Raw genomic sequence first — 57,671 nt, 5'->3', positions numbered from 1 at the left:
GTTGTTGGGATTGTTGGAGCAGGATTAAGCGGTGTAGAATTGGCAAGCGAATTGAATGAAAGTCGTAAGGATTTAAAAATTAAGCTGTTTGATCGCGGGAACTATATTCTATCGTCATTCCCGGAAAAACTAAGTACGTATGTGGAAAACTGGTTTGATACAAATGGCGTCGATATCATTAATAATGCCAATATTACTAGAGTAGAAGAAAATGTATTATATAACCATGATGTCCCAACGACTTTTGATGCAATTGTTTGGACAGCTGGAATTCAACCTGCAAAGGTCGTACGCGACTTAAATGTTGAAAAAGACAACCAAGGTCGAGTTGTGTTAACACCACAGCACAATATTCCAGGTAATGAAAATGTATATGTGCTTGGGGACTGTGCCAGCCTACCGCACGCACCAAGTGCTCAGTTAGCAGAGGGCCAAGCTGAACAGATTGTTCAAGTTTTAGCAAAACGATGGAACGGTGAAGAACCACCGGCTGACTTCCCAGCAATTAAGCTAAAGGGTGTACTAGGTTCATTAGGCAAAAAACATGGATTCGGAATGCTTGTAGATCGCCCGATAACAGGTCGTGTTGCTAGATTATTGAAATCTGGTATTTTATGGGTTTATAAATATCATAATGGATGATTTTGGTTTAGTTCGCGAAGAGCCGCATGGAGGGATTTACCTTCTGTGTGGCTTTTTTGTTGAGTTGGAGTTGGTTTGCTTATAATCATTACCCCTAACTTAGAATTTTTGATCCTAGAGGTAACGAAAAGCATCTATCCGTTACCTCTATACCTCATTTTCGTCTTGTAGGGGGTACGAATAGCTCCTTAACGTTACCCCTAATCGAAATTTTAGACTCTAGAGGTAACGATAATGAAACGTCAATCAACCCTACAATCAGATTCACCCCTCACGGTACCCAAACTGCTCCATTACTTCATATATCGCCTTCAAGCGGGGATTACCTTCGCCGACGATTTGCCCTTCGATGACAACAACTGGATAAAACAAATCCTCGTCGATTACCTTTTGCGCGAAAGCTTGCTTCGCTGGATCAGCAGGCGGACTAAAAATATCAATATAAACTACTAGAAAAGGCTGCTTAGGGTATTTTCTTGTAATGGCAGCTTCGAGCCATTCGACTGTATCCTTTGAGGAAGGCAAACCGACGCAGCTAGAGCAGGTTTGTTCAGCTCCATAGACGGCAATTTCCAATATTTCTTTTTCCATTCTTTTCAACCCCTTTGTCATCGACATTTATATCGCTAATAATATTCTAATATTATTCACCTTTTTATGTTAGATTTAAGGATTCCAGAATAGATTTTTATGTTTGTTGTGATTATAATAAAGTAATAAGAAAGGAGTAGATTAAATGTCAGACCAATCTATGTTAACACAAGTACAAGAAGTATTAGATAAATTACGTCCATTTCTTTTACGCGATGGCGGTGACTGTGAATTAGTTGACGTGGAAGATGGCGTTGTAAAATTACGTCTTCTTGGCGCTTGCGGCAGCTGCCCAAGCTCAACAATCACTTTAAAAGCTGGAATTGAACGCGCACTACTAGAAGAAGTTCCAGGCGTTGTTGAAGTAGAACAGGTTTTTTAATTAGAAAATCGGAAGCTAGACACTATAAAAAACCAAGGCCGAATTCGCTCATTATCAGAGAGAATTCGGCCTTTTATTTTGCAGATAAGCTTTATTATTTTTCACAAATTTCAACAAGGCTTGTCGTACTGCCACAGCTATCGATTTGCAATTCGATTATGTCCATATCAGGTAGTGCCGCGTTTAATTCCTGAACTAGAGCTGCACCTTGACCTGCTGGAGCAAAGCATAGGATTGATGGACCTGCGCCACTTAGAGCTGCTCCAAAGGCACCACTTTTTTCGGCAAGTTCTTCGACTACTGCCATATGCGGAACTAGACTACGGCGATAGGGTTGATGGTAGCGATCAGCCTTCATCATTTTACCTGCTAACTCAAAATTCCCACTTAAAAGTGCTGCAACGAGTAAATTACCAACAGCACCTGCTTTCACGGCTTCAGCAAAAGCAACCTGTTCCGGCAATACATTGCGGGATGCCTTCGTTAAGAGTTCTACTCTTGGAACAACGACAACCAAGTCACAGTTTAAGTCAGCGAATACCGCTTTATGAACTTCAGTATCAGTTTGATAGCCAATAAATAACCCACCGAATATGGATGGACCAACATTATCAGGATGGCCTTCGATTTCTGATGCAATCATTAGCTTTTGATCACGGGACAGATTGAGTTCACAAATACAATCGGCTAACTCGATTCCGGCGACAATCGCGGAAGCACTTGAACCAAGGCCTCTTGCTAACGGAATGTCACTAGCTACGCGCAAACGGCATGGTGGCATGATTTTACCAAATTTAGCTGCTGTATCAATGGCTATTTTACAAATAAAATTTGTATCATCAGACGGGAAGCATTCAAGTTCCTTGCTTTCCGGGATGACCTCCCATGTATCGCTTCTTTCAGCTGTTATTGTTAAATAAACTGAAACAGCTAAACCAATTGAATCAAACCCCGGGCCAAGGTTGGCCGAACTGCCCGGGACTTTGATCAAAAACATGCCATCCTCACTCATTGATGGACAACTCCCTTAATATACTCCGCAACTGCTTTCTCGTCGTTTGGAAGTGCTACTGGCTTGATTGGGCTAGCAGAAATCGCTGTGTCAGGATCTTTTAAGCCGTTTCCAGTCAGGATTGCCACAACAGTTGAACCTTTTGGAATTTCGCCACTTTGGACTTTTTTATAAACACCTGCGATTGATGCTGCTGAACCTGGTTCAGCAAATACCCCTTCTTTAGAGGCAATCGCACGATAGGCTGCTAAAATTTCTTCGTCTGTTACTTCATCGATCAGACCATTGGATTCTTTCGCCGCGTTTACTGCTAAATCCCAGCTTGCAGGGTTTCCGATACGGATTGCCGTTGCAATTGTTTCTGGATTTTCAAAGACGCGGTTATGGACGATTGCAGCAGCACCAGCAGCTTCAAAACCGAACATTTTTGGTAGGTTATGGTCTTTTTTCTCATGATATTCTTTGAAGCCTTTCCAGTACGCACTGATATTTCCTGCATTTCCAACTGGAATTGCTAAAATATCAGGAGCTTGACCAAGTTGGTCACAAATTTCAAATGCGCCTGTTTTTTGGCCTTCTAAACGATATGGATTGACTGAGTTCACAAGGGCAACCGGTTCTGTTTCACTGATTTTGCGAACCATAGCGAGCGCTTGGTCAAAGTTTCCTTCGATTGAAACAATATCTGCACCATACATAACGGCTTGAGCTAGCTTACCAAGGGCAATTTTTCCTTCTGGAATGACAACGATACATTTCATTCCTGCTCTAGTTGCATAGGCTGCTGCCGCTGCAGATGTGTTTCCTGTTGATGCACAAATAACAGTGTCTGCTCCGTCTTCCTTTGCTTTCGCTACGGCAAACACCATACCACGGTCCTTGAACGAGCCAGTAGGATTGGCACCTTCTGTTTTCACATAAAGATTAATACCCAATTCTTCGGAAATCTTCTCCAATTTAATAAGCGGTGTATTCCCCTCATTTAATGTTAGTGCTGGAGTGTTCTCCGTTACTGGTAAATATTCCTTGTACTCTTCAATAAGACCTTTCCATCTCATCCTCTTTCGCCTCTTTCCACACGATATGAACATTTAATTTCTTTAATTGCTTGTAAATCCTTTAATTCATTCAAAATCTCTTCATAGTCCTTTAAGCTCGCGTGATGCGTTACGAGCACAATTTCAGCTATTTCCTTGCGTTTAAGTGGCATCTGAAGGATTTTTTCAAAGCTTACCTTATGTTTTGAGAAAATGCCAGTAATATCCGCGAATGTGCCGACTTCATCATAAACATGAAGGCGTAAGAAATATTTCGAGAAAATTTCATCGGCACTTTTCAACTTCTTAGGGTATTGCGGTGTAACTGCACTGCGTCCATTAACCCCTAGGCGCATGTTTTTGATTACTCCAACCAGGTCAGACACTACTGATGTTGCCGTTGGCAGACTTCCAGCTCCTGGGCCGTAAAACATGGTCTCTCCTACAGCTTCGCCAAACACATAAACTGCATTATATTCATCATTAACGGATGCCAGTGGATGATTTTCTGGCAATAAAGTTGGCTGTACGCTTACTTCTACCTTATCCTCGTCATCACGGCTAGCAATACCAAGAAGTTTCATTGTATAACCTAACTGCTTGGCATATTTTAAATCATCTTCCGTAATTTGGGTAATACCTTGAACCTTAACATCATCAAGGTCAACCTTCATTGAAAAGCCTAATGTTGCCAGGATCGTCATTTTTCTGGCTGCATCCAAACCTTCTACATCAGAAGTCGGATCAGCTTCGGCAAAACCAAGCTCCTGCGCTTCTTTCAGTACTTCTCCATAGGCAGCACCCTGCTTAGACATTTTCGTTAAAATAAAATTTGTTGTGCCATTGACAATACCCATCATTTTCATAATCCGGTCAGATGCTAAACCATCTACTAAACTACGAAGAATGGGAATACCACCGGCTACAGATGCTTCATAAAATAAATCGCAGCCATTTTCAGCCGCAACAGTATGTAACTCTGTACCATAAACAGCCATTAAATCCTTATTCGCAGTTACAACATGCTTTTTCTGTTGCAGTGCTTTCAATAAATGATCTCGTGTATGCTCTACTCCCCCCATTACTTCAATCACAACATCGATATCCGGATCATTTAAAATGTCATTGGGATTTGTTGTTAAAAGCTCTGGTGAAATTTCAACCGCTCTAGGTTTATTTAAATTGTTTACGAGGATTTTCTTTATTTTAACAGGACAGCCAACTTGATGCATTAATTTATCCTGATGGTTCTCAATAATCGTTACGACACCAGAACCAACTGTACCTAGACCTAACATGCCAATTGAAATTGCTTTCATTCCTTCAGTACCCCCCGCCCGCTTGTTCTTTCTAAACGAACAATTGTATTCATATAAAAGACATTATATTTCTAGTTTTCAGATTTTACAATAGTTTTTTGGCTCTTTTTCCAATAAACCGCTTTCATTGAAAATATATTGTGAATCATGCAAAAATTCATTATGTAAAAAAAACCTGTGAGGGTTGATTCACAGGTTTTATCCAACTTAATGTGCTAATTGTAAGTTCCAATCTTTGTTGACTAATGTCTTTGGCGTGTGACCTGTTAATACCGCATGAATGTTCTCTAAGCATAATTCCATCATCGTTTCTCTTGTTTCAACACTTGAGCTACCGATATGTGGAAGTGCCACTACATTTGGTAATGTTAACAACGGATGATCGGCAGAAATTGGCTCAACAGTAAATACGTCTAAGCCTGCTCCTGCAATAATACCATTTTCAAGCGCAGCTATTAAAGCTTCCTCGTCAACAACGGGTCCCCGAGATGCATTAATAAAAATGGCCGAACGTTTCATGCTAGCGAACACATCAGCAGTAAACAAATTGCGTGTTTCGTTTGTCAATGGTGTTAAGCAGACGATAAAATCAGACCGTTTCACAAGTTCATCGAACGAGGCATACTTTGCCCCAAGCGCTTGTTCAACCTCTGGCTTCCGTGAGCGATTATGGTACAAAATCTCCATGTCAAAGCCGGTGGCACGTTTTGCAACAGTCTCACCAATTTTACCCATTCCGACAATCCCAATTGTCTTATGGTGAATATCATGACCGGCAAGTAGAAGTGGACTCCAGCTTTGCCATTTTCCTTCTTTTACATATTCAGCAGCCTCAATTAATCGTCTTGCTGTTGCCATTAATAAACCGAACGTTAAATCAGCTGTTGTATCCGTCAACACTTCTGGCGTATTACAAACAGCAATCCCCCGCGCTGTTGCTGAGGCAAGATCAATATTATCAAAGCCTACGGCAAGATTAGCAATCACCTTTAGGTTTTCACCAGCATCGATAACTTCTTGATCAATCGGGTCAGAAAGCATCGTAAGCAGAGCCTCTGCTTTTTTGGCTTCTTCTAGTAAAACTGTCCGTGGTACAGGAATATCTTCTTTATCCCACATTCCAATCGTATAATGATCTTGTAGTTTTGAAATAATATGTTCAGGGAGCTTTCTTGTAATAAAAATATAAGGTTTCATCGTCTACCCCTTTTCCTGTATGTTACTATTACTATTTTAATATACTACAAGAAAAGACTTCCATCAAAGTAATAAGCAGAAAATTTCCTCATTAAACTCCTTTGAGCCAACCAATTTCCGGTATTTTCATGGTTCGTAATGGAACCTCCAAAAGACCATAAAAACTTGCCAAAAATTTTTCATACTCGCTGGAATGATTGATTATTTTTTGCAGTCGATCCTCCAGCGTATGCTTAGTTTGCTCAGAACTAGAAACATAATACTCCTCGACACAATCAAAATAATGGAGCGGAAACACTAATCGCGCATATAATAATCGCCATGAGAACGGTGAAAGCTGCGTCATCGATTGATAATCTGAAAAAAATTGCCGTAAATCAGGCTGATAAGTTTGGCTGTTATGGAAATAGCGCTGCCTTGTCCATTCCGCTATATCTCGCGCTCCGTGATCGAGAATCCACTCAAATGGATTTTTAAACAAGCGCTCCCCTCCCCATGTCATTTCTGAAAATCGCTCATGAGTAACTGTGCCATGATCAATATTTGTTGGAGTAACATCAAGCTCTGTATCCACTAAATATTGAATCGCATTTTCCGTTAAACCTAAATAATACGGAAACGATTCTAAGAACATACGCTCAAATTCATTTTCTGGTAACTGATTAATTTTAGTAAGCCAGACCTTTTCCATCTGTTCTAAGCGTTTTACCCAAATTTCCTTCCACTGCCCTAATCTGTTCAACTTATTGATTGGAACCGTTAAGGTGCGACCACGCTGATGAAATTTTGCCAATTTCCGTCCTAACTGAGCCATTGCTTTTCGCTTCATCCCTTGATTCAATGCTAATACACAGGCATTTTCATCCTTCCAACGGCTTAATATTTCACCATTTTTAGCACGATAAAAAACCGGCACAGCCCGATCGCCTGCCTGAACTAAATGTGCCGAAATGGCACTTAACTCATTAATTGCCTCTTGCTCCAGCTTTATTGGATGGATAAGAAAATAAAGTTGATCTCCCCGCTTACAACCTGAGTATCTGCCAATCGAAATTTCTTCCTCAGCCTTAATGCCATAATGTTGGTCAAGCCACTCTTGAATCATTGTATACATCCCCCTTATCATGGGCTTTCCTTCCTATACTTATATGAATTTTTTGCCAAAAACTTGTTTGTAACTTATTATTAATGTATAAGCTATTTTCTAAAGGAAATGATACACGGGGCATGTATTATAGGAGCATATTTTTATAAAATGCGTATATATATTAGAGAATAATAAAAAGAAAAGGTGAGCATATGGAGGAAGAAAACAAAATCGTAAAAATGTCAGACAAAACTGCTCTCAAAATGTTAAATGAAAGAGGAGTAGAGATAGAAGATATTGCAAAATTAGTCTATTACCTCCAAGAAAAATACCACCCAAATTTAGACATGCAAGATTGCATTCATAATGTCGAAAGAGTACTTGCCAAGCGCGAGGTTCAAAATGCCATTTTAACTGGAATTCAGCTCGATGTATTAGCAGAAAAGAAGCTGTTAGACAGTCCGCTACAACAGTTGATTGAAACAGATGAAGGTCTGTATGGTGTCGATGAAATTCTTGCATTTTCGATTGTAAATGTTTACGGGTCAATTGGTTTTACCAATTATGGCTATATTGATAAGCAAAAGCCTGGGATTTTACAAAAGCTTAATGATAAATCTACAGGAGAATGTCACACATTTTTAGACGACCTTGTCGGAGCCATTGCCGCAGCTGCCTCAAGCAGACTAGCCCATAGAGCAGCTAATGTTGACTAAATCGAAAAGCGGAAGCGGCTCGCTCAGGAGCGAAAGGCATAAGACGAATCACGTAGGAGACGATAGTCTCTGGAGTGATTTGGCTTATGACCCGAGCTCCTAGCCGCTGGAGCTAGACAATAAAAGCGGAAGCGGCTTGCTCAAGAGTGCGAACCGCATTGAAAGAGAGGTCAGACTTAGGTCTGACCTCATCTTATATATCCACCCATTCTGCCAACGAATCAACTACATAGGTTGGTTGGGCGGTGTAACCTTTTAAGTGCTCCTTCGTTGTCACGCCTGTATGGACGAGCAATGTATCTAGCCCCGCATTCATGCCAGCCATAATATCCGTATTGTAATTATCACCGACCATTAATGTCTCTTCCTTGCTTGTCCCCAACACCTTTAACGCCTGCTCCATAATTATCGACTCCGGCTTACCGATAAAGATTGGCTTCGTTTCCGTAGAAACGGAAATGACCGACGTCAAAGCCCCGTTTCCAGGCATGAGGCCTCTCTCCGTTGGCAAAGCGATATCGCCATTAGTTGAAATAAACGTTGCCCCGTTGCGAACGGCTAAACAGGCGATAGCAAGCTTTTCATAATTAATGTCGCGGTCAATTCCGATTACAACATAATCAGCATCTTCCTGTGCATACTGGAAACCCTTCTTCTCCAATTGATCATGTAAGCCTTCTTCACCAATCACAAATACTGATGCGGTAGGTTTTTGCTCGTATATATAATTGGCTGTTGCTTGGCTGGTAGTAAAAACCTGATCACTCGAGACCGGAATATCGAATGCAGCTAATTTATCAGCAACCTGCTCGGGTGTCCGTGATGAGTTATTTGTTACAAATAAGTAAGGTAGCCCGTTTTCATGCAGTTTTTTTACAAACTCAACTGCCTCGATGATTCGTTCAGTTCCTCGATACATTGTTCCATCTAAATCGATTAAGTAACCACGATATTTACTCAATGTTCTCACTCCTTGTTGTCGCTGTATTCTGTATTACCAAGGTTCTGTATGCAACTCCGCCCAAGACAACTAATGCTCCCAATAAAGGAAGCATCAGAAGGGTATTTTTTGCTGTGTTAAACGTGTCTGTTGATTTCCGTTACAGGCGCTTCGCTTTCCGCGGGGCGGGCGGTGAGCCTCCTTGGCGCTTTAGCGCCTGCGGGGTCTCACCTGTCCCGCTGCTCCCGCAGGAGTCTTCGCGCCTTCCACTCCAATCAACTCTTTGCAAAATAATTCATTCTGCATTAACAAAATCTATTTTCTAAAAGCCGATACAGGCCCAAGTTCGTTTTGCAAATAGCTGCGTACTAAAGGTGCAAATTCTTTTAACAGCCCAAGATTTTCAGTAAAATCTTTTTGAAGCTGCTCATGGTTAATTTCTGTATAGTGTTGCACAAGAATCTTGCGGTATGGAATCACATTTTTCAAAGCTTGGCTAACTTCGCCAGTCACTACCTTTTCATCGGTTAAAATATCAATGATATCTTCGTAACTGCCAGGGTCACGCATGATAAAGCCATCGATAATATCGTTCCCAACATCAAGAATTGCTTCAATCATGATGTGAGGGATTCTTTCTAGTGCTGATTTTTCGATTGCTGTTGTCCAAGCGGTGGTTTGTTCGAACAATTCGATTTGCTTTTCTAAATAAGTTAAAATGATTTCGATTTTATCTCTGTCGACAAAGTACATTGAACATCTTCCTTTCATGTCCGTTTGGAATCAATATTTTTTAATTTTTAGTAAAATTTTGATAAGATAAGCATATGTATGAAAAAATTCTGTTTGTATTTTCTTAGGAGGTCAATATGACTAATCGTTATTTTTTATATGATGAAAAAGAAGACACTAAAACCCGCTTCGTCAGCTTTGTCGGGGAAACGCAAAGGTTTGACCTAGCGATTACCCAATCTAGCCGCTTCTACGGCAAACAATTGGTGCTTAATCTACAAGGAAGCCGTTTTGCCATTATTGGCCCGGATGACCTCGATGAAGAAGGTTATCTTGAATACGCCTTCAAGCTTTCTGAAGAAGAGGCTGCTGAATTAAGAAGCTTCCTTCAAGAGACTCTTTAGACTATTTTGATGAATCAAAAAATAACGCGGTCAGATTAAGTATATCTGACCTATTGTTATTTTTTAACTTTTTTCATGACAAAATACGCACATCCAAAATTACAGTATTCATAAAGGTATTCAGTTAATGTGCTAATTTTCGTATCAAAAGATGCTTTTTGATTTTGATCATCAAAAAATCCTTTCAAACGCAGTTGGCCATAGCCCCAATCCCCCACAATATAGTCGTATTTATTTAAAATATCGCTATATCTAGCTCGAAATGCTTCCTCATTAAAACCGTTGCGCTCGTCCTCGATTACTTCATAACAAACGTTATTAATGCAAACCATTGTATATCCACCTCTCTTTCAAAGGAATGTTTATCCCTTACAAAACAGCCTTATTTAAATTATAACTGATTCCCCATCAATTACTAAGTGAAATTAGCAGTTTCTTGGTCATTCTAATCATGAGGAGGTGGATAGAATGATAAAAAACCTAATTGTTGCTGGTTTCTGCACAATTTTTATACTTAGCGGCTGTGCTAAAAATGATTCGAATTTAGGTGCACAGGATCCATATAAAGAAGATGGAAATACCATCAATGTCAATAATCAACGCGCTGAATTATACAATGAAGGAAAGAAACATGATAAAAGCGAGGATTTTGGCTATGTTAGGCATCAGCGAAATCCGGTTATGGGTACTAATTCAGCCAGCGACCATTATGCGGCAATTGACCGTGAACAGCTCGCCAAAATCATCAGTCAGTTGAGCACGGATATCCCAAATGTCAATGATGTATCGACCCTCGTAACCGATGGAGAAGTGATCGTTGTCTATAAAACAGATACAAAGGATCGTAACTTAACGGCTGACCAAGTAAAAAGAACAGCTGCCTCTGCTGTGCCAAGCTGGTTTAGAATCTATGTGACGGATAATACACATCTAAGGCAAGATGTTGAAAATTTTGCCACTCTTGATTCCGACACAAAGAATATTAATTCGTTAATGAGCAATTTAATCAACCGAGTGAAAGAATCTCCGCAAGGAACTTCAACTAGTAAGCAAATGACAGAATAACCATTATTTGGTGATGGAAGAGGCAGTAAAAGAGTTCAGCGTAAAAAAATGGCTGAACTCTTTTACATATTAAGCTTCTTTAACATCGTTTGTATGCTCATCTTTGCTAAGTAAACGCGATTCCTTTGCAGTAGCATTGACCTGCTCATCCGCATGATAGGAAGAGCGAACTAATGGACCTGCTTCACAGTGACTAAACCCTTTTTGCAGAGCAACTTCCTTCAGCTCAGCAAACTCAGCAGGAGTATAATATTTCTCCACCGCTAAATGCTGTTTTGATGGCTGAAGATATTGACCAATTGTTAAAATATCTACGTGATTCGCGCGTAAATCGTCCATTGTCTCATAAATTTCAGCAACCGTTTCTCCAATCCCAATCATAATACTTGATTTGGTTGGAATGCTAGGCTGCAGCTTCTTGGCTTGCTTTAACAGTTCTAATGACCTTTTGTAGGTGGCTTTAGAGCGCACTCTCGGGGTTAATCGTCGAACTGTTTCGATATTATGATTGAGAATATCTGGTTTTGCTTCCATGATTTTTGCGATATTTTCCTTCATTCCTCCCATATCTGAAGGCAGGACTTCAATCGTCGTAAACGGGTTCTTGCGGCGAATCGCTCGGATTGTTTCCGCAAATACGCAAGCTCCTCCATCGTTAAGATCATCTCGTGCCACAGCCGTTACAACAACATGCTTTAAATTCATCAGCTGAACTGAATCAGCTACGCGCTCTGGTTCTTGCAAGTCTAATTCGGTAGGTACGCCTGTTTTAACAGCGCAAAAGCGGCAAGCCCTTGTGCAAATATCTCCAAGTATCATAAAGGTTGCCGTCCTTCTTTCGGCCCAGCATTCGTGAATATTGGGACATTTCGCTTCTTCACATACGGTATGTAGACTCTTTTGTCTCATCATTTGTTTCAAACCAATATAATTTTCGTTGGTATTTAGCTTTATTTTTAACCATTCTGGTTTACGTTTGATTTCACCTTTGTTGCGCATGTTTTCACACCTTTCATGATGCTTTCAATTGTCACTTTATCACATTGGAAAAAGTAGAACAAGCTTCCCCCTCCCTCGATTACCATTTATTGATATAAATGATTTTTTCTCCATATTCACAAAATAGATATGTCAACTATTAAGAAAAGAATTATGGAGAAAGGAGGATTCTAGTGCGGCTCAGTCTCATATTGCTTTTGCTCATTACCTGTTTAATTTTTCCGGATAGTGCTACTATGGCAGCCAATCAGCCAACTCCTGACCTTAACGCAGAGAGAATGGAATTATATAAAAAAGTTGAAGCAGCCACCAATATTCCATGGTATTATCTAGCGGCGATTGATCAGTATGAACGAAATGTTCGTTTGGCGCGCAAGGATATTCCAAAGGCAGAAGGTGCAATTGGCATCTACTTTAAGCCAGAGGTTTGGGCCGGGGTATTAAATCCCGATCACAATGACGAGAACCCCCAATCGATATTATATTTTGATGGTATCGGCGTGGATGGTGACGGTGATGGTAAGGCAAATCGATTAGATGATGAGGATGTTCTGTTTGCCTTCGCTAATTACTTATTGTCATATGGTATCGATCATGAAAACTTAAAAATCGGCTTATGGGAATACTATAATCGTGATAAAACTGTCGGAATTATTATCGGCAAAGCACAGCTTTATCGTCACTTTAACCGTCTTGCTCTAGACGACCATTCATTCCCGTTGCCGCTGCGTGCCAATTATAGCTATCGTAGCACTTGGGGCGATGCTCGTGGTTGGGGCGGACGAAGAATTCATGAAGGAACTGACATTTTTGCCGGCTACGGAGTTCCTGTCCGAGCAACCTCTTTCGGAATAATTGAAATGAAGGGCTGGAACAAATACGGGGGCTGGCGAATCGGTATCCGTGATATTAACAACAACTATCATTATTTTGCCCATTTAAGCGGCTTTGCGAAGGATTTAAATGTCGGCCAAATTGTCGAGCCGGGAACAGTCATTGGTGGTGTTGGAAGCTCGGGATATGGACCGCCTGGAACATCAGGTAAATTCCCTCCTCATCTTCATTATGGTATGTATAAGGATAACGGTTATACGGAATGGTCCTACGACCCCTACCCCCATTTGCGACTCTGGGAACGCCAAGAGCGTCAACGTTCGCGATAAAAAGAAAAGCAGAAGGCGCCTGCTTATCGGCGACAAGCACAAGGCGAGCCGGCTGGAAGGTTGCTTTTTACCTTCTGGACGGATTGACTTGTGACCTCGAGCCGATGGCGCCTGGAGCTAGACACAGGACTCCTTTGATGATGGAGTCCTGTTCTGTTCTTATTTTTTTCCTGGCAATGACAGTGCTGGCGACGAGCTTCCACCGTTATTATAGTATTGCGGTACATTCCCTTTCATAATAAACATTCCAACTGGAACTTCTTCGGATATGGTGGTGACATTGGTGGCAAATGGAATAATGATTTGGACATTAACAGTCAAAGCGACATAAACTTGGATGTAGGCGTTGTTAATACCGAAATCTTTAATGCTCGTTTTAACATCAGACCTAACATCGCCGATTGCGGTAAACCTAACCGGTATTTTCGGACCGAGGTTTCCTAGTAAGGCATTATTCGTAGCTTGACCGAGTGGGACGTAATAAACAATTCCATCAACACCTTTATCAGTCTTCTCAAATTCTACATCCGTTAATAATTCAAGCTCTGATAAATTTCCACTTTCAGCTACCTTTAGGTTTTTTTGAATGAGGTGGGTCGTTTCAGCCTTCACACGATTGACAATCTCCGCATTAAGTTTCGTCATTCCCTCTTGGTCAGGAACAGGTTCGATGATATTTTCTATATCCATTTCATTAGCAATTTTCTTATTAATGGCATTACTGATAACAAGAGAGGCGATTTTCCGAGTTTGCGATTCGGCATAACTAATTAATGTAGGCTTTAGCCCTGCATTGACAAGCCATAACCCCATCGCAGTTGAAAAAGTAAAAAAAACAAGCGTAAGCAAAAAGACGTATCGCAAAGGGAGTGGACCTCTGCGTAGGAGCCGTGTGCGATATTTACGCAAAATAAATCCCTCCTTACAAGCTATATTTATGCAAGCAAGGAGGGTTGTAGCGCAAAAATTATGATTTTATATGAATTTCCTAGGCTTGGGCTTTTCTGCAACAATTAAACCATTTTTAACATGGCATCGCGACCGATCATACCTTCTGTGATACCTAAATTTTTTGCCTCATGTGTAACGGATTCGAGCGGGGCATCAAGTAATTGTTCAATTGTTTTCACGCCAACTGCACGTCCTGCAATAATCTTTCTGTCAACCAATCTATCATTTAGTAAACCAACGTCTAATGCACCGCACATAATATATCCTTTATCACTGGAAACTACCAGCAAAGTTGTTTTGGGAAGTTTTACTGAAACGCCAAGAAAGGTATGTCCCTGTATTTCTATTGGTAATAATTCAATCATGTTAACACACTCCTTCCTGCCATATTGTATGTACAAATGACTTGGAGAGTGTCTTATTTTTTACATCAAACTGATTTCAGCTTCCATTCTAGTAGGTCTCGCATGAATTCTGGTAAGAAATAATGCTTTGATTTAGAGCGGAAAATAGCCGGGAAAAAGCGGCCAAAGGTAAACATATCAGGAATGGCAACTTTGTATTGCTTATGATGATTAATTTTTTCACCATTAATAAAAATCTCAATCGTTTCCTGATTGTCCTTAAATGTAATCCCACTATAAATAAACTTCCCCATCACAACGCCACGGAACCCTAAGCCTCGCACTTGAAGATGCGGCCATTGTTCATCTTTTGTCTGGAGCAGCACTTCCTTCAGTTCATCTCCTTCAAGCAGGACAGTTGCCGGATTAATCGGATGTGGACAAATATCCAACAAATCAAAGCGAGTAACAGTCCCCTTATTTAAGCCATCAAGGAGGAGACCCGCGTTTAAGAAGGCACAATCAGCCTCACACCATTCTCTGAGGGCATCACACAACAGAGTTGATAACGGTGAGTTGTTAAAGGCATCCGCAGTGATTTCTTGGTGCAGTTCAATTACTTCATCCTGGAGCAGTTGTTTACCCTCATCGAAATATTCCGTGACAAGATTTTCTTCTGACCTTACCGGCGCCAACTCGTTCGTATCATAAAGAACGGCCTTCCGCTTTTGAATCATATGGTTTTCTAACTCGAGGATGACATGTCCGACAAACTGACCATACTTTCCTGCTGCACATACGAGGCTGTTATTTATCTCTCTTCCTTCATGAAGAACATGATGAGTGTGTGCCCCCAATATAACATCTATTTCTGGGAAGTCCCTTGCGATTGCCTCATCCTCATTAATTCCCATATGTGATAGTAAAATCAAAATATCGGTTTGACGCTTCAGTTCTTCGACCTGCTTTCGTAATTCAACGAAAGGGTCGGTGATTTTCCAGCCTAATAATCTGTAAAGATGCTCATAAAACACGGTAATGCCAATCAGGCCGATACGGGTACCCTCATTTGTGGTGATAATTTTACTGGCTTCAGCCCAGCTTGGTCGACTGCCATCCTCGTAAAATAAATTGGCCACAATGACGGGGAATTTCGCTTCTTTATACATTGTGTCCAATGCTTCAAATGGAAAGGTTATTCCCTCGTTATTGCCAATCGTAATCGCTGTATATTGGGTTTCATTTAACAAATCGACATTCCCTCTACCCATTGTTCCGTCTGAATATGGATGAAATCGATCAACATGATCTCCAATATCAAGGAGGAGAACGCTGTCTCCCGCTTCGGTGTGCCATTTTTTTCGATCGGTTAGTAATGTATGAATTCGAGGCCAATGCTCAAAATGGCTATGTAAATCATTTGTATGATAAATATGGACGACTTCCAAAATAATCATTCCTTTATGTTAACTTTTAGGCTTTTGGTAGCCTCTATGAGACATTTCTGTGTTTTCTGGGATGGGTTTTGTTGCATAAGGTGGTTCTATGATACACTTCTGGTCTTTATTGCGTGTGTTTTGTTGCATAGACCGGTGCTATGATACACTTTGATGGTTTTCGAGCTTTGTTTTGTTTCATAAGAGCCTTCTATGCTACATTTCCGGTCTTTCTGGCGTGTGTTTTGTTGCATAGACCGGTGCTATGATACACTTTGTTGGTTTTCGAGCTTTGTTTTGTTTCATAAGCTTTTTCTATGATACATTTCCGTGTTCTCTTAGCATCGTTTTGTCACATACAACACACTAATTTACTCCATCCTGAAATCCTTTTAAAATAAATCCAACTGGCGTGGAGCCAGGTCATCGTACTCCAGTGATAAGAGGTCAATTATTTCCTTGGCATTGTCAGCAGCGTCTCCACCGGAATTATTGTTAAACACTGCATAAACATGTTTAGATTGCTTTTGTAGTTCCTTTAAATTCTCTACCCATTCAGCTAATTCCTGCTGATTATAGCGATAAAGATAGCGCACCTCGCGCCAATCCTGTCCTTTCTGCTTATTCCAACCGTGAACATTCCGTCCATGAAAGCGCACCAACACATCCTCGTTGTTTAGGGAATCCAGAACAGTCGGAATGGACCCGCTTCCTGCCTGTGGCTCATCACAAATACTGTGGATCCAGCCCTCTTTTTTCATAAACCTTAGCGTTTTCTCGGTCATACTCGGTGTGAACCAGGATTGATGACGAAATTCTAACGCACATGGGATTTCACCCATTTGTTCCTTGCACCACCGTAAATAGGTAACATTTTCACGCTTACAGTCAAACCATGGTGGAAATTGAAATAAGACCATGGCTAATTTATGTTGATATGGTTCTAGAGACGCAATAAATGCGGAAAACATATCTGATTTATTTTCAAACGGAATCGGGCCGCGCATATGGCCGGTCATCCCCTGATAAGCTTTAACGATAAATTTGAAAGAATCTGGTGTATCATTATACCATTTTGTTACATTTTGAAGTGGTTGAATCGCATAAAAGGAGGCATCGACCTCAACGGTGGGAAAATACCCTGCATACTCGCGCAGCTTGTCACGTGCGGGCAAATTCGCAGAATATAGACTATCATGGTCGCCCCAACCCGTTAATCCGATTGTAATCATTCTATGCACCTCCCATAGCAACATGATAGCATACCAGGTTGTGGGGAAAACAGTAATAAGGGCTTCTGAGTGGTGAAGGTTTTTGGGATTTTTTAGTAGATCCGGAGATTTATTTACCGATTTTCAGATTTATTTGCCATTTTCGCGATTTATTTGCCAAAATCCAGATTTATTTGCCATTTTCGAGATTTATTTGCCAAAATCCAGATTTATTTGCCATTTTCAAAATTTACTTACCAAAATCCAGATTTATTTGCCAAAACCAAAAAAATCCGCTCACCCTCCCAGGCAAGCGGACCTATAATATCATCAAACTTATATTACCCGATTGAACCTTCCATCTCGAATTTAATCAAGCGATTCATCTCAACGGCATATTCCATTGGAAGCTCCTTAGTGAATGGCTCGATGAAGCCCATTACGATCATTTCAGTTGCTTCTTGCTGGGAAATACCGCGGCTCATCAGATAGAATAATTGCTCTTCTGAAACCTTGGAAACTTTAGCTTCGTGCTCAAGTGAGATGTTATCATTTAAGATTTCATTGTATGGAATGGTATCAGATGTTGATTGATTGTCCATAATCAATGTGTCACACTCGATGTTTGCACGTGCGCCATCAGCTTTGCGACCGAAGTGAACGATACCACGGTATGTTACTTTACCGCCATGCTTCGAAATCGATTTCGAAACGATGGTTGAAGAAGTATTTGGTGCTAAGTGAATCATTTTCGCACCAGCGTCTTGGTGTTGACCTTTTCCTGCAATGGCAATGGAAAGAGTCATTCCGCGTGCGCCTTCTCCTTTTAAAATAACAGCAGGGTATTTCATCGTTAATTTAGAGCCGATGTTTCCATCAATCCATTCCATTGTTGCATTTGCTTCACAAACAGAACGCTTTGTAACTAGGTTAAAGACGTTGTTTGCCCAGTTTTGGATGGTTGTATAACGGCAGTAAGCGCCTTTTTTGATGATAATTTCTACAACAGCACTGTGCAATGAGTTCGTTGTATAAACTGGAGCTGTACAGCCCTCTACATAGTGAACATGTGCGCCTTCATCAACGATTATAAGCGTACGCTCGAATTGACCCATGTTTTCAGAGTTAATTCGGAAATATGCCTGTAATGGTGTGTCTACCTTTATGCCAGGTGGAACGTAAATGAATGAACCACCAGACCAAACTGCAGAGTTTAATGCTGCAAATTTGTTATCAGTTGGTGGGATAACCTTTGCCCAGTGCTCACGGAAAATATCTTCATTTTCACGAAGCGCTGAATCTGTATCTTTAAATACGATTCCAAGAGCTTCAAGGTCTTCCTTCATATTGTGGTAAACAACCTCTGATTCGTACTGAGCGGATACACCGGCTAAGTACTTCTGCTCTGCTTCTGGTATACCAAGCTTATCGAATGTTTGCTTGATTTCTTCAGGTACTTCATCCCATGATTTTTCAGAACGCTCAGATGGTTTTACGTAGTAAGTGATTTCATCAAAGTTTAATGAAGCCAGGTCACCGCCCCATTGCGGCATTGGCATATTATAAAAATGCTCTAGCGATTTTAAGCGGAAGTCAAGCATCCACTGAGGTTCGCCTTTCATTTTAGAAATTTCCTCAACAATTTCACGGGTTAAACCGCGCTTTGATCGGAAAATCGAAACGTCTTTATCGGCGAAGCCATATTTATAATCACCGATCTCAGGCATTTGTTTAGCCATGTCGAATTCCTCCATTTCTAATTGCAGTCACCCTTTAAAGTGAATCATGCTCTATTTGCTCGGCTATTTTGATTGTTGATTTCCGCTCCAGGCTCACGCCTTATGCTCCAATCAACTCAGTTCGTTCATATTCAAATGAATTTATTATTCTTCTTTGTTATCGTCTTCTAAGCCTTTTTCCATTGCTTTCCAAGCAAGAGTTGCGCATTTGATGCGGGCTGGGAATTTACACACTCCCTTTAATGCTTCAATATCGCCAAGGTCCAGATTTTCATCGTATTCTTTTCCTTGCATGATATTGGAGAATGCATGAGAAATCTCGATTGCATCGTTAATCGTTTTCCCCTTAATTGCTTGCGTCATCATGGATGCTGATGACATTGAAATGGAACAGCCTTCTCCCTCGAACTTCGCATCGACAACGATACCGTTCTCTACCTTCATCGTTAAGCGAATGCGGTCACCACAGGTTGGATTGTTCATATTAACCGTTAAACTGCCATCCTCTAAAACCCCTTTGTTACGTGGGTTTTTGTAATGATCCATGATTACCTGACGATAAAGGGTATCTAAATTATTAAAAGACATCGCTAAAATACTCCTTTGTTTTCACAAGCCCTGTCACGAGCTTGTCAATTTCCTCTTCCGTATTATATAAGTAGAAGCTTGCGCGAGCAGTTGCAGATGCCTTTAACCATTTCATTAAAGGTTGAGCACAATGATGTCCTGCCCGAACGGCAATTCCTTCTGCGTCAAGAACAGTGGCGACATCATGTGGATGAACATCATCTAAATTAAAGGTGATGACTCCAGCACGTTGAGATAAATCCTTTGGACCATAAATGGTGATGCCGTCAATTGTTGACATTTTTTCCATCGCATATGCTGTTAGTTTATGTTCATGCTCAAGTATTTGTTCTAAGCCAACTTCTTGGAGAAAGTCGATTGCTGCACCTAAGCCGATTGCTCCGGCGATGATTGGTGTACCACCTTCAAATTTCCAAGGAAGTTCCTTCCAAGTCGAATCATAGAGATCAACAAAATCGATCATTTCGCCGCCAAACTCAACGGGCTCCATTTTATCAAGCAATTCCTTCTTGCCATACAAGACGCCGATACCAGTAGGACCGCACATTTTATGACCAGAGAACGCAAGAAAATCGCAATCCAAATCTTGAACATCGACCTTCATATGCGGAATGCTTTGCGCACCATCCACGACCATAATCGCCCCATTTTCATGGGCAATTTTCGCAATTTCTTTAATCGGATTAATCGTACCAAGTACGTTTGAAACTTGCATGACTGAAACAATTTTCGTCTTAGGCGTTATCGTTGCCCGAACATCTTCTAACGAAAGAGTTCCATCCTCCTGTAGCGGAAAATATTTCAATGTTGCACCCGTTTGCTTGGCTACTTGTTGCCAAGGAATGATATTGCTGTGGTGCTCCATTAACGTGATACAAATTTCATCGCCTTCTTTAAGATTAGCACCGCCGTAACTGCGTGCTACTGTGTTTAATGAAGTCGTTGTGCCACGAGTGAAAACAATTTCCTGCATTGATTTTGCATTGATAAACTTGCGAACCTTCTCACGGGCACCTTCATACCCATCAGTTGCTCTTGTTCCTAAGGTGTGGACGCCACGATGAACATTGGAGTTATATTCACGATAATATCGGTTAATTTCCTCAATTACTTGAACAGGCTTTTGTGAAGTAGCCGCGCTGTCAAGGTATACTAGCGGACTGCCATTTACATCCTGGTGTAAAATCGGAAACAATTTTCTGATCTCTTGAGTGTTCATTATTTTACTTTCCTTTCAATCACTTCAACGAGCTGCTTCTTAACTCCTTCAATTGGTAATTCGTTCACAACAGGTGCTAAGAAACCGTGAATGATTAGGCGTTCTGCCTCTTTTTTCGGAATTCCGCGGCTCATGATGTAATACAATTGAACAGGATCAACACGGCCTACAGATGCAGCGTGTCCTGCCATTACATCGTCTTCATCGATTAACAGGATTGGGTTCGCATCGCCACGCGCTTTATCGCTCAACATCAAGACGCGAGATTCTTGCTCAGCGTTTGATTTAGAGGCACCATGCTCGATTTTACCAATACCGTTAAAGATAGAAGTGGCACTATCCTTCATTACACCATGCTTTAAAATGTGACCAGTACTATTCTTACCATGATGAACAATACTGGTTGTGAAGTTTTGAGTTTGCTCACCGCGTCCTACGACAACAGTCTTAGAATCACCAGTTGAGCCGTCTCCAATTAGGTTCGTTGTATTTTCAGAAATAGTATTACCATCGTTCATTAAACCTAATGCCCACTCAATCCGTGCATCCTTGCCAGCCACACCACGACGATTTACGTAAGTCGTTACACCAGCTGCAAGCGTATCCACCGCACCGTACTGCACAGTCGCATTACCGTTTGCAATGACTTCAGTTACTAAGTTGAAAATGCCTTGAGCCTCAGCAACCGTTGAAATGTAGTTTTCTACATAAGTTACTGAGCTATTTTCTTCTGCAACAACTAGGACATGGTTGAAAAGGTTCGTTTCCGCATCATCATGCAGAAATACTGCTTGAATTGGCTGAGCCACTTCAACATTTTTTGGTACGTATAAGAATACGCCACCGTTAAGATATGCTGCATGAACAGCTGTTAAGCGGTGCTCATCGACACGCACGCCATTTTTCATTAAATAGCGTTGCAACAGGTCACCATGCTCACGTGCAGCAGTAAAGATATCTGTAAAAATAACGCCAGCATCCTGTAATTCCTTAGAAATTGAAATGTAAGCAGGACGATTGTTGCGTTGAATATATAGGTTATTTGTTGTTGAATCTACTTCGATTAGCGCCTTTGCTTCTTCAGGTAAATCATTTAATGAAGCAAAGTCATCACTTTTCACAATGTGCTTTGAAAAATCGGTAAAGTTCCACTTATCGATTTTTGTTTTATCAGGTCTTGGCATTGCCAAGTTTGCTGCTTGGCTCAATGCTTGTAAACGAAACTCTGTTAACCAAGCTGGTTCACTCATTTCATTTGAAAAGGAGCGAATGTAGTCCTGGTCAAATGGTAATTTGATTTCAGTTGTCATGTTCATCCCCCCAACGCTTACGCTTCTTGCTCAACTGTTTCGTCTTCAATTCCTAGCTCTTGCTTGATCCAGTCGTATCCTTCTGCTTCTAAGCGTTGTGCTAATTCAGCCCCACCAGATTTAACGACACGGCCTTGCATCATCACGTGAACGTAGTCAGGAGTGATATAGTTCAATAGACGTTGATAGTGAGTAATCACTAAACAGCCAAAATCTTCGCCACGCATTTCGTTAATACCTTTAGATACAACCTTTAACGCGTCGATATCCAACCCTGAGTCGATCTCATCTAGAATCGCAATTTTCGGTTGAATCATCATTAATTGAAGAATCTCGTTACGCTTTTTCTCCCCGCCTGAGAAGCCTTCATTTAAATAACGCTGTGCCATGTTTGGATCCATTTCAAGAAAATCCATCTTCTTATCCATATCACGGATAAATTTCATTAGTGTAATTTCGTTACCTTCTTCACGGCGAGCATTTACTGCAGAACGTAAAAAGTCGGCATTTGTTACACCGTTAATCTCACTTGGATATTGCATAGCGAGAAAAAGACCAGCGCGAGCACGCTCATCAACTTCCATTTCCAAAACGTTTTGACCGTCTAATTCGATTGTTCCTTGAGTTACTTCGTATTTTGGGTGTCCCATGATTGCAGATGATAAAGTGGATTTACCAGTACCGTTTGGACCCATGATAGCGTGGAATTCTCCACCTTTTATTTCTAAATTTACACCCTTCAAAATCTCTTTCCCATCGATAGAAACATGAAGATCTTTAATTGTTAAAGTTGATCCTGCCATTAATAAATACCTCCATAACTGTATATCCTTCAGCAAAAGTAGCTGGATATTATTCATTCTCAATTTATTCTCATTACAATCTTATAACAAATGAAATCTGTTAGCAACATTTAAAGATTAATAAACCCTTCCTTTATAAAGAACAAAGCAAATATACATTCCGATAATATTGAATATTTTTTCCTTATTACCTCTTTTCATGTATTTAGTCTTTATTCTCAGGAAAACTTTTCTTAAATTTATAACAAGAAAAAAGCTGACCCTATTGAATCTAGTCAAGCTGGGCGTTCCACTATAATTATAAAAAACTTCGGCTAAGTTTCCTTGTTTTAAATCAAGTTTAGATAATTTTATGTTGCCTAGACCACTTAAATTTCCATTTCTAATTATACTATTCTTTTCAAACAAAACAATACAGGCACCGTCACGATGCCTGCATGTTTATAAATAAAGGAAGTAATTGGGGTTATTCCTTATTCACTTAAATTATTTAACTGATAATACTGCACCTTCATATTTGTCTTGAATGAATTTTTGAATTTCTTCAGACTTTAACACTTCAACCAATGTTTTTAACTCTTTATTATTTTTATCAGCTGAATTAACAACAACAAGGTTAGCTGGAACTACATCTTTGTCCTCTTGGCCAATCAACGTGTTTTTAATATCGATATCGCCTTCAAGTGCATAGTTTAAGTTGATGACAACTGCATCGCCTTCACCAGCTTCAAATGAAGAAGCTAATAGCTTCGCTTCAATTAATGTTGAGAAATCAAGTTTCTTTGGATTTTCGATAATATCTTCGACGCGGGCATTCGCACCTACGCCTTCTTTAAGCTTAATTAAGCCTGCTTTTTCAAAAATCGGTAAAATACGGCCATGGTCACTTAATGAATTACTCATAATAATTTTCGCGCCTGTTGGAAGTTCTTTTAAGCTTTTGTACTTTTTAGAATAGATACCGATTGGCTCTTGGTGAATTTCACCAATGCTGACAAAATCGAAATCAGGATTATCTTCTAATTGAAGGTCTAAGTAACCTGGTGTTTGGAAGTAGTTTGCATCTAATTCTTTATCGTGTAAAGCAACGTTTGGCAAAATATAGTCTTGGAATACTTGAATTTCAAGGTTAATTCCTTTTTCCTTTAACAATGGCTTAGCTGCTTCAAGAACCTCAGCGTGAGGAACAGCTGATGCACCCACAACGATCGTTTTATCGCCATCCTTTGTTTCCTTTTCTGTTGACTTTTCGTCTGCACCGCCGCAAGCTGTAAGGGCTAATGCTAAAATCGCAATAGTGATAAAGCTTAATAATTTTTTCATTTCTTTCTCCTCCTGTTAGCGTTTGTCAGTTTTCTTTGTACAATAATCTCCAATGAATTGGATGATAAATACTAAAATCAAGATGGCTACCGTAGCAACAAAAGTGACTTCTGTTCGGTTGCGCTGGAACCCTTCTAAGTAAGCATAGTACCCAAGCCCTCCTGCTCCAATTACACCAGCCATTGCCGTAAAGCTGACTAATGAAATTGCCGTTACAGTAATCCCCGAAATAAGTGCGGGTAATGATTCAGGAATCAGGACTTTAAAAATAATTTGGCTATGAGTAGCACCCATTGACTGTGCTGCCTCAATCACTCCCTTATCAATTTCACGAAGAGCAATCTCAACCATTCGCGCATAGAATGGCGCAGCCCCGATGATTAAAGCCGGAAGCGCCGCTTCAGCACCGAGCATTGTTCCAACGAGTAACTTAGTAAAGGGAATAAGCAGCACGATTAATATAATGAAAGGAATCGACCGAAACACATTGACGAAAGCAGCAATGATGACATTAATCGGTTTATTTTCCCAAATATTTCCTTTGTCTGTTAAAAATAATAATAATCCTAGTAAGAGTCCTAAAATAAATGTTGCCAAGACCGAAATCGAGGTCATATAAATAGTTTCACGTGTGGCAATTAGCAATTGATCCCAATTAATCGTCTCAAATAATCCTTGTTCAGCCATTATTGATCACCTCCACACCAATCTGCTGTGAGTGTAGGAAATCAGTAGCTTTTTCAATTTCCTGTTTGTCTCCATCAAGATGTAAAAATAATGTTCCATAGGAACCTGTTTGTGTTTGAGAAATTTTCCCCTGCAAAATTGTAACCGTCACATTATACTGCCTAATTAAGGTGGCAATCACTGGCTGTTCCGCTGCTTCTCCAACAAATGAAAGCTGCACGACCTTGCCATGTGGGTAACGGGTCAACAAATGCTCGATGGTTTCCTTTGTTTCCTCCGGTTCGGTTACTTGCTGCACAAACCGCTTTGTAATCGGCTGCACCGGATTCTTAAATACTTCAAGAACTTCACCAAGCTCAACAATTCTTCCGTTTTCCATCACCGCAACGCGATGACAAATTTTCCTAATGACATGCATTTCATGAGTGATGAGGACGATTGTTAAACCCAGCCGTTTGTTAATGTCGACCAATAGCTCCAAAATTGAATCTGTGGTCTGCGGATCCAATGCGGAAGTTGCTTCATCACAAAGCAAAACCTTTGGATTATTGGCAAGTGCTCTAGCAATCCCAACCCGCTGCTTTTGTCCACCACTTAGCTGTGAAGGATAGCTATCTTCTCTTCCCTCAAGTCCAACCAGCTTGATTAACTCGTTAACTCGCTTAAGCCGTTCTGATTTGTTGACTCCGGCAATTTCAAGCGGAAAAGCGATATTTTCTCGAACTGTTCGCGACCATAACAAGTTAAAATGCTGGAAAATCATGCTGATTTGTTGACGCGCCTTGCGAAGCCCACCACCCTTGATTTTCGAAACTTCATTTCCGGCAACATTAATGGTGCCCTCTGAAGGAATTTCGAGTCCGTTCAGCATTCTTATTAATGTACTTTTCCCAGCTCCGCTATAACCAATGACACCAAAAATTTCTCCTTCTTTTACGTTTAAATCCACGTCGTCAACAGCAGTAACACGACCGTTTTTCGAAGGATAGATCTTTTTTACACCTTTAATCGAAATCATGGGATCACCTCATTTCTTCTTCATAGCATTTGCTTTTTAGAATTAAGAAATGCTATACCGATAAAATTAGCCAATTTTATCAATCGTTATTTTAAAATAAAAATACCTTTCTGCAAAATGAGCAGAAAGGTATAGTAGGGTCCTATTTCCTTTCTCTCATCTTTCAAAGCAAATTGCTTTGTGTGAATTGGCACCTTTTCAGTTGCAGCTGCAAATGACGGTTGCCGGGCTTCATAGGGCACATCCCTCCACCTCTCTTGATAAGAGCATCTATTAAATTCTCAGAAACTTAATAAGTTTTCTTGGCTATGAGAGTGATTCTATCACGAAGCGAAAATATCTGTCAACTCAAAATTTTATATTAATATATTTTTAGTTTTATTTTTTCGCAAACAACAATATAAACTTAGCTGTTGATTTCCGCTCCGGGCGCTTCGCTTTCCGCGGGCGGTAGCGGGGAGCCTCCTCGGCGCTATAGCGCCTGTGGGGTCTCCCCTGCCCCGTACTCCCGCAGGAGTCTTCGCGCCCTCGCTCCAATCAACTCTACAATAATCAACATTTCTTTTTTACTACAACTAGCAATAAATTTATTTATCTTGAAGTTAATCCTGTTGCCTTTTCGATTGCTTGTTCAAGGTCTTCGATTAGGTCTTCAACATTTTCGATACCGATGGAAAGGCGGATTAAGTCTTCTGGTACACCTGCTGCTGCCAAGCCTTCTGCATCAAGCTGTTGGTGTGTTGTGCTAGCTGGATGGATAACAAGGCTCTTCGCATCACCAACGTTCGCAACATGTGTCCATAAATCAAGCTCATTAATAAATTTCGAACCAGCTTCACGACCACCCTCAATTCCAAATACAACAACAGAACCTGCACCTTTTGGCAAGTATTTATCAGCAAGCTCCTTATCAGGGTGTCCATCTTTTCCTGGATAAAGAATCCATGATACAGCTGGGTGCGCATCTAAATACTCAATAATTGCTTTTGTATTGGCGATGTGCTCTTTCATCCGCACAGGTAAAGTCTCAAGTCCTAATGCTAATTGGAACGCATTTTGTGGACTGATCGCTGGACCCATGTCTCTTAATAACTGAACTCGTGCTTTAATAATAAACGCTGCTGGACCAACTGCATCGCTGTAAACAAGTCCATTGTAGCTTGGATCTGGTGTTGTAAATTGCGGGAACTTGCCATTTGTCCAATCAAATTTTCCACCATCGACAATGATACCGCCAAGTGTCGTTCCATTACCGCCAATCCATTTTGTTGCAGAATGGATCACGATATCTGCGCCGTACTCAATCGGCTTTAATAAATATGGAGTGGCAAATGTATTATCGACGATTAGAGGTACCCCTGCTTCATGGGCAATTGTCGCCACCTTTTCGATATCAAGAACACGTAAACTTGGATTTCCAATTGTTTCTGCGAAAACAGCTTTAGTTTTATCAGTGATTGCCGCTCGGAAGTTTTCCGGATCTTCCACATTAACAAATTTTACGTTAATTCCGTAGCGAGGAAGAGTATTAGCGAATAAATTGTAAGTACCGCCATATAGTGATGATGCCGCGACAATTTCATCTCCAGCTCCAGCAATATTTAAAATCGCTAAGGTAATCGCTGACATTCCACTGGCAACGGCTAATGCACCAATTCCACCTTCTAGTAGGCTAACACGCTCTTCAAAAACGGTTACAGTTGGGTTATGTATACGCGTATAAATATAACCAGACTCAGCTAGCGCAAATAAATTTGCGGCATGCTCGGTATTATTAAACTGATAGGCATTGCTCATATAAATCGGTACAGCACGAGCTCCTGTCACCGGGTCTGGAGCCAATCCACCATGGACACTGAGTGTTTCAAACCGATAATTCTTTTTCTTTTCAGACATTTTCTTCTCCCCTTTTAAAAAAAATCAAAAAACCCTCTTCGTAAAGAAGAGGGCTAATAAACTAAAGTCTCTCTTCTTATCTATCAGAGCTTAATGCTCTGCTGGAATTAGCACCGTGTAAGTTAAAACCGGTTGCTGGGCGTCATAGGGCCAGTCCCTCTGCCACTCTCGATAAGAAACTACTATTCACTTTCAATTAAAAGTAATAGTATCATAGGAAAATAAAAATCGTCAATAGAACTTTTTAATTTATCTGACAGTTTAAGGTTAGGCGCATTGCACATCTGTTCTAGCCAAGTACAATATTGTTTCCAGGAGAAGGATAGACCTAAGCGTGCCAGTAATCGTCAGCTTTTGACGCGCTTGTGCATCACGCAATTTTATCATGCCGCCTAGTAATTCCTGTGCAGTTTGGTAGGACGTCGAAATGGTAATCAAGGCAGCCCCTTCATTTGTCGTTGCATCATAGAGAGGCACGTAGGCCATTTCACTTTCGATAGAGAGATAATAAACACCTTGTTCGGTATCGAGACAAACAAAAAGCGGCTTGTGACGGACTAAATTGTGAAGATGACACTTTGCGTTAAAGCTTTCGATAAACGGTCCAAATATGCTCTCCAAGAATCACACCTCACCTTAAACTTTATCCAGAATGTAACACCTGATTTATTTTTTCATATAAAAATGGTACTGATTGAAATGCATATAGTTTGTGTTCCAGTGTGCCATCCTTATATATAAGCAGGCACGGAACACTTTCGATCATTAATGATTCTGCCAGGGTGCGATGATAATTCACGTTCATCTTAACTACTACCAAATTTGGTATAAGTTCCTCGATGACTGATAGCATTTTTGAAGCAACAGCACACGTCCCGCACATTGGTGTATAAGCATAAACTAGTCCACTATATTGTGTTAATTCAATTTCTTCGATGTTTTCCGTATTCATTGCTTGAAACTCAACTTCTTTCTAGAAATTCGGTAAATACATCAATATTGGCCTGGAGCAAAATCGTGGCCAAATGGTGCTCCGGTGCAGTAGCAACTTCTCGATAAGATTTATCTATATAGAGATGCAGCGCTTCTGGAAATTCGCGCTTAAACTGCTTGCGTAATTTCTCGCCGGCTTCGTCCGCATCCACCAGAATATAAACGTCCTTGTCAAAGATGGAATCTATCAATTCCTCCAAGCGATGGTTCCCAATCGTACCATTAGTACAAATAATCTCGATTGGTTCCTTGATTATTCCTTTTACTTTCCGTTTATCAGAAGTTCCTTCAACAATGATCACTTTATCGCTAAGTTCTCTCACATTCATCACCTGAAGTTGTATTTATCTTAGATTATTCAATATTCAATAAGTTGGTGTAGTATTCCTTCTATAGTACAAATAATATTATTTTTGGAAAGCTGTGTTAAACACGAATGTTGATTTCCGCTCCAGGCACTTCGCTTTCCGCGGGGCTAGTTGGGAGCCTCCTCGGCGCATTCGCGCCTGCGGGGTCTCCCATACAAGCTACTCCCGCAGGAGTCTTCGTGCCTTCCGCTCCAATCAACTTGTGAAAAATAAACACTAAGCTTTAACACAGCCATTGGAAAAAATAAGCCAAAAATTGCAATATATTGGTTGTGGGCGTGAGTAGAAAAAACGCCCTGTTGCCAAGGCGCTTCTCTAGTTTAGTCTTCTTTTGTCATTTCTTCGTATTGTTCAGGCGACAATAGACTGTCGACTTCTGTAATGTTTGCTGGTTCAACCACAATCATCCATGCTTTTTCGTATGGAGATTCGTTAACAAATTCAGGGCTGTCGCTTAATTCCTCATTGATTTCGACAACAGTTCCGCTAACAGGCGCATACAATTCCGACACTGTTTTCACTGATTCAACACTACCAAATGGCTGGCCTGCTTCAACTTTATCACCTGTCTCAGGAAGTTCAACAAAAACAATATCTCCTAACTCGGATTGGGCAAAATCGGTGATACCCACTCTGATTTTGTCACCTTCAACCTTTACCCATTCATGATCTTGTGAATAACGCAAATCCTTTGGAATACTCATCTGCTGTTTCCTCCGCTCTCAAAAGTAGTTAACTCCAGGTTTGTGAAAATTCCTCTTCTTTAAAGCCAACCGTTACCTTTGTACCATCTGTCACGATTGGACGTTTAATCAGCATACCATCAGAAGCTAGCAAATTTAACAGCTCTGATTCACTTGCACTTCCAACCTTATCCTTGAGGCCAAGCTCTCGATATTTTTGGCCACTTGTGTTGAAAAATTTCTTAAACTCTACGCCGCTTTGTTGATACAGCTCCGCTAATTGCTCTCGAGAGGGAGGGTTTTCAACGATATGTATTTCTTCATAGGCGATATTGTGGTCATCAAGCCACTTTTTCGCTTTTCTGCATGTCCCGCATTTTGGGTACCAAAAAAATTGCAAAGCCATTTTTTCACCTCCATGCTATTTTGCCCAATTCATGTAATATTGTAATCCTTCGCAAAGAAAATAACCCATTTACGGATTACTTTCTTTGTAAAAACAATTCGACTTTGGTAGCGAAAATCCTGCCGCAATTTTTTTGGAAATGACACCTTTCTATTTTCCTAAAATTAAAGCTGTCCTAGAAGCCGTTTATAAAGACTCCTTAAGGACAGCTTTTAATGGTTTATGTCGCGGACATTACGTTCCTTATTCCGCTCCGCTCAAGTATTTCACACAAAATATTTCTCTGCCTCAATCAGCTTGTTGGCGGCTTCTCGTTTTTTGGCGATGACGTTGATTGGGGTGTGGCGGGTGAATTTGCGAAGCGCCGAAAGCAGCATCCTCAATGCATCGCCTTCCTCAATCGCCAGCAGTGTTTCCTTCACATCCTGCTCGATTTTATTAAAAGCTTCCTGGCAGAAAATTTGCGTATACAAGAGCTTTTGCTGATTTTTCGCAACCCCACCCTGCGTCAGGGCCTTGTCTGTCCGCAACACGACAGATTCCATTGCATAAGCACTCGAAATAATATCAGCAATATTTGCTAGGATTTCTTGCTCGGACTCTAAGCCCTTGCCAAACTTCTGAGCAGCGAGGCCAACAGCAAGCAAGCTAATTTTCTTGGCGTTACTTGTTAAATACTTTTCTTGTGCAAGCGGTTCACTGCCAGGCTCAAATGGCATCATTAGCATGAGTTCCTCTTGAAGTGCCTGTGCCCTTTGGAATAGTGGTAACTCCCCCTTCAATGCCTTGCGCACAAACGTCCCCGGCACAAGCAAGCGATTGATCTCATTTGTACCTTCAAATATCCGATTAATTCGCGAATCGCGGTATGCTCGCTCAATTTCGTATTCCTGCATAAAACCATAGCCACCGTGGATTTGCACGCCCTCGTCAACAATGTAATCGAGCACCTCAGAAGCAAAAAATTTATTTAGCGAGCATTCAATCGCATACTCAGCTATCGATGCTGCGACCGTCTTGCGATCCTGCTGTTCTTCCTCCATCAATTGTCCCATCCGCTCCTCGTACAAGCCGACGGTTCGGTAGACAGAGCTTTCGGCTGCATACAATCTTGAGGCCATTGTCGCCAATTTTTCTTTTGTCAAATTGAACTGGGCAATCGGTGTATTAAATTGCTTGCGAACATTTGCGTATTTTACGGCAACTTCAAAAGCCCGTTTCGAACTGCCAACGACACCCACCCCAAGCTTATAGCGTCCAATATTTAAAATATTAAAGGCGATGACATGGCCCCGCCCTGCTTCACCAAGCAAGTTTTCAACAGGTACCGAAACATCCTCAAGAATTAACGTACGCGTTGAAGAGCTCTTAATCCCCATCTTCTTCTCTTCAGCCCCCGTTGAAACTCCGGAAAACTCACGTTCAACAATAAACGCAGAAAAATGCTCGCCATCAATTTTCGCATACACAATAAAAACATCGGCGAAACCTGCATTGGTAATCCATTGCTTTTCCCCATTCAAAATAAAATGGGTGCCCTCCGAATTTAAACGCGCAGTCGTTTTCGCACCTAACGCATCTGAACCTGAGCCGGGTTCTGTTAAGGCATAAGCAGCTAACTTTTCGCCACTAGCTAGCTTTGGCAAATACTTTTGCTTTTGCTGTTCGTTGCCAAACAAAATGATTGGTAATGATCCTATCCCCACATGGGCACCATGCGACAGCGAAAAACCACCCGACCGGGCCATTTTTTCCGTGATTAATGCTGAACTGATTTTATCTAAACCAAGTCCGCCATATTGCTCAGGAACATCAGCAGCCAACAGACCAAGCTCCCCAGCCTCCTTCAACAAACGAACGGTTCGGTCAAATTCATGATTTTCCAAAAAATCGACCTGGGGCAGTACTTCATTGACGACAAAGTCTTCTGTCATTTTGGCAATCATGATTTGTTCATCAGTAAAATCCTCAGGTGTGGTGATTTGCTCGTAGCTAATGTCCTCGATTAAAAAGCTCCCACCTTTTATGAATCGGTTCGTTTGCTTTGACATTGCCCTCCCACCTTTTCTGTTAATTTTCGGTATTCATCTACCAATCAATTAAATCAATTCAAAGACACCGGCAGCGCCCATGCCACCACCAATACACATCGTGACTATGCCAAACTGTTCATTGCGTCGCTTCATTTCATGAATTAATGATAATGTTAGCTTTGTTCCGGTGCATCCCAGTGGGTGACCAAGCGCGATCGCCCCGCCATTGACATTCACTTTGCTTTCATCCAAACCTAACTCTCTGATAATCGCCACCGATTGTGAGGCGAAAGCTTCATTTAATTCAATGACGCCAATATCTGTTAACTCTAGACCTGCTAACTTAAGCACCTTAGGAATCGCAACAATCGGACCAATTCCCATCACCTCAGGTGGCACCCCACCTACTGCAAAAGCACGAAACTTCGCCAGTGGCTTTAAATCTAATGAAGCCGCTTTTTCTCGGTCCATTACTAGCACAGCCGCAGCTCCATCACTCGTTTGTGAGGCATTACCAGCTGTCACTGAACCGTTTAAGGCAAAGGCTGGGCGAAGCTTTGCCAATGCTTCGAGGTTCGTATCAGGACGAACTCCTTCATCCTGACTAAAATGAATCGTCTTTTCAACGAGTTGATGCTGAGAATTAACGGAACGAATCTTAACATCAACCGGCACAATTTCCTCAACAAATTTTCCGGACGCAATCGCTTGGGCTGCCTTTTGATGACTCCTTACTGCAAACACATCCTGGTCAGCACGGCTAATTTGATATTTCTTCGCCACCTGCTCTGCTGTATGTCCCATGCTCATATAGTATTCTGGTGCTGTTTCAGCTAAGGTGGAATTTGGCCTGACGACATGGCCCATCATTGGCACCATACTCATTGACTCAACACCACCAGCGATAATCGTATCGGACTGGCCAAGCATAATCCGCTCCGCTGCAAACGCAATCGACTGTAATCCAGATGAGCAGTATCGATTAATTGTAATCGCCGGAACGGTAACAGGTAAGCCGGCCAATGCACCGATGTTCCGGGCCACATTCATTCCCTGTTCCGCTTCCGGCATCGCACAGCCGATAATAACATCATCAATATTGCCCTCATAGTTGCCTGCACGTCGCAAGGTTTCTTTTACGACAAGTGCCCCTAAGTCATCCGGTCGCGTGTAGGCGAGTGTTCCCTTTTTCGCCTTGCCGACTGGAGTTCTTGCCCCGCTGACAATGACCGCATCTCTCAAGATTCTCCCCTACCTTTCTCTCTTTTTTAAAAAACACCCTTTGTAGTTGAATGTTGATTTCATTTTGTTTGAAAAATAGATGGAGGAACTCCGCTTAGTATGGGAAATACCCATATTTCCTTAATAATAAGCGGAGTTTTTCCGGTTATGATGGCCAAATCTGAAAATTTCGTCCCCTTTTGAGCAGATAGTCGGAATTTCTCCGCTTATTACAGCTATTTAAGCATCCTTTTTATACATTAGGCGGAATTTCTCCGCTTATGACTTCCCCTACCTACTAATTGCAGTGCTTTTAAAAAAGAAACATATTTAGTTGCGCAAGGGTTTGCCTTTTATGAGCATGTGCTGCATACGCGCTTGGGATTTTGGCTCTTGGACCAAGCTCATAAATGCCTCTCTTTCAATATCCAATAAATATTGTTCATCAACCTCTGTACCGTACGGAATCTTCCCACCACTGATACAATAGGCCAACTTTTTGGCAATTTTCAAATCATGCTCGGAAATATAGCCGGAAATGTACATCGCTTGTGCACCAAGGAGTAAGGCAGCATAACCCGGTTCACCGACCACCGGGATTTTCTTGCGAACGGGCGGACGGTAGCCTTGCTCCGCTAACTCAAGCACTCGCGCTTTTGCATCATAGAGCAAATGATCATTGTTAAAACTGATCCGATCATGCTTCGATAAGAAGAAGCTTTCCCGTGCCTCTTCTGCTGATGTAGACACTTTCGCAAGCGCGATTTTCTCAAAGACTTGATTTGCAAGCTTCTGCAGGTCGATTTCCACACCTTCAGGCAGTGCGTTTAAATGCTTAATATAGAGCTCTTTATTACCGCCCCCACCTGGAATCAGTCCCACGCCTGTTTCAACTAGGCCTATATAAGTTTCCAACGAAGCCTGAATTGCCGCAGCTGGCAAGCACACTTCCGCACCTCCACCAAGCGTCATCCCGAATGGTGCTGCGACAACCGCCTTTTGGCAATATTTAATTTTTAGCATCGCTTGCTGGAAGCTCTTCACAATCCACTCTAATTCAAATACATTATCGTCTTGAGCTTCCATTAAAATCATGGCTAAATTAGCACCTACACTAAAGTTTTTGCCTTGATTTCCAATGACGAGGCCGTTAAAATTTTGCTCAACTTCAGTTATTGCGAAATTAATCATTTGGATAATGTCAGGTCCAATTGCGTTATTTTGCGAATGAAATTCTAATAAAGCAACACCATCACCTAAGTCAATGAAGCTAGCTCCCGTATTTTTTTTGATAACCTTTCCTACTTGGTTTTTCAAAGATTTGAGCCGTATTATTTTTGGATTTTCCACCGATGACTTATATTCACCAAAGTGATAATAGAATTGCTTTTCGTCCTCCTCTTTGTAAAAAGAGCCATGACCGTTTGATACCATTTGCTTTACCCATTCAGGTACACCGATTCCGTCACTTTTCATCTTCGCAATCGAAGCTTCCACACCTAGCGCATCCCAAATTTCAAATGGTCCATAATCCCAGCCGAAGCCCCATTTCATCGCCTCATCAATGGCTACTATGGTTTCAGCAATTTCACCGACTAGTTTTGCAGAGTACACCAGCACCGGAGCAACAATATTCCATAGCAAGGCTCCAGCACGATCCTCCGCATACATAAGCGTTTTCATTTTATTAGCAAAGCCCTTTACTTGTTTGCTTGCTTCAAGCGAGGGGGCTGACAGTTTTTTTGTTGGCTCATATTCAAGGGTTGTTGGATTTACCGCAAGGATTTCTTTTCCTTTTTTCAAATAAAAACCCTGGCCGGACTTGCTGCCAAGCCACCCGCATTCAACCATTTGCTTCATAAATGGCTGAAGCTCAAACACCTGTTTTTCTTGACCTTCGACTTGGTTGTAGACATTTTTGACGACATGGAGATACGTATCTAAGCCTACAACATCTAACGTTCGAAACGTCGCACTTTTGGGCCGTCCAATCAGCGGGCCTGTTACTGAATCCACCTCACCAACGCTTAAACCACGCTTGAGCATTTCCTGTAAAGTTATTTGTAAACCGTACGTGCCAATACGGTTGGCAATAAAATTTGGCGTATCCTTGGCGATAACGACGCCTTTACCAAGCTTATTTTCTGCAAATTGTTTGATAAAAGCGGTAGTCTTTGGGTCGGTGTGTATGGTCGGTATGACTTCTAGTAATTTCAAATAACGGGGAGGATTAAAAAAATGGGTTCCTAGAAAATGGGACCGAAAATCCGCGGATCGCCCTTCAGCCATTGCCTCAATCGAGATACCCGAGGTGTTCGAGCTGACAATGCTGCCAGGCTTCCGATATTGATCAATCTTCGTGAAAAGTTGTCTTTTTATCTCTAAATTTTCAACAACCACTTCGATAATCCAATCGACCTCACGAAGTCGGTTGAGGTCATCTTCTAAATTCCCTGGCTCTAGATAGGCTTTATTTTTCTTAGAGGCTAATGGGGCGGGCTTTTGCTTGAGTAATTTTTCAATTGCTTCGACGCTGAGACGGTTTCGAACAACTAGATCCTGAAGCGTTAATCCCTTAGCCGCTTCGATTATAGTTAGTTTTTGGGGGACAATGTCCAAGAGCAATGTAGGAATCCCAATGTTAGCCAAGTGCGCAGCAATTCCTGAGCCCATCACACCAGAGCCAATCACGGCCGCTTTTTTGATTTGCTGTATCAAAGCAATCCCTCCTTCAATAAGAGTGGTTGATTGTTCACTCACTTCGGAATTTATGATAAAAATCGACTGGGTTTTATTGTAAAAAATTTACCTTTGCTAGATTTAGTCCTTATACCATATATATTTTGAAAAATAGCCTATATTCCACGGAGATTTAGTGACCTTGGCCAAGTGGATTTGCTGCCGGAAAAATGAGTCATTCTATTATGTTTGGGGCATACTCAAAATGGAGGTGAATACGTGTGGCAAAGCATAAGAAAAATCCATCTAAGGCAGCAGTGAGCGCTGCAAGTGTAAAAGGAAACGCAGGTCCTGGCGGGGAAAATTCAGACATAGATAAAGCGAACAGTCAAAATAGCCAATTTAAACGATAAAAACCAAAGCGGAAGCACCTTGCTCAGGGGCGACAGGCACTATCCCCTGTGCAAGGCTAGAAGTGTATTTTCAACGGCGAAACATTCCCTTCATCACGAAGGCAACATTTGCTGGGCGTTCGGCGAGTCGCCGCATGAAGTATCCATACCAGTCTGAACCGAATGGTACATAAATGCGCATAGGATAACCTTCTTTGACAAGCTGCAACTGACGTTCTGGACGGATCCCGTACAGCATCTGGAATTCAAATTGATTATGGGGAACTTGATGCGCCTGTACCATTCGCTTCGTATATTCAATTATTGCATCATCATGAGTGGCAATCGCGGTGAAATGACCGTTTAACAGATGCAGCTTAATCAATTTTTTAAAATTCACATCAACACGGCTTTTTTCAGGAAAAGCGACCACACTAGACTCTTTGTAAGCCCCCTTCACTAACCTAAGCGATGCATCATATTGAATTAACTCTTTAACATCTTCCTCTGACCTGTATAAATAGGCTTGAATAACGGTTCCAAGACCAGCGAATTCATGTTTAAGCTCTTTATAAATCTCCAACGTTTTTTGGCAACGTTTGAAATCCTCCATATCAATCGTAATGAATACATTGTTTCGCTTTGCCAATTCAAGGATTTTTTGCATATTATCCATTACTAATTGATGAGAGATATCTAATCCCATTGAAGTTAATTTAAGTGATACCTGTGAATTCACCTTGGCAGCAGCGATTGCTTCAATGGTTTCACAAACTTTTGCTACACGATGATTGACCTCTTTTTCGTTGTCGACAAACTCTCCCAAGTAATCTAATGTTACGGCTAGTCCTTTTTCGTTCAAAGCTGTAATCACTGCGAGTGCTTCATCGATCGTCTCTCCCGCCACAAATCGTGATGCGCCATAGCGTAGGCCGTATTTTTGAGCGAGCTTAGTTAAAGCTTTATTTTTCGATAAAAATAACAAAAAATTGCGCAGTGCTTGCTCCATATTGCCCCTTCCCCCCTGTTGGATCATGACTCATCTTCCTATTTATACATCTTATGGCATGTTTCCACTCTAAATTCATAACAATTCCTGAACTGGAAATAATAAGACAAACACAGAACCAATAGGGTGATAAACATGATAAATTGGTTTACAAAAAAGCCAAATCATCGCAAAGAAATTGAGAAACAGTTCGAGGCATCACAAGATTACAAGCAGCTTCATTTTGTCAATCAACAAACAAAAATCCCGTTTCAGCTTAATTTTTTTTCGACTCTAGTTGATAGCAAAGTTTTGCAAGTTAGCGTACTCCCCTTTTTACTGGAAAATCCGCTTCAGTCCCTTGATGATTTAGAAGCGATTTTGCCAATTGGAATCGTAGAACTTTCATCCGACATCAATCAAATCGAAGAAAAATTGTTTAGCGGATATATGATGCTTACTTTGAACGGGAATGAAAAGAAATTTGCGTTTATTCATGCTCCTAAGGAAATAGTGCGAGGCATCACTACTCCCGAAGTTGAGTTCAGTGTACTAGGTCCAAAGGAATCTTTTGTTGAATCGCTGGGGCAAAATCTCAACTTAATTCGAAAACGCGTCCCGATAAAGGAATTAGTCATTGAACCACATACTGTTGGTAAGTTGTCAAAAACAAAGGTGGCAGTGATTTACATCGAGGGGATTGCAAATAAAGAAAATGTAAATACCCTTACTCAAAGAATTAAAGAAATCGAGTTCGATTTGATTACTGATAGCTCGTATATCGTGCAGCTCATATCCGATAATGGCAATTCACCCTTTCCTCAACTATTGGATACCGAGCGCCCTGACCGCGTTGCCGCTATTCTCGCCGAAGGCAAAATTGCAGTAGCTGTCGATGGTTCTCCACAGGTTTTGATTGCTCCAACAACTTTAATTGAATTTTTTAGCTCGTTTGAAGATTATTTTCTTAATTGGATTTTAGCATCGTTCTTTCGGCTCATTCGCTTATTTGCGGTTGCATTTTCAATTTTAATCACACCAATTTATGTAGCAACGCTGAATTATCACTATGAGCTTATCCCAAAGGATTTATTAATTACTCTTGTGTCATCACGGCGCTTAATTCCGTTACCGCCGATACTTGAAGCATTATTTTTAGAGCTGACAATTGAGTTGTTACGTGAGGCCGGAGCCCGACTACCGACGAAGGTTGGTCAAACAATTGGTATCGTTGGCGGGATCGTGATTGGAACAGCCTCGGTTGAAGCAGGGCTTACAAGTAATGTTCTGTTAATCATCGTAGCGTTGTCAGCACTCGCATCCTTCACAACACCGGTCTATAAAATGGGTAATGCGATCCGGCTCTTACGATTCCCGTTTTTGATTTTTGCCGAGCTATGGGGATTATTAGGAATTGTTTACTGCTTCTGTATTTTATTGGTCCATTTAATAAGGTTGACCTCTTTAGGTCGACCGTTCCTAGAACCGAGCTTTCCACCGCGACTGGCTGATATGAGGGATGCGTATCTTCGGTTACCTTTTAGTCGGCTTTCATTAAGGCCTAGTTATTTACGAACTGAGAATACAGAACGATTTTCCAAAAATAAGGCTCTAAAAAAGAAGGATATTGATGAATGAAAAATTGTAAAGCTGTACTTTCCGGAGGGATATCGCTTGACGCAACCAATCGCTGAAAATAATAAAATATCCCCTTTTCTAACCTATTACCTGATTATCGGTATGCAAATTGGTATTGGCATTCTTGGCTATCAACGAACGATTGCCAAAGATGCCGGATACGATTCATGGATAGCCGTTATTGCTGCGGGCTTAACGATCCACATCCTTTTATGGATGATGTATAAAATCCTTGAAACAGTTAATGGAGATATCGTTGATGTTCATCAATATGTTTTCGGAGAAAAACTCGGAAAGATATTTAGCATGATCTTCATTCTGTATTTTTGCCTCTATGCAACGACCGTGCTTCGGTCTTTTTTGGAAGTAATCCAGGTGTGGATGTTTCCTGATATTAGCGTTTTCTGGTTTTCGTTTGCGTTTTTTGCCCTTTGTATTTATATCGTGTTCGGTGGTTTTCGCACTGTGACTGGAATCGCTTTTTTTGGGACCATCCTTCCTGTTTATTTAATATTTATTTTTGGCTATGCAGTACCTTACTCTGACATTAGTAACATCCAACCGATTATGGATCATTCATTCAAAGAGTTAATCAAGGCTTTTTATCATATGTCCCTTACTTACACAGGCTTTGAAACACTGTTATTTGTTTATCCATTTATTAAAGACCCACAAAAATCAAAGAAATGGGCACATCTATCTGTCTTAACGACAACCATTATCTACACCGTGCTGGCTCTAGTAACTTTTTCGTTTTTTTCGGAAAAGCAACTTCAGGAAACGATTTGGCCAACCTTGAACATTTGGAAGATTGTTGAGATGCCCTTTGTTGAACGTTTTGAATACATTGGTATTGCCAATTGGAATTTAATCATATTGCCAAATGTATGTGTCTCGCTTTGGATTGCAAGCCGCCTTATGAAGCAAATTTTCAAGTTAAGACAGCGCAAAGGAGTCATTATTACCTCGCTTGTTTGCTTAATCGCATCGAGCATGGTTTCAACCAGACTTGAAATTACGCGACTTTCTGATTTTTTTGGAATGTCTAGTTTTATTATCAACATGCTATACATCCCTTGCTTATTTGCAACAGTCATGATTGTTAAAAAGGTGAAGCAAAATGGTTAGAAGATGGATCATATTGATTTTCCTCATAGTTTTTATATCGGGTTGCGGCGTACAAAAGGAAATATTAGATGATGTTAGCCTTGAAAGTGGGATCAGCTTTGATTTTTATAAGGAAGGTCAAATATTAGGGACTGCCTTAGTTCCCAATTACCAACCTGATAAGTCAATCAAAAATGTAACCTATCAAGCCATTTCAGCTATGAATCGTGAGCTGATAATCGAGATGCAACGTCAAATAGCTGATCCATTAGTATCTGGAAGCTTGGAGGTAGTCCTTTTTGGGGATACGTTAGCGCGAAGAGGAATTATCGACCTTATCGATGCTATGCAACGTGATGCGACAATTGGTGAACGATTATACTTAATTGTCGTTGATGGAAAAGCTAACGATTTACTAACGCATAATTATGGCACAAGCGGCAATGCAACTTATATTTCAAATTTAATGAAGCAAAATATCGTGTCGCGCGATTTACCACAAACCAATTTACATTTGTTTATTTTTGACTTTTTTCAACAAGGAAAGGATCCCTTTCTTCCATTGGTCAAACGGATTGGCAAGGATCGAATGGTAATAAATGGATTATGTTTATTTAAAAAAGACAAGCTTATTACAACCCTTCCCACAAGTAAAATGTTTTTCTTTAAACTTCTGGCAGATAAATACAGTGAAGGAACTTATAAAGTAAAAGTCAATGGCGAGGAAGCAGCTGTTCGAAGTATTAGGTCGAATCACCGCTTTGATATATCAAATAAAGACCCAAATAAAATTACCATCCATATTAAAATTAAGGGTCAGATTCGCGAGTATTCAGGTAATAAACTATCTCCAAAAGCGATCAAATTAATTGAAAATAATTTAGAAAAATTGGTAAATAAAGAATGTCTAAAATTAATTAACCAGTTTCAAGAAAAAGGAATTGATCCGTTGGGGCTTGGGCATTATGCCAAATCGCAAACAAGAAAATTTAATTTTAAAAAATGGGAACAAAATTATCAAAATGTAAAAGTAAACATAAAGAGCAATGTCGAAATTATTGATGCAGGAGTAATTGAATAACCGTTGAATACTGAATTTACATCTGAGTTCGGTTGAAATCAGTTGCTTAACATTTAAAAAAGTGGGAGTACAGCACTCCCACTTTAATCATTTGTTGAAAACATATATTTTTTATAATGATAGCGAATTGAAAATATTAAGCCAATCGCCATCATATTCCCCATTAACGAACTCCCTCCGTAACTTACAAACGGAAGTGGAATCCCTGTAATCGGCAATAAGCCAATCGTCATACCGATATTTTGGAATACATGGAAGGTAATCATACTGATGACTCCTACACAAATAAACGTATAAAAATCATTCTTCGTCTCCATCCCAATTCTGGTAATATGATAAAGCAATAAAAAGAATAGACTAACCAAAACACTTGCGCCAACGAAGCCAAACTGTTCGCCAACAACGGCAAAAATGAAGTCAGTTTGCCCCTCTGGCATATAAACCTCTCCGTTTCCATAACCCTTTCCAACTGTTTCCCCGCTGCCGATTGCCAAAAGCGATTGCGTTAATTGATAACCGTGCGAATCCTGAAAATTATAAGGGTCAATCCAGGAGTATATCCGATTAAATTGATATTGTTCGACACCTAGCGTTTTTTCAAGCAGTTCTGGTTTGGCCAGCACGAGATATATTAGACTTGAAACTAATATAATCCCCGATGAAAAAATTGGAACTAACAACTTCCAACTTACCCCTGAAATAAACAACATCCCCAGCATAATCGCAATAAATACAAGCGATGTCCCAAGGTCTTCTTTAATAACTAGAACTAATGGCGCAAAGGTAACAAGTCCAATTTTACCCAAGAGCCAAAGGTCGGTTTGCAGCGTTTTATGCTGATTCTTTTGGTGATGCTCGATAATTACTCTTGCTAAGGCTAAAATAAGAAAGACTTTTACAAACTCCGAAGGCTGAATTGTCCCTAAACCGAAAGGCAGTTTATACCAGTTTTTCGAGCCGTTAATAACTGGTGCTATACTGCTAGGTGCTACAATTAAAAAGGCTTGTACAGCTAAACCCAGTCCATACACGTACCAGGAAATTTTCTTAAGCTGATCCGAGTCCAAGGTAATCACAGCGGCAATAATACCCGAGCCGACAACATACCAAAAAATTTGTTTCAGTAAATAATTCCCCTCATATTGACCTTGAGCACTATAGATTGCCACACAACTGGACAAAAATAATAAGAACAATATTAAAACAAGACCATAATCAAGTCTCGGTGCAGTTTTTTGATTGGAAGACATATTTATTCCCCTACTTTGATCAAACAATTTCTAAACCATTCTTTCATTATATTTTTTCTAGACGAAAATCACAACACGGAAAAATTTTTCTATATAATAGACGTAAGTAATAATCGTTTTGTTTCAGTTTTTTTATAACCATTTTTTCTTACGAAAAAGTACGAATCACATTAAAACTAAATGAAACTAAACAAAACTAAACTAAACGTGACAAAAATCATACTAAAAACACAATTGGATATATATACTAATAAATGTGGACGAGCCAGGAGGATTCAACGTGAACGGAGAAACGTATACACCAGATGAGATTGCATCAATCTTTAAAATTTCCAAGCATACTGTCTATGAATTAATAAAGAGAGGTGAATTAAGGGCATTTAAGGTTGGCAACAAAATGCGTATTGAAGAAGCAGAAGTGAATCGATTTAAAGAAAGCATGACTGCTGTTCCAAAATATGAGAAAGCAACTCCAGAAGTCAAACCAGCTCTCCAATTTACGGTAAAAATAACTGGGAGTCATGATTTTGTGATTGAACACTTGCTTAAAGTTGCCAGTAAAACGATCACTTCAGTATCTCTACAACCAGCATTTATTGGAAGTTTAGAAGGGCTAATGGCGCTTTATCACGGTGATTCTGACGTTGCCGCAATTCACTTGCTAGACCCCGTTACAAAAACCTATAATATCCCGTTTATTAAGCAGCTATTTATCCATGAACCCATTACGGTCATGCGATTAGCAGCCAGGGAGCAAGGTTTTATTGTGAAAAAGGGTAACCCTAAGAAGATTCTTGACTTTAAAGATTTGATTCGCAAAGATGTAACGTTTATTAATCGTCAAAAAGGCTCTGGAACAAGATTTATTCTTGATAATTATTTATCACAATTAGCGATTGCGCCTGGCGATATCAGCGGATATGAAAAAGAAGAATGGACTCATCTTTCTACCGCTTCAGCAATCAGTCGAGGTGCAGGAGATGTTGCATTCGGAATTAGTACGGCTGCAATCCAGCTTGATTTAGATTTTATCCCAGTAACAAATGAACAATTCGATCTTGTTTTCCGTTGGAACGAGGAGAATAAGGATGCACTTCAGGCTTTAATCACCCTCATCCAATCACCGGATTTTATTGAAAGTACTAAGGAATTGGATGGCTATGATTTTTCAGAACTAGGCAAAATCATTTACACTAAACAATAATTCTGGGGGCTATGACAACATGAAATTGAGATTTTTACAATTAACAAGCATTGTATTTTTATTAATGTTTGTACTGTTCGGTTGTGGACAAGCAAACGACACTAAAAAAGACACAAAAGAGGAAACAAAGACAGAGCAAAAAGCTGAACCAAAAGATATGATTTTAGCAACAACAACAAGTACGCAGGATAGCGGCTTGCTTGACGTGTTAATTCCTGAATTTGAAAAAGAAGCAAATGTACATGTGAAAACAATCGCGGTTGGTACTGGACAAGCATTAGAAATGGGAACTAAGGGTGAAGCAGATGCGCTTTTAACTCATGCTCCCAAATCTGAGCAAGCCCTTGTTGACAGTGGCGATGCTATCAATTACAAACGCGTTATGTATAATGATTTTATCGTGGTTGGTCCAAAAGCTGACCCAGCTGGTATTAAAGGCTTAAATACAATCGATGCATTCAAAAAGATGTACGATTCAAAAGCAACTTTCATTTCTCGTGGTGACGATTCTGGTACGCACAAGAAAGAATTAGAGATTTGGACATCTGCAGGTGTAGATCCTAAAACCCTTGCTTCTTACGTTTCTGCAGGACAAGGAATGGGTCAAACTTTACAAATCGGTGCCGAAAAAGGCGGTTATGTATTAACTGACCGCGCAACCTTCTTAGCTCAGCAGAAAAACCTTGGTGATTTTTCGATTATAGTTGAAGGCGACAAAGACTTATTAAATATTTATCACGTAATGCAGGTTAACCCTGAAAAACACGACAAAGTTAACAGCGAAAGTGCAAAAGCTTTTGTAGAATTTATGGTAAGTGAAAAAACACAAAAAATTATTGCTGAATTTGGTGAAAAAGAATACGGTGAGCCTCTATTCTTCAAATACACAGAGTAAGCTGTACTCCCAGGTTTCGCAAAATTTTTTTCCAAAAAGGATGCGGACGAACAAATGGATCTACTGAAGGATGGATTTTTAAAAGCAATTGAAATGATTATGACAGGTGATAGCGAAATTTTCGCTATCACCTTGTTAACATTACGGGTTTGTTTTACGGCAATATTTTTCAGCATGATCGTCGGAATTCCCTTAGGTGTATTTCTGGGATTAACCAATTTCCCTGGCAAAAAATTTTTCCTTGTTCTCATTAATATCGGCATGGGGCTCCCTCCAGTTGTCGCTGGCTTAACCATCACAATGCTCTTATGGCGGTCCGGACCACTAGGTGATTTATCATTACTGTATTCACCCACTGCAATTGTGTTGGCGCAAATACTCGTGTCATTACCGATTATTACCGGATTAACCTCAACCGCTTTTCAGCAAATTGACCCAAAGCTTCGCCTGCAAATTAAGGCTTTAGGAGCAACGAAGGCACAAATGGTTTGGCTGCTCCTAAAGGAAACGAAAATTGCCATTTTTGCAGCCATCATGGCCGGGTTAGGTCGTGTATTAGCTGAGGTTGGTGCAGCAATGATGGTTGGTGGAAATATTTCTGGGGATACAAGAATCTTAACTACCTCGATTGTCATGGAAGTGTCCAAAGGGAACTTTGATGTAGCAATCGCCCTATCATTTATATTAATGTCACTGGCCTTTTTCATTACATTTCTATTAACCTTCTTACAGCAAAGGACGCGATATTCATGATGCCTCTACTCCAATTACAAAACATTATCTATTCACGGAGTGGACAAACCATTCTCAATATCGCTGAACTTAAACTCGATAGCGGTCAGGTTGTCGGCATTATGGGTCCAAACGGAGCCGGCAAAAGTACCTTGGTTAAACTGATGGCCTTATTAGAGTCACCTGATTCAGGGGCAGTTCTTTACCGTGGTGAAGAGGTTTGCGCTCAATCGCTTTCACTTGAAAAAAGACGTAAATTTGCCGTGGCCTTTCAGCAATCGCTCTTATTAAATATGTCTGTTTATCAAAATGTAGCCATTGGCTTGAAGCTGAGAAACATGAAGAAAAGCCTAATTGAGGAAAAAGTACATTTTTGGCTTGAAAAATTCCACATTTCCCACTTAGCTAATAAGCATGCTTCACGCCTATCAGGTGGGGAAGCACAGCGCGTAAATTTAGCGAGAGCGTTCGTATTGGAGCCTGAGGTATTATTTTTGGATGAGCCCTTTTCGGCGCTTGATTTTCCGACAAAAATCAAACTGTTAAAGGATCTCAAGCAAATATTAGAATCAACCAATACCACATCTGTTTTTATTAGCCATGACATGCTTGAAGTGAAATACTTAACATCAAAACTGCTTATTCTCATCAATGGCCAAATTGAACAAAGCGGTACACCGAAAGAAGTGACGTCCTTGCCAAATGAAAAAACGGCAGACTTCCTTAACGAATGGACATTGCAAGAAGTTGGCGGGGATTAACTCCCCGCCATTTTTTTGATTTCGTCTGATAAATAAATGTTCACACCAATTTGTCCCGATTGTGCTACCATATACATCGCCCTCGCAACCTCACTTCCATAGATTGCCCGATATTTCTTTAATGGCCCCACCATCATCATTGATAGGACTGGCATCATTACTGTTGCTGCTGCTTCACCAAACCGAAACTCCTTCCGATTTCCTAAAAGTAATGAGGGACGAAATATTCCCAATGTTTGAAAGCCAATCCCCTTCAAAGCAATTTCCATGAGCCCCTTTATCCTTGAATAATAAATATTTGATTTGGCATCAGCACCCATAGAACTGATTACAAAATATTGCTTCGCCCCGAGTGACTTTGCTAAATTAGCAAGGCTGATTGGATAATCGACATCGATTCGCGTCATCACCTCTTGGGTTTTCGCCTTCTTAATTGTAGTTCCCAAGCAGCAAAACACATCATCAATGGTTTGTAATCCCTCTAGCTCCTCTAAATCCTCGAAATCAATGATTCGTTCCTCTAACTTGGTATGCTGTACTTCTAAGGGCCTACGAACCAGTGCGATTACATGTTGATATTGTGAACCTGAAAGGAGTACCTTTAATAATTCACCTCCGACCAAACCGCTTGCCCCTGCAATTAAAGCTGTTTTTCCCATTAGTTAAACCTCCTTTCAACACTATAGATGATAATAGAAGCATACCCTATTGGGACGCAGACGTTAAATCTCATTGACATCTTCTTTACATAACAAGCTTTACTGCTTGGCATACTATCCATGAATCTTTTCACAAAGGAGTAAGTTAAATGACTAAAAAATACAATAACGGCAGTAAAAATCAAAACAATCCAAGAACTGGTCAAATCGAATTTGCACAAGAAATCACCAGTGGTGACAACAGCAAAGGCAATAAGCGTAATAAAAGCCAAAATGACAAATCAGATGATGCATAGGGTCTAAGAACGTTTCCTTAAATTAAAAGGACTCATGATCCTATAGTCATGGGTCCTTTTGCATTTTAGTATCACACATGTAAGCTGAATAGTGCGAAATCTTTTTATCTGTTTCAACACATTCGGTTACATCAATTGCTGTTCCAAGTACTTGAATGACTTTATCATTCTGGAAAATCGGCTTCAGCTTAAAAACCAACCACTTATTCCTGACTGAGATTTTAAAGCTTACCGCCGCTTCCTTTTCCCAACAATGTCGGTAAAAAGTATTGATTTTTTCCGCCTTTGCCGGAAAAATCTCACACATCGTATTTCCGACGATATTATCAGGGGTGAAGCCAAGTTCAGATAATAGCTCACCATCACAGGAGGTATGAACGAAACGATCGCCTATCTTCGAATATGTAAAAAAAACACCTTGATAATCATGGACAAGCTTTTGCAAATCAATACTGTTCTTTTGAAAATGCTTTTCTGATAAAGTGGCTTTTTCAATCGAGAAATAAAAAGCTTTTAATATAAAGAAATAACCCATAACCTTAAATACATGACCTGAAAAATTATCGATATCATACACACTTTGGTAAATCGTAAAGATTAATTCTGATAAAAATAAATTTGTAAAAGCAAGTGCAAAATAGAGATAATCCTGATTTTTCTTATCGTTGTAAAATAACAAAGCAACCACAATCGAAACAATCCTCAGAAAACAAACAAAATATTCTATCGAGTTTTTTAGAAATGTCGTTCCTTCACCTTCTACCACTAAGAGGGGTAAACTTAGTTCATATCGGAAGACAATATAGACAATCAAGGTAACTACCGCCATGCTTAAAGCCAACAACAAGTTCCGTGGATCTCGCGACATAATCCGTTCTGGGAGCAAAAGAATAATCAACATTGAAGTGGCCTCAATCGTTCTCGAAATCACCCAAAACCAAGTCGCTTTTGCAACCGAGCTTTCATTAATAAATACTGGCATTCCTTTAAAAGTTAATGTGTGAGCCAAATCAATCATTCCAATAGTAAAAAACACTAAGGAAACAAGCAATAATTTACCCGACCTCGTTTGTTTATACTTCTTCCAGCCGTATAGGAAAATTGAAAAAGAAATCGCAATCGCAAAGAATTCTAAAATCATATGGAAGCTTAAAAAATTTGCTGGATTATAAATTGAAGTTAATTGAGGGCGAAATACATAGATGGATATTAAAATTAAAACTGATAGAATGGTGTACAATAACAATTTCGTCTCAGTTAATGAGGGCTTCATTATTTTATCACCAGCTTTCTTCGTCTTTTTTCAATTTAATTATAATGCCTTATTTTTCCTCTCCATTCTGAAAATTTAGCATATTTATGAATTTTGTGAGTTATGCCCTTATATCTTCATAATAAAGTGTGTAAAGACACATAATATTCATGAACTTCACGACTTGTTCATTAATCAACATTTCCTTTTTTTATATGATAATAAAGAGAAAACTATATTTATTAAAGGATGGGTTGCTAAACATGGCTAGACTACTATACGTTACCGTAAATCCCAAAAAAGAAATAGAAAAATCTAAAGGACGCCAAATCGGAGAAGTATTTCTTGATTCTTTCCGTGAAGAACAGCCAGATGTTGAAATCGTGAGATGGGATTTATATAGCATGGACCTTCCAGTCATGGATGAGGACTTATTATATGCTCGCGCAAAACTATCATTTATGGGATATAAAATGGAGGATTTATCTGAAAATGAACGTTCACAAATCACAAAAATGTGGGCACTAGCAGATGAATTCATTACTTTTGACTACTATGTATTTGTTTCACCAATTTGGAACCTTGGTTCTCCAGCAATTTTAAAAGCATTCTTAGATTGCTTATTCGTAGCTGGTAAAACATTCACTTATACAAAAGAAGGCGCACTTGGCTTATTAACTGATAAAAAGGCAATTCATATCCAAACACGTGGTGGCATTTATTCACACGGACGCATGGAGCCACTTGAGTTCGGCGATCGTTTCCTTAAATCAGCACTTGGCTTCTTAGGAATGGATGTTCAGGAAACTGTATTTGCTGAAGGACTAGACCACTTCCCGAAAGAAATTCCACAAATCATGGCTAACGCTAAAGAAAAAGCAGCTGAGGCAGCTCGCGAAATAGCGAAATTACCGGTGAAAAACTAAACATAAAAAACGGCTGTCATCATGAGTGACAGCCGTTTTTATGTTTATAGTGTTGTAATAGGATTATGATCTGCAGGAAAAACAACTCCCATTTGCTTTCGAGCTTCATCAAGGATGTCCATCACAATTAATGAGTTTGTTAAGGAATTGATACTGGACTCTTGCTTTCCATGCTGAATCAATTCAATAAATTCCTTAGCTTCATAGTACATTGTCTCTTGCTTTTGCATCTCCGAGAGATCCACTGTTTTCCCATTACGAATACGTAGTTCTACCCGCTCAGGAGTATGTATTTTATCTATCCATAAATTGCCCTCTTCCCCTTGAATCTCAGCGGGTAAGGCTGAATTACTGATTTTTGAAAACATGACAACGGCATCCATGTCTTTATATTTCAAAATGATACTGCCTTTCCCATCAACACCTGATTCAAGTATGATACCCTTCGCCTCTATCGATTCTGGTGCTCCAAATAAAACGACCAAGGGATAAATACAATAAATTCCGATATCCATGATAGCCCCATTTGAAAATTCAGGTTTAAATGCATTTAAAATATTACCTTGCTTATAGGCATCATACCGGGATGAATATTGGCAATAGCTTGCAAAATAGCTTCGCACCGTTCCAATTTTATCGAGATGGGCCATCACTGTTTGAAAATTTGGAGTTAGTGTTGATTTTACAGCCTCCATTAAGACAACCTGTTGCTTTCGTGCTGCACTAATCATTGCTTCAAGTTCCGCCTTATTGGACGCAATTGATTTTTCACACAGCACATGCTTGCCGTGCTCTATTAAAACGATTGCCTGACGTGCATGAAAAGCGTTTGGGCTGGCTATATAAACCGCATCAAGCTCATTACTTTGAGCCATTTCAATGAGATTAGTAAAAATCGTGATATTTGCTTGATGCTTTTCAACAAAGCTTTTCGCAGTGTCCAAAGAGCGCGAATACACCGCAGTTAGTTGAAAATCTGGATGTTTACTGGCTCCTTCGATAAATGAGTCCGTAATCCAGTTTGTTCCGATTACTCCAAAACGAATCATTGTGCTTCCTCCTTGATGTTCATTCATTTCTTTGTTACATTTTGGTTTCTTTGTTTAAATAATATTTTCCCCATAATGACCTCATCTGCTTGAGTTTTCGATATCCCTTTCTTACGCTATCCAAGATCACAAATGGAATTGGTGGATGGAAACGATAAAGCAGCGGCTTATAAATCCATTTATAGGCCTTTTTCAAATCGTCCCATTTGCTGCAATAACCTGTTTTATAAAAATCAGAAATATCTACGACAAACCCTTTTGTACCGTTCATCACCACATTTTTTCCGTGAACATCATATGGATTAAGCCCCACGGATTTAGCATATTCAAGCGCAGCATCAATGTCATTGATTACTGAATTAGGAATTTGCACCCCTTTAATGACTGCATTAAATAAAGTAATTCCATTGAGCCGCTTTAAAACAAGATATTGATCACTGTGGGCAAGCAGCTGAGAAAAAGCTTGATGCTTACCAATTTTATTGTAAACCTCAACCTCTTTAGCTAATTCGTGATGATTGCGCCCATAAACTTTGACAACTAGGTCTGGTTTGCTTTTATGATAAAAAACAGCAGCATAGTTTCCATTCCCTAGTAGTTTCCACGAATCACTCCGATTTGTCACTTTAATCGGTTCGAATAGATCGTCAGCCTTTAAGGTAATATGAGGAAGCAGTTCCTCCTCAATCAGTCGAATATAGTTTTCCGTAACCATCACTCCCCCCTTCAAAGGCTTCCTCAGGCCACCCACTACAAGCGATGCGCCCCTCTTAAGCGAATATCATCTTTGAAGTTTATATTTGTCTTTTGTAATGAAAAAATTGAAAAAGACGATACTAAAAATTATCGACTTAGGCAGCCACGTTTCTGACTATTTTAATATAGACTTGAAAGTCGATTTTTGTCCTTGTTTGTCACGCGTGAAACTATTTTGGATTATGACAACATTTTATGAGAAGGTCAAATAAACTGCGCTAATCCTACTATTTTTCTCTAGACCCACATGAGCAGGGTTTGTTATGGTAAAGTTGAATAGTTCAAATTGGGGTGTCGAAAGATGGAAAGATCGCAAGAAATTAAAAAGGCTGAGACTGGAGCATGGCTTAGTATCATTGTCTATATTTTACTATCAGTCCTAAAACTAACAGTAGGCTATGTTGGAAACTCAGAAGCGTTGCAAGCCGATGGATTAAACAATTCAACCGATGTCGTAGTATCCGTGGCAGTATTAATTGGCTTGAGGATATCCCGTAAGCCTGCGGATGAAAATCACCTTTATGGTCATTATCGGGCAGAATCAATTTCAACGTTAATTGCTGCTCTCGTCATGACAGCTGTGGGCGTACAAATCATCTTTAATGCAGGTAAATCATTTATTTCCTCTGAATATTCAAATCCAGATATGCTTACATCCTGGACTGCACTATTTGGTGCATTAGTGCTTTTATTTGTTTATGTTTACAACAGTAATTTGGCTAAAAAACTGAATAGTTCTTCGCTCATGGCTGCAGCACAGGACAGTAAATCAGATGCACTAGTTAGCATTGGCGCATTTATTGGAATCGTTGGTGCGAAGCTTGGCGCCCCTTGGCTTGACAGTTTAACCGCTGTGATTGTCGGCATCGTGATTATCAAAACCGCTTTATCGATTTTTCACGAAGCATCTACCTTGCTTACAGACGGTTTCGACCAAAACCGGCTTGCCTTGTTACGCCAAACAGTTGCCTCAACGTCAGGCGTAATGGAGGTTAAAGATATTAAAGCCCGTGAACACGGCAATAAAGTATATGTCGATACAACAATCCTGGTTAATCCGCTCTTAAATGTCATTGAAAGCCACAAAATTACCGAAGATATCGAAAGGAAAATGATGATTGAGCATAAAAACACATATGTGCTTGTCCATATCGAACCTTATGATATCAAGGAATTATCTTAGCAAATGTTAAAATTGAACTGAGTGTTGGAGTTGAATTATGAATGAAGAAAACAGTCAACTCTGCAAATAACGAATCAATGGAGGTCCTATGTTAAGTTTCGAAGAAAAATTAGCCGTTATCGAAGCATTCCCTGAACTGAAGCGAAAAAATGTCTCGCTTGGTCGGGTTAATTTTCAATATGACGAAAGTATAACCGAAAAGAAAAATGTGGTTTATCATCTTCATCCAAACGGAAATGGCTTTGTTTATGTTGGCAGTGAAAGCGAATATGATACTGATGAGAAGGGTTTAGTGAATATCCGTGATTTTTCCAAAAATGAGCTTCATTCAATCATTCAAGAGTCGATTCAAGCTCTTTCGCCAAGACCAGTGACAGAAGAAGCCATTATCGGTGATGCATTTGAAGAACGCTGGGTTGATGCTGAAAATCATACCCTAATCCTCGTTGATGAAGACGGAATCTGGAATATTTATGCTGGATTAAATCTAGATGAATCGTTCGGCTCCTACGAAGAAGCCAAGGAATATCTACGTGCTGAAGGGTTTCGGAAACGATAATTGATTATTAGTTGAATGTATAATTCTTAGGAATTCTATTAATTATTCGCTATAATAATAACTAGAAATCATACATAGTTTAATTTTATAAGCACCATTGACAAAAATGCTAGGAGGGGTAACAATGAACAATCACGAAATCGATTACAAAATTTATGGCGATGACATGCAGTTCGTTGAAGTGGAATTAGATCCAGAGGAAACAGTAATTGCTGAAGCAGGAAGCTTTATGATGATGGATGGCGACATTCAAATGGAAACCATTTTTGGCGATGGCTCAGGCAGGGATGGTGGCAGCGGCCTAATGGGTAAGCTGTTCAGTGCTGGTAAACGACTTGTAACTGGTGAAAGTTTATTTATGACCACATTCACTAACAAAGGCTCTGGTAAAAAACATGTTTCATTTGCCTCCCCATATCCAGGTAGTATTATTCCAATGGACTTAAGTGAACATGAAGGAAAAATTATTTGTCAAAAGGATGCGTTTTTAGCTGCAGCCAAAGGCGTTTCGATTGGCATTGAGTTTCAAAAGAAAGTTGGCGTTGGCTTCTTCGGTGGTGAGGGTTTCATCATGCAAAAGCTTGAAGGTGATGGCTTGGCTTTTGTTCACGCAGGTGGAACAATCACTAAAAAAGAGCTGGCAGCAGGCGATATGCTCAAGGTTGATACTGGCTGTTTAGTTGCTTTCACAAGCTCAGTTAGCTATGATATCGAGTTTGTAAGCGGCGTTAAGACTGCTTTATTTGGCGGTGAGGGTTTATTCTTCGCAACATTAAGAGGACCTGGTACAGTCTGGATTCAATCACTTCCATTTAGCCGTCTAGCAAGCCGTGTGTTTGCAGCAGCACCACACAATGGCGGTTCAAAAGGTGAAGGCAGCATCGCTAAGGGATTGTTTGATATGTTTGGTGGGGACTAATCGAAAAGCGGAAGCGGCTTGAACAGGGGCGACAGGCACAAGACGAGCCGGCTGGAAGGGCGTACTTTGCCCTTACGGACGGATTGGCTTGTGACCCCGAGCCCCTAGCCGCTGGAGCTAGACATCTCGAAAAGCGGAAGGCGGCTGCTTATCGGCGACAAGCATAAGACGACCCGGCCGAAAGGTTGCTTTTTGACCTTTTGGACGGATTGGCTTATGACCTCGAGCCGATGGCGCCTGGAGCTGGACATCTCGAAAAGCGGAAGGCGGCTGCTTTATACATAATCAGTAAAGGGTCAATCGAAATTCGATTGACCCTTTTTGTATTGGCATAGCAACTATACAATTAGCGTTAGTGCCTTATCGAGCAACTGTTGACCAGACATTGTTGGCTCACCACCGCCTTGAGCTAGGTGATCGTTGCCGCCGCCTTTTCCATTAATTTGTGGAAGCAGTTCACTTATTAATTTTTTCATGCTGATTTGCACGTTTTCCCCCCGAGCACAAACAAGTTGCATTTTTTCCGGACTTTCCGAAATCAAAATCGCCATATTATCTGGTGCTTGGGCAGAAATGGCTCGTCCTAGCTTTTGCAGTTCTTGAATAGTGCGATTTTGGAAAATCTTATAGCTTACCTTTCTTTCTGGTAATGCACCTTGTATTAGCTCAAGCGCCTCATACTGTAGCAACGCTTCTCTTGCTTCCTCTAGCGCCTTGTCCTTCTCCTTAGCACCATCTAGAAGCTTTTGGGTTGCCTTGACCATGTCCGCCTCAGGTGCATTTAATAAGGGTCCAAGCGATTTTAATACTTTTTGTTTTTGGTAAAGCTGGGACAAAACTCGGTTTCCGCACACAAATTGCACGCGGATTTTCTTCTTCTGGCGCTCCCAATCAAGAATTTTCAAACTCCCTACTTGTCCCGTTGAACTTGGATGGGTTCCACCGCAGCCGTTGTAATCGTAATCTGGAATAATGACGAGCCGGATATCCTCCGTGACAGATAGTTGCTTTCGAAGCGGATATTTTGCAGCTTGTTCAGGAGACACCCAAGTTGGTTGAATTGGACGATTTTCCAATATGATTTCATTTGCCCTTTGCTCTGCTTGCTGCGCTTGCTCCTCCGTTAATTGATCTGTTTCAAGATCAATTGTTAGCACCTCAGCGCCCAGGTGAAAACTGATAGTTGGAAAAACAAATAATTCCTCAAACGCTGCTGACAGAATATGCTGTCCCGCATGCTGTTGCATATGATCAAAGCGCCGCGGCCAATCAATGTTTCCATGAAGCTCAGAGTTTTCGTTTACTAATGGTGATTCTATGTAATGGCGAATTTCTCCATTGATTTCTTCTACATTGGTAACTTTTATTTCATTTAATGTTCCTGTATCATGTGGCTGCCCGCCGCCAGTCGGATAAAAGGCTGTTTGATTTAATATAACGTACCATTGTCCGTCATCATCTTGTGCTTGTCTTAAAATTTTTGCAGAAAAGGATTTTCGATAAGGATCTTCATAATAAAGCTTATGTTCCATTGTAGCCTCTCTCCAAACTGATGTGATGTAGTGTACATACCAATAATTTGAACAAATAATTTTGGGATGGTCAAGTTTTGGTGGGAATTTGTTGAGGTTACGAATGGTTTGCTTGATTTTTAAAGGAAAAATGAAAGATTTTGGGGAATCTCAGTACATTTCGGTAAAATGTTGCGGGTTTTATAAAAAAATAGGTCATTTTCTTTTAAAAATACATAATTTGAGCAATTTCAGTGTGTCCGAGAGAAATAATATGCACAACAAAACAGTGATATGCACATGAAATTGTGAATATGCTTCATTTAAAAAATTTTATGATACAACTTTTTTGATATATGCACGACTTTTCAAATATATGCACAGCTTTTGAAGGGAACCCATAAGATATGCACACAAACTGTAGGATATGAACACCAAACCTCATTTATGCACGAAATCCCTCACTTATGCACACTCCACTCCCCATCAGTTAATCTCTCAAAAAAAAACGAAAAATAACAAATTAAAAAACCCGCTCATCCAACAAGGGATGAACAGGTTTCATATGTGTGACAACCAATCAAGCTCCAGATTAGCCTCTCTTAACGAAAGCTTCTGTTAATGGTGGCACGATTTGTTTTTTACGAGACACAACGCCTTTAAGAACGGCACTGTTATTTTCTAATTTTACCCCGAATGCTTCTTCAGCTACGCCTGCTTCGCGGCCTAGTGCAACTGCAACAGAATCATTTGTTAAAATGTCTGTTACAACAAATAGGAATAAATCAAGATTTTTCTCAGCAATGACGCTGTTTAGAGCATCCTCTAATTCAGCTTGGCGGATCAATACGTCGTTAGTATCAACTGCGTTTACTTGCGCAACTTCTACTTTTGCACTGCCCATTGTAAATTCTTTCGCATCTAAGCTAATTAATTCAGCGATAGATTTTTGGCTAAGGTCAGCGCCTGCTTTTAACATTGCTAAACCGTATTCTTCTGCATTCACACCAGCAATTTCAGCTAGTTCCTTTGCAGCAGCAACGTCTTGGTCTGTGCAAGTAGGTGATTTGAATAATAAAGAGTCAGAAATAATCGCAGAAAGCATAAGTCCTGCAATATTTTTCTCAATCGCTACACCATTTTCTTTGTACATTTTGTTTAAGATTGTTGCTGTACAACCCACTGGCTCGCAACGATAGTATAGTGGATCTGCTGTTTCAAAGTTTGCAATACGGTGATGGTCGATAACTTCTAGCACTTTAACTTGATCGATATCGTTAGCACTTTGTTGACGTTCGTTATGGTCAACAAGAATAACATTTTTAACTTCAGCAGAAACTTGCTCTACTAAACGTGGCGCTTCTGCACCAAATTGGTCTAGCGCATACTGAGTTTCACCGTTCACTGAGCCTAAACGGATTGGCTCCACTTCAAAGCCTAATTTTGATTTTAAATCTGCATAAGCAATTGCAGAACAGATTGTGTCAGTATCTGGGTTTTTATGACCGAATATAAAGATTTTTTCCATGATCTATTCTCCTTATCCTTAGTTTACATATTGGTTATGTAGGTCCGTATACTATTGTAATGGATTTTGTCAAAATTACCAAAAAAAAATCATCGACAAACTTCTCTTTTTCTATTAACCATTGTATCTTGCATAGAAATTCTTTGCTGTAACAAGGTCGTTCGTGCCATGAATCAGTACGCGCCCATCCTTAAAGAACACCATCGTAATCTCCTCATTTGGCTTGAACCTCAGCATATAAGGGTTCATTTCAGTCTTGCCGCTTTTCTTAAGACGCTCAGCTGTTTTGCTAAAATCAAGCTTGATTTTATGGCGAGGATTAATTTGAACCGTGTCCCTACCACAAAGACTTGTAAAGACGATTTGTTTATCAGACGAGCGATCTAAAAATTCATACTCATGATTCACACAAGCTGGACAATTAGGATTCCGTCCGTCGGAAACATCCATTTGTAAGAATGAGTTATACCAAATATCAAGTTGATCCAAGTTTCGGTTCGGCTCTGCACCTACCAGTAGCTTCAAGGCTTCCATCGCCTCAAAAGAACCAATTATATCGGTAATCGGTGACAACACGCCAATCGTATCACACGTATCCCCTAAACCTTGCGGCACATGCGGAAACAGACAGCGATAACAAGGCGTCTTACCCGGGATAATCGTCGCAAACATCCCCCGTGAACTGACTGCACCGCCGTACACCCAAGGAATTCCATGCTTTATTGCAACATCATTTATTAAATAACGCGCCAGAAAATTGTCTGTCCCATCGATAATGACATCAAAGCCTG

General features: G+C 40.3%; 58 protein-coding genes, 1 pseudogene and 2 riboswitches (2 of these 61 running past the window's edge). Of the genes and pseudogenes, 19 read left to right on the top strand and 40 right to left on the bottom strand.

The window, feature by feature from the left end; translation table 11 throughout:
• Nucleotides 1-642, top strand: the 3' portion of a protein-coding gene (locus tag HHO41_RS01890; protein WP_169095111.1) for an NAD(P)/FAD-dependent oxidoreductase. The gene continues 426 nt to the left of window position 1, outside the view; the window shows 642 of its 1,068 coding nt (coding positions 427-1,068); its start codon lies beyond the left edge, outside the window; it ends in the stop codon at nucleotides 640-642.
• Between the two features lie 264 nt (nucleotides 643-906).
• Here the strand turns inward: HHO41_RS01890 and HHO41_RS01885 are convergent, their stop codons facing one another.
• On the bottom strand, nucleotides 907-1,233 hold the full coding sequence (locus HHO41_RS01885; RefSeq protein WP_169095110.1) for a YuzD family protein: 327 nt from the start codon (nucleotides 1,231-1,233) through the stop codon (nucleotides 907-909).
• Between the two features lie 160 nt (nucleotides 1,234-1,393).
• Between HHO41_RS01885 and HHO41_RS01880 the strand changes: the two are divergent.
• Nucleotides 1,394-1,615: pseudogene (locus HHO41_RS01880) on the top strand (NifU family protein); the annotation flags it as partial.
• Between the two features lie 94 nt (nucleotides 1,616-1,709).
• Here the strand turns inward: HHO41_RS01880 and thrB are convergent.
• The 5 genes from thrB to yutH all read right to left on the bottom strand — a co-directional run bounded on the left by thrB (nucleotide 1,710) and on the right by yutH (nucleotide 7,285).
• Nucleotides 1,710-2,627, bottom strand: coding sequence for a homoserine kinase (gene thrB / locus HHO41_RS01875; protein ID WP_169095108.1), 918 nt, complete (start codon nucleotides 2,625-2,627; stop codon nucleotides 1,710-1,712).
• Nucleotides 2,624-3,685, bottom strand: a complete 1,062-nt coding sequence (gene thrC / locus HHO41_RS01870) for a threonine synthase (RefSeq protein ID WP_169095107.1) — start codon at nucleotides 3,683-3,685, stop codon at nucleotides 2,624-2,626. The genes thrB and thrC overlap by 4 nt, the downstream gene beginning before the upstream one ends.
• Nucleotides 3,682-4,983, bottom strand: coding sequence for a homoserine dehydrogenase (locus HHO41_RS01865; protein ID WP_169095106.1), 1,302 nt, complete (start codon nucleotides 4,981-4,983; stop codon nucleotides 3,682-3,684). The genes thrC and HHO41_RS01865 overlap by 4 nt, the downstream gene beginning before the upstream one ends.
• Before the next feature lie 207 nt (nucleotides 4,984-5,190).
• Nucleotides 5,191-6,180 (bottom strand): 2-hydroxyacid dehydrogenase, encoded by a 990-nt coding sequence (locus HHO41_RS01860; RefSeq protein WP_169095105.1) that lies wholly within the window; start codon nucleotides 6,178-6,180, stop codon nucleotides 5,191-5,193.
• 91 nt (nucleotides 6,181-6,271) lie between these two features.
• Nucleotides 6,272-7,285 (bottom strand): spore coat putative kinase YutH, encoded by a 1,014-nt coding sequence (yutH, locus tag HHO41_RS01855; protein WP_169095104.1) that lies wholly within the window; start codon nucleotides 7,283-7,285, stop codon nucleotides 6,272-6,274.
• Nucleotides 7,286-7,506: 221 nt separating this feature from the next.
• Here yutH and HHO41_RS01850 point away from each other — a divergent pair, with 221 nt between their 5' ends.
• Complete coding sequence (locus HHO41_RS01850; protein WP_481747079.1) at nucleotides 7,507-7,983, top strand: phosphatidylglycerophosphatase A family protein; 477 nt, start codon at nucleotides 7,507-7,509, stop codon at nucleotides 7,981-7,983.
• A gap of 193 nt (nucleotides 7,984-8,176) precedes the next feature.
• Here the strand turns inward: HHO41_RS01850 and HHO41_RS01845 are convergent, their stop codons facing one another.
• Nucleotides 8,177-8,944 carry a TIGR01457 family HAD-type hydrolase gene (locus HHO41_RS01845; RefSeq protein ID WP_169095102.1) on the bottom strand — a complete coding sequence of 256 codons (768 nt, stop codon included), beginning with the start codon at nucleotides 8,942-8,944 and terminating at the stop codon, nucleotides 8,177-8,179.
• A 294-nt stretch (nucleotides 8,945-9,238) separates the two neighbouring features.
• On the bottom strand, nucleotides 9,239-9,676 hold the full coding sequence (locus HHO41_RS01840; protein WP_169095101.1) for a DUF86 domain-containing protein: 438 nt from the start codon (nucleotides 9,674-9,676) through the stop codon (nucleotides 9,239-9,241).
• A 116-nt stretch (nucleotides 9,677-9,792) separates the two neighbouring features.
• Between HHO41_RS01840 and HHO41_RS01835 the strand changes: the two genes are divergently transcribed.
• Nucleotides 9,793-10,059 (top strand): DUF3055 domain-containing protein, encoded by a 267-nt coding sequence (locus HHO41_RS01835; protein WP_169095100.1) that lies wholly within the window; start codon nucleotides 9,793-9,795, stop codon nucleotides 10,057-10,059.
• Nucleotides 10,060-10,115: 56 nt separating this feature from the next.
• Here HHO41_RS01835 and HHO41_RS01830 read toward each other — a convergent pair whose 3' ends face one another.
• The gene (locus HHO41_RS01830) at nucleotides 10,116-10,391 is read right to left on the bottom strand and encodes a YutD family protein (protein WP_169095099.1); all 276 of its coding nucleotides are present in this window, start codon (nucleotides 10,389-10,391) and stop codon (nucleotides 10,116-10,118) included.
• A gap of 136 nt (nucleotides 10,392-10,527) precedes the next feature.
• Here HHO41_RS01830 and HHO41_RS01825 point away from each other — a divergent pair, with 136 nt between their 5' ends.
• On the top strand, nucleotides 10,528-11,124 hold the full coding sequence (locus tag HHO41_RS01825) for a YhcN/YlaJ family sporulation lipoprotein (RefSeq protein ID WP_169095098.1): 597 nt from the start codon (nucleotides 10,528-10,530) through the stop codon (nucleotides 11,122-11,124).
• Nucleotides 11,125-11,193: 69 nt separating this feature from the next.
• Here the strand turns inward: HHO41_RS01825 and lipA are convergent, their stop codons facing one another.
• Nucleotides 11,194-12,123 (bottom strand): lipoyl synthase, encoded by a 930-nt coding sequence (gene lipA, locus HHO41_RS01820; RefSeq protein ID WP_169095097.1) that lies wholly within the window; start codon nucleotides 12,121-12,123, stop codon nucleotides 11,194-11,196.
• Between the two features lie 236 nt (nucleotides 12,124-12,359).
• Between lipA and HHO41_RS01815 the strand changes: the two genes are divergently transcribed.
• Nucleotides 12,360-13,286 carry a M23 family metallopeptidase gene (locus tag HHO41_RS01815; protein WP_169095255.1) on the top strand — a complete coding sequence of 309 codons (927 nt, stop codon included), beginning with the start codon at nucleotides 12,360-12,362 and terminating at the stop codon, nucleotides 13,284-13,286.
• 159 nt (nucleotides 13,287-13,445) lie between these two features.
• Here the strand turns inward: HHO41_RS01815 and yunB are convergent, their stop codons facing one another.
• The 21 genes from yunB to HHO41_RS01710 form a co-directional block, all read right to left on the bottom strand.
• Entirely contained in the window at nucleotides 13,446-14,195 is a 750-nt protein-coding gene (yunB, locus tag HHO41_RS01810) for a sporulation protein YunB (protein ID WP_169095096.1), read from the bottom strand.
• A gap of 104 nt (nucleotides 14,196-14,299) precedes the next feature.
• Nucleotides 14,300-14,602 carry a YunC family protein gene (locus tag HHO41_RS01805; protein WP_169095095.1) on the bottom strand — a complete coding sequence of 101 codons (303 nt, stop codon included), beginning with the start codon at nucleotides 14,600-14,602 and terminating at the stop codon, nucleotides 14,300-14,302.
• Nucleotides 14,603-14,667: 65 nt separating this feature from the next.
• On the bottom strand, nucleotides 14,668-16,038 hold the full coding sequence (locus HHO41_RS01800; protein WP_169095094.1) for a 5'-nucleotidase C-terminal domain-containing protein: 1,371 nt from the start codon (nucleotides 16,036-16,038) through the stop codon (nucleotides 14,668-14,670).
• A 371-nt stretch (nucleotides 16,039-16,409) separates the two neighbouring features.
• A complete protein-coding gene (locus tag HHO41_RS01795) occupies nucleotides 16,410-17,249 on the bottom strand; it encodes a DUF72 domain-containing protein (RefSeq protein ID WP_169095093.1) in 840 nt (279 codons plus the stop codon).
• A gap of 320 nt (nucleotides 17,250-17,569) precedes the next feature.
• Nucleotides 17,570-18,967 carry a Fe-S cluster assembly protein SufB gene (sufB, locus tag HHO41_RS01790; RefSeq protein WP_169095092.1) on the bottom strand — a complete coding sequence of 466 codons (1,398 nt, stop codon included), beginning with the start codon at nucleotides 18,965-18,967 and terminating at the stop codon, nucleotides 17,570-17,572.
• A gap of 144 nt (nucleotides 18,968-19,111) precedes the next feature.
• Nucleotides 19,112-19,555, bottom strand: coding sequence for a Fe-S cluster assembly sulfur transfer protein SufU (gene sufU / locus HHO41_RS01785; RefSeq protein ID WP_169095091.1), 444 nt, complete (start codon nucleotides 19,553-19,555; stop codon nucleotides 19,112-19,114).
• Nucleotides 19,545-20,774 carry a cysteine desulfurase gene (locus HHO41_RS01780; protein WP_169095090.1) on the bottom strand — a complete coding sequence of 410 codons (1,230 nt, stop codon included), beginning with the start codon at nucleotides 20,772-20,774 and terminating at the stop codon, nucleotides 19,545-19,547. The genes sufU and HHO41_RS01780 overlap by 11 nt, the downstream gene beginning before the upstream one ends.
• Nucleotides 20,774-22,084 carry a Fe-S cluster assembly protein SufD gene (gene sufD, locus HHO41_RS01775; protein ID WP_169095089.1) on the bottom strand — a complete coding sequence of 437 codons (1,311 nt, stop codon included), beginning with the start codon at nucleotides 22,082-22,084 and terminating at the stop codon, nucleotides 20,774-20,776. The genes HHO41_RS01780 and sufD overlap by 1 nt, the downstream gene beginning before the upstream one ends.
• A gap of 17 nt (nucleotides 22,085-22,101) precedes the next feature.
• Nucleotides 22,102-22,887, bottom strand: coding sequence for a Fe-S cluster assembly ATPase SufC (gene sufC, locus HHO41_RS01770; RefSeq protein WP_169095088.1), 786 nt, complete (start codon nucleotides 22,885-22,887; stop codon nucleotides 22,102-22,104).
• Between the two features lie 486 nt (nucleotides 22,888-23,373).
• Nucleotides 23,374-24,210, bottom strand: coding sequence for a MetQ/NlpA family ABC transporter substrate-binding protein (locus tag HHO41_RS01765; RefSeq protein WP_169095087.1), 837 nt, complete (start codon nucleotides 24,208-24,210; stop codon nucleotides 23,374-23,376).
• A gap of 15 nt (nucleotides 24,211-24,225) precedes the next feature.
• Complete coding sequence (locus HHO41_RS01760) at nucleotides 24,226-24,897, bottom strand: methionine ABC transporter permease (RefSeq protein WP_169095086.1); 672 nt, start codon at nucleotides 24,895-24,897, stop codon at nucleotides 24,226-24,228.
• Entirely contained in the window at nucleotides 24,890-25,915 is a 1,026-nt protein-coding gene (locus HHO41_RS01755) for a methionine ABC transporter ATP-binding protein (protein WP_169095085.1), read from the bottom strand. Before HHO41_RS01755 ends, HHO41_RS01760 begins: the two co-directional genes overlap by 8 nt.
• Nucleotides 25,916-26,068: 153 nt before the next feature.
• A riboswitch (SAM riboswitch) is annotated at nucleotides 26,069-26,182 on the bottom strand.
• 324 nt (nucleotides 26,183-26,506) lie between these two features.
• Nucleotides 26,507-27,811, bottom strand: coding sequence for an O-acetylhomoserine aminocarboxypropyltransferase/cysteine synthase family protein (locus tag HHO41_RS01750; RefSeq protein WP_169095084.1), 1,305 nt, complete (start codon nucleotides 27,809-27,811; stop codon nucleotides 26,507-26,509).
• Nucleotides 27,812-27,884: 73 nt separating this feature from the next.
• Nucleotides 27,885-27,989, bottom strand: a riboswitch (SAM riboswitch).
• An 89-nt stretch (nucleotides 27,990-28,078) separates the two neighbouring features.
• Nucleotides 28,079-28,432: a hypothetical protein gene (locus HHO41_RS01745; protein WP_169095083.1), complete on the bottom strand. Its 354-nt coding sequence runs from the start codon at nucleotides 28,430-28,432 to the stop codon at nucleotides 28,079-28,081.
• Nucleotides 28,433-28,454: 22 nt separating this feature from the next.
• A complete protein-coding gene (locus tag HHO41_RS01740; protein WP_169095082.1) occupies nucleotides 28,455-28,763 on the bottom strand; it encodes a thioredoxin family protein in 309 nt (102 codons plus the stop codon).
• A gap of 10 nt (nucleotides 28,764-28,773) precedes the next feature.
• Entirely contained in the window at nucleotides 28,774-29,127 is a 354-nt protein-coding gene (locus HHO41_RS01735) for a toprim domain-containing protein (protein WP_481747075.1), read from the bottom strand.
• Nucleotides 29,128-29,492: 365 nt separating this feature from the next.
• Entirely contained in the window at nucleotides 29,493-29,876 is a 384-nt protein-coding gene (gcvH, locus tag HHO41_RS01730) for a glycine cleavage system protein GcvH (RefSeq protein ID WP_169095081.1), read from the bottom strand.
• A gap of 28 nt (nucleotides 29,877-29,904) precedes the next feature.
• Complete coding sequence (locus tag HHO41_RS01725) at nucleotides 29,905-30,261, bottom strand: arsenate reductase family protein (protein WP_169095080.1); 357 nt, start codon at nucleotides 30,259-30,261, stop codon at nucleotides 29,905-29,907.
• Between the two features lie 266 nt (nucleotides 30,262-30,527).
• Nucleotides 30,528-32,312, bottom strand: a complete 1,785-nt coding sequence (locus HHO41_RS01720; RefSeq protein ID WP_169095079.1) for an acyl-CoA dehydrogenase family protein — start codon at nucleotides 32,310-32,312, stop codon at nucleotides 30,528-30,530.
• A gap of 48 nt (nucleotides 32,313-32,360) precedes the next feature.
• On the bottom strand, nucleotides 32,361-33,536 hold the full coding sequence (locus tag HHO41_RS01715; protein ID WP_169095078.1) for an acetyl-CoA C-acetyltransferase: 1,176 nt from the start codon (nucleotides 33,534-33,536) through the stop codon (nucleotides 32,361-32,363).
• A gap of 309 nt (nucleotides 33,537-33,845) precedes the next feature.
• A complete protein-coding gene (locus HHO41_RS01710) occupies nucleotides 33,846-36,233 on the bottom strand; it encodes a 3-hydroxyacyl-CoA dehydrogenase/enoyl-CoA hydratase family protein (RefSeq protein ID WP_169095077.1) in 2,388 nt (795 codons plus the stop codon).
• A gap of 242 nt (nucleotides 36,234-36,475) precedes the next feature.
• Here HHO41_RS01710 and HHO41_RS01705 point away from each other — a divergent pair, with 242 nt between their 5' ends.
• Nucleotides 36,476-36,607, top strand: a complete 132-nt coding sequence (locus HHO41_RS01705; RefSeq protein ID WP_169095076.1) for a YuzL family protein — start codon at nucleotides 36,476-36,478, stop codon at nucleotides 36,605-36,607.
• 70 nt (nucleotides 36,608-36,677) lie between these two features.
• Here HHO41_RS01705 and HHO41_RS01700 read toward each other — a convergent pair whose 3' ends face one another.
• Nucleotides 36,678-37,595 (bottom strand): proline dehydrogenase family protein, encoded by a 918-nt coding sequence (locus tag HHO41_RS01700; protein ID WP_169095075.1) that lies wholly within the window; start codon nucleotides 37,593-37,595, stop codon nucleotides 36,678-36,680.
• Between the two features lie 135 nt (nucleotides 37,596-37,730).
• On the opposite strand from HHO41_RS01700, the gene HHO41_RS01695 reads away from it, so the two are divergent.
• Genes HHO41_RS01695 through HHO41_RS01685 form a run of 3 tightly spaced genes read left to right on the top strand, consistent with a single transcriptional unit; the run spans nucleotide 37,731 to nucleotide 41,400 of the window.
• On the top strand, nucleotides 37,731-39,212 hold the full coding sequence (locus tag HHO41_RS01695; RefSeq protein WP_169095074.1) for a spore germination protein: 1,482 nt from the start codon (nucleotides 37,731-37,733) through the stop codon (nucleotides 39,210-39,212).
• 36 nt (nucleotides 39,213-39,248) lie between these two features.
• Nucleotides 39,249-40,340: a GerAB/ArcD/ProY family transporter gene (locus HHO41_RS01690; RefSeq protein ID WP_169095073.1), complete on the top strand. Its 1,092-nt coding sequence runs from the start codon at nucleotides 39,249-39,251 to the stop codon at nucleotides 40,338-40,340.
• A complete protein-coding gene (locus HHO41_RS01685) occupies nucleotides 40,333-41,400 on the top strand; it encodes a Ger(x)C family spore germination protein (protein WP_169095072.1) in 1,068 nt (355 codons plus the stop codon). The genes HHO41_RS01690 and HHO41_RS01685 overlap by 8 nt, the downstream gene beginning before the upstream one ends.
• Nucleotides 41,401-41,483: 83 nt before the next feature.
• Here HHO41_RS01685 and HHO41_RS01680 read toward each other — a convergent pair whose 3' ends face one another.
• Nucleotides 41,484-42,650 carry an FtsW/RodA/SpoVE family cell cycle protein gene (locus tag HHO41_RS01680; protein ID WP_169095071.1) on the bottom strand — a complete coding sequence of 389 codons (1,167 nt, stop codon included), beginning with the start codon at nucleotides 42,648-42,650 and terminating at the stop codon, nucleotides 41,484-41,486.
• Between the two features lie 280 nt (nucleotides 42,651-42,930).
• Between HHO41_RS01680 and HHO41_RS22275 the strand changes: the two genes are divergently transcribed.
• Genes HHO41_RS22275 through HHO41_RS01660 form a run of 4 tightly spaced genes read left to right on the top strand, consistent with a single transcriptional unit; the run spans nucleotide 42,931 to nucleotide 46,242 of the window.
• A complete protein-coding gene (locus HHO41_RS22275; RefSeq protein WP_169095070.1) occupies nucleotides 42,931-43,854 on the top strand; it encodes a substrate-binding domain-containing protein in 924 nt (307 codons plus the stop codon).
• Nucleotides 43,855-43,873: 19 nt separating this feature from the next.
• Nucleotides 43,874-44,749: an ABC transporter substrate-binding protein gene (locus tag HHO41_RS01670; RefSeq protein WP_169095069.1), complete on the top strand. Its 876-nt coding sequence runs from the start codon at nucleotides 43,874-43,876 to the stop codon at nucleotides 44,747-44,749.
• 54 nt (nucleotides 44,750-44,803) lie between these two features.
• Complete coding sequence (locus tag HHO41_RS01665; RefSeq protein ID WP_169095068.1) at nucleotides 44,804-45,502, top strand: ABC transporter permease; 699 nt, start codon at nucleotides 44,804-44,806, stop codon at nucleotides 45,500-45,502.
• Nucleotides 45,499-46,242, top strand: coding sequence for an ABC transporter ATP-binding protein (locus HHO41_RS01660; RefSeq protein ID WP_169095067.1), 744 nt, complete (start codon nucleotides 45,499-45,501; stop codon nucleotides 46,240-46,242). The genes HHO41_RS01665 and HHO41_RS01660 overlap by 4 nt, the downstream gene beginning before the upstream one ends.
• On the opposite strand, the gene HHO41_RS01655 is transcribed toward HHO41_RS01660, so the two are convergent.
• Complete coding sequence (locus tag HHO41_RS01655; protein WP_169095066.1) at nucleotides 46,239-46,901, bottom strand: NAD(P)H-binding protein; 663 nt, start codon at nucleotides 46,899-46,901, stop codon at nucleotides 46,239-46,241. The genes HHO41_RS01660 and HHO41_RS01655 overlap by 4 nt on opposite strands.
• A 149-nt stretch (nucleotides 46,902-47,050) precedes the next feature.
• On the opposite strand from HHO41_RS01655, the gene HHO41_RS01650 reads away from it, so the two are divergent.
• The gene (locus HHO41_RS01650) at nucleotides 47,051-47,197 is read left to right on the top strand and encodes a hypothetical protein (protein ID WP_169095065.1); all 147 of its coding nucleotides are present in this window, start codon (nucleotides 47,051-47,053) and stop codon (nucleotides 47,195-47,197) included.
• A gap of 46 nt (nucleotides 47,198-47,243) precedes the next feature.
• On the opposite strand, the gene HHO41_RS01645 is transcribed toward HHO41_RS01650, so the two are convergent.
• Nucleotides 47,244-48,470, bottom strand: a complete 1,227-nt coding sequence (locus HHO41_RS01645; RefSeq protein WP_169095064.1) for a membrane-associated sensor domain-containing protein — start codon at nucleotides 48,468-48,470, stop codon at nucleotides 47,244-47,246.
• Between the two features lie 242 nt (nucleotides 48,471-48,712).
• Here HHO41_RS01645 and HHO41_RS01640 point away from each other — a divergent pair, with 242 nt between their 5' ends.
• Nucleotides 48,713-49,375, top strand: a complete 663-nt coding sequence (locus HHO41_RS01640; RefSeq protein ID WP_169095063.1) for an FMN-dependent NADH-azoreductase — start codon at nucleotides 48,713-48,715, stop codon at nucleotides 49,373-49,375.
• A gap of 44 nt (nucleotides 49,376-49,419) precedes the next feature.
• On the opposite strand, the gene HHO41_RS01635 is transcribed toward HHO41_RS01640, so the two are convergent.
• Both HHO41_RS01635 and HHO41_RS01630 read right to left on the bottom strand, forming a co-directional pair.
• Nucleotides 49,420-50,424 carry a Gfo/Idh/MocA family protein gene (locus tag HHO41_RS01635; RefSeq protein ID WP_169095062.1) on the bottom strand — a complete coding sequence of 335 codons (1,005 nt, stop codon included), beginning with the start codon at nucleotides 50,422-50,424 and terminating at the stop codon, nucleotides 49,420-49,422.
• Nucleotides 50,425-50,458: 34 nt separating this feature from the next.
• A complete protein-coding gene (locus HHO41_RS01630) occupies nucleotides 50,459-51,139 on the bottom strand; it encodes a protein kinase family protein (RefSeq protein ID WP_169095061.1) in 681 nt (226 codons plus the stop codon).
• Between the two features lie 342 nt (nucleotides 51,140-51,481).
• On the opposite strand from HHO41_RS01630, the gene HHO41_RS01625 reads away from it, so the two are divergent.
• From HHO41_RS01625 to HHO41_RS01615, 3 genes are all read left to right on the top strand, one after another.
• A complete protein-coding gene (locus HHO41_RS01625; protein WP_169095060.1) occupies nucleotides 51,482-52,363 on the top strand; it encodes a cation diffusion facilitator family transporter in 882 nt (293 codons plus the stop codon).
• Nucleotides 52,364-52,451: 88 nt separating this feature from the next.
• A complete protein-coding gene (locus HHO41_RS01620; RefSeq protein WP_169095059.1) occupies nucleotides 52,452-52,922 on the top strand; it encodes a hypothetical protein in 471 nt (156 codons plus the stop codon).
• A 124-nt stretch (nucleotides 52,923-53,046) separates the two neighbouring features.
• Nucleotides 53,047-53,841: a TIGR00266 family protein gene (locus HHO41_RS01615; RefSeq protein WP_169095058.1), complete on the top strand. Its 795-nt coding sequence runs from the start codon at nucleotides 53,047-53,049 to the stop codon at nucleotides 53,839-53,841.
• A 338-nt stretch (nucleotides 53,842-54,179) separates the two neighbouring features.
• Here HHO41_RS01615 and HHO41_RS01610 read toward each other — a convergent pair whose 3' ends face one another.
• From HHO41_RS01610 to HHO41_RS01600, 3 genes are all read right to left on the bottom strand, one after another.
• A complete protein-coding gene (locus HHO41_RS01610; protein WP_169095057.1) occupies nucleotides 54,180-55,373 on the bottom strand; it encodes an alanyl-tRNA editing protein in 1,194 nt (397 codons plus the stop codon).
• Between the two features lie 571 nt (nucleotides 55,374-55,944).
• A complete protein-coding gene (locus HHO41_RS01605) occupies nucleotides 55,945-56,880 on the bottom strand; it encodes a manganese-dependent inorganic pyrophosphatase (RefSeq protein ID WP_169095056.1) in 936 nt (311 codons plus the stop codon).
• A 114-nt stretch (nucleotides 56,881-56,994) separates the two neighbouring features.
• Nucleotides 56,995-57,671, bottom strand: the 3' portion of a protein-coding gene (locus HHO41_RS01600) for a ThiF family adenylyltransferase (protein ID WP_169095055.1). It continues 349 nt past the right edge of the window; only the last 677 of its 1,026 coding nucleotides appear in the window; its start codon lies off the right edge, out of view; the stop codon is at nucleotides 56,995-56,997.

The organism is Bacillus sp. DNRA2 (assembly GCF_012843265.1).
Taxonomy (GTDB): domain Bacteria; phylum Bacillota; class Bacilli; order Bacillales; family Cytobacillaceae; genus Bacillus_BU.
This window is presented reverse-complemented; position numbering and strand designations above follow the sequence as displayed.

Excerpts from the sequence above, each read along its gene's own strand:
- HHO41_RS01885 (WP_169095110.1), bottom strand. The coding sequence starts at position 1,233 with ATGGAAAAAGAAATATTGGAAATTGCCGTCTATGGAGCTGAACAAACC.
- thrB (WP_169095108.1), bottom strand. The coding sequence starts at position 2,627 with ATGAGTGAGGATGGCATGTTTTTGATCAAAGTCCCGGGCAGTTCGGCC.
- thrC (WP_169095107.1), bottom strand. The coding sequence starts at position 3,685 with ATGAGATGGAAAGGTCTTATTGAAGAGTACAAGGAATATTTACCAGTA.
- HHO41_RS01865 (WP_169095106.1), bottom strand. The coding sequence starts at position 4,983 with ATGAAAGCAATTTCAATTGGCATGTTAGGTCTAGGTACAGTTGGTTCT.
- HHO41_RS01860 (WP_169095105.1), bottom strand. The coding sequence starts at position 6,180 with ATGAAACCTTATATTTTTATTACAAGAAAGCTCCCTGAACATATTATT.
- yutH (WP_169095104.1), bottom strand. The coding sequence starts at position 7,285 with ATGATTCAAGAGTGGCTTGACCAACATTATGGCATTAAGGCTGAGGAA.
- HHO41_RS01850 (WP_481747079.1), top strand. The coding sequence starts at position 7,507 with ATGTCAGACAAAACTGCTCTCAAAATGTTAAATGAAAGAGGAGTAGAG.
- HHO41_RS01840 (WP_169095101.1), bottom strand. The coding sequence starts at position 9,676 with ATGTACTTTGTCGACAGAGATAAAATCGAAATCATTTTAACTTATTTA.
- HHO41_RS01835 (WP_169095100.1), top strand. The coding sequence starts at position 9,793 with ATGACTAATCGTTATTTTTTATATGATGAAAAAGAAGACACTAAAACC.
- HHO41_RS01830 (WP_169095099.1), bottom strand. The coding sequence starts at position 10,391 with ATGGTTTGCATTAATAACGTTTGTTATGAAGTAATCGAGGACGAGCGC.
- HHO41_RS01825 (WP_169095098.1), top strand. The coding sequence starts at position 10,528 with ATGATAAAAAACCTAATTGTTGCTGGTTTCTGCACAATTTTTATACTT.
- lipA (WP_169095097.1), bottom strand. The coding sequence starts at position 12,123 with ATGCGCAACAAAGGTGAAATCAAACGTAAACCAGAATGGTTAAAAATA.
- HHO41_RS01815 (WP_169095255.1), top strand. The coding sequence starts at position 12,360 with ATGGCAGCCAATCAGCCAACTCCTGACCTTAACGCAGAGAGAATGGAA.
- HHO41_RS01805 (WP_169095095.1), bottom strand. The coding sequence starts at position 14,602 with ATGATTGAATTATTACCAATAGAAATACAGGGACATACCTTTCTTGGC.
- HHO41_RS01800 (WP_169095094.1), bottom strand. The coding sequence starts at position 16,038 with ATGATTATTTTGGAAGTCGTCCATATTTATCATACAAATGATTTACAT.
- HHO41_RS01795 (WP_169095093.1), bottom strand. The coding sequence starts at position 17,249 with ATGATTACAATCGGATTAACGGGTTGGGGCGACCATGATAGTCTATAT.
- sufB (WP_169095092.1), bottom strand. The coding sequence starts at position 18,967 with ATGGCTAAACAAATGCCTGAGATCGGTGATTATAAATATGGCTTCGCC.
- sufU (WP_169095091.1), bottom strand. The coding sequence starts at position 19,555 with ATGTCTTTTAATAATTTAGATACCCTTTATCGTCAGGTAATCATGGAT.
- HHO41_RS01780 (WP_169095090.1), bottom strand. The coding sequence starts at position 20,774 with ATGAACACTCAAGAGATCAGAAAATTGTTTCCGATTTTACACCAGGAT.
- sufD (WP_169095089.1), bottom strand. The coding sequence starts at position 22,084 with ATGACAACTGAAATCAAATTACCATTTGACCAGGACTACATTCGCTCC.
- sufC (WP_169095088.1), bottom strand. The coding sequence starts at position 22,887 with ATGGCAGGATCAACTTTAACAATTAAAGATCTTCATGTTTCTATCGAT.
- HHO41_RS01765 (WP_169095087.1), bottom strand. The coding sequence starts at position 24,210 with ATGAAAAAATTATTAAGCTTTATCACTATTGCGATTTTAGCATTAGCC.
- HHO41_RS01760 (WP_169095086.1), bottom strand. The coding sequence starts at position 24,897 with ATGGCTGAACAAGGATTATTTGAGACGATTAATTGGGATCAATTGCTA.
- HHO41_RS01755 (WP_169095085.1), bottom strand. The coding sequence starts at position 25,915 with ATGATTTCGATTAAAGGTGTAAAAAAGATCTATCCTTCGAAAAACGGT.
- HHO41_RS01750 (WP_169095084.1), bottom strand. The coding sequence starts at position 27,811 with ATGTCTGAAAAGAAAAAGAATTATCGGTTTGAAACACTCAGTGTCCAT.
- HHO41_RS01740 (WP_169095082.1), bottom strand. The coding sequence starts at position 28,763 with ATGAATACGGAAAACATCGAAGAAATTGAATTAACACAATATAGTGGA.
- gcvH (WP_169095081.1), bottom strand. The coding sequence starts at position 29,876 with ATGAGTATTCCAAAGGATTTGCGTTATTCACAAGATCATGAATGGGTA.
- HHO41_RS01725 (WP_169095080.1), bottom strand. The coding sequence starts at position 30,261 with ATGGCTTTGCAATTTTTTTGGTACCCAAAATGCGGGACATGCAGAAAA.
- HHO41_RS01720 (WP_169095079.1), bottom strand. The coding sequence starts at position 32,312 with ATGTCAAAGCAAACGAACCGATTCATAAAAGGTGGGAGCTTTTTAATC.
- HHO41_RS01700 (WP_169095075.1), bottom strand. The coding sequence starts at position 37,595 with ATGGAGCAAGCACTGCGCAATTTTTTGTTATTTTTATCGAAAAATAAA.
- HHO41_RS01695 (WP_169095074.1), top strand. The coding sequence starts at position 37,731 with ATGATAAATTGGTTTACAAAAAAGCCAAATCATCGCAAAGAAATTGAG.
- HHO41_RS01685 (WP_169095072.1), top strand. The coding sequence starts at position 40,333 with ATGGTTAGAAGATGGATCATATTGATTTTCCTCATAGTTTTTATATCG.
- HHO41_RS01680 (WP_169095071.1), bottom strand. The coding sequence starts at position 42,650 with ATGTCTTCCAATCAAAAAACTGCACCGAGACTTGATTATGGTCTTGTT.
- HHO41_RS01670 (WP_169095069.1), top strand. The coding sequence starts at position 43,874 with ATGAAATTGAGATTTTTACAATTAACAAGCATTGTATTTTTATTAATG.
- HHO41_RS01665 (WP_169095068.1), top strand. The coding sequence starts at position 44,804 with ATGGATCTACTGAAGGATGGATTTTTAAAAGCAATTGAAATGATTATG.
- HHO41_RS01660 (WP_169095067.1), top strand. The coding sequence starts at position 45,499 with ATGATGCCTCTACTCCAATTACAAAACATTATCTATTCACGGAGTGGA.
- HHO41_RS01655 (WP_169095066.1), bottom strand. The coding sequence starts at position 46,901 with ATGGGAAAAACAGCTTTAATTGCAGGGGCAAGCGGTTTGGTCGGAGGT.
- HHO41_RS01650 (WP_169095065.1), top strand. The coding sequence starts at position 47,051 with ATGACTAAAAAATACAATAACGGCAGTAAAAATCAAAACAATCCAAGA.
- HHO41_RS01645 (WP_169095064.1), bottom strand. The coding sequence starts at position 48,470 with ATGAAGCCCTCATTAACTGAGACGAAATTGTTATTGTACACCATTCTA.
- HHO41_RS01640 (WP_169095063.1), top strand. The coding sequence starts at position 48,713 with ATGGCTAGACTACTATACGTTACCGTAAATCCCAAAAAAGAAATAGAA.
- HHO41_RS01635 (WP_169095062.1), bottom strand. The coding sequence starts at position 50,424 with ATGATTCGTTTTGGAGTAATCGGAACAAACTGGATTACGGACTCATTT.
- HHO41_RS01630 (WP_169095061.1), bottom strand. The coding sequence starts at position 51,139 with ATGGTTACGGAAAACTATATTCGACTGATTGAGGAGGAACTGCTTCCT.
- HHO41_RS01625 (WP_169095060.1), top strand. The coding sequence starts at position 51,482 with ATGGAAAGATCGCAAGAAATTAAAAAGGCTGAGACTGGAGCATGGCTT.
- HHO41_RS01620 (WP_169095059.1), top strand. The coding sequence starts at position 52,452 with ATGTTAAGTTTCGAAGAAAAATTAGCCGTTATCGAAGCATTCCCTGAA.
- HHO41_RS01615 (WP_169095058.1), top strand. The coding sequence starts at position 53,047 with ATGAACAATCACGAAATCGATTACAAAATTTATGGCGATGACATGCAG.
- HHO41_RS01610 (WP_169095057.1), bottom strand. The coding sequence starts at position 55,373 with ATGGAACATAAGCTTTATTATGAAGATCCTTATCGAAAATCCTTTTCT.
- HHO41_RS01605 (WP_169095056.1), bottom strand. The coding sequence starts at position 56,880 with ATGGAAAAAATCTTTATATTCGGTCATAAAAACCCAGATACTGACACA.